This window comes from Pseudomonas sp. H1_A03 (assembly GCF_054685145.1).
In genome coordinates this window covers 4,230,512-4,287,751 of sequence record NZ_CP162829.1, presented here as the reverse complement: position 1 = coordinate 4,287,751, position 57,240 = coordinate 4,230,512, and the positions used below count along the sequence as shown (strand labels likewise).

At 58.7% G+C, this 57,240-nt stretch carries 49 protein-coding genes and 5 pseudogenes (1 of these 54 running past the window's edge); 31 read left to right on the top strand and 23 right to left on the bottom strand.

Annotated features, from left to right (window positions below):
- On the bottom strand, window positions 1-1,544 hold the 5' portion of the coding sequence (locus AB4O35_RS19980; protein WP_083207140.1) for an AAA domain-containing protein. 3,613 nt of this gene lie to the left of the window's left edge; the window shows 1,544 of its 5,157 coding nt (coding positions 1-1,544); the start codon lies at window positions 1,542-1,544; its stop codon lies off the left edge, out of view.
- A gap of 233 nt (window positions 1,545-1,777) precedes the next feature.
- On the opposite strand from AB4O35_RS19980, the gene AB4O35_RS19975 reads away from it, so the two are divergent.
- Entirely contained in the window at window positions 1,778-2,095 is a 318-nt protein-coding gene (locus AB4O35_RS19975) for a hypothetical protein (protein ID WP_065873164.1), read from the top strand.
- Window positions 2,096-2,104: 9 nt separating this feature from the next.
- On the opposite strand, the pseudogene AB4O35_RS19970 reads toward AB4O35_RS19975, so the two are convergent.
- Together AB4O35_RS19970 and AB4O35_RS19965 are read right to left on the bottom strand one after the other, a co-directional pair.
- Window positions 2,105-2,263, bottom strand: a pseudogene (locus tag AB4O35_RS19970) (hypothetical protein); the annotation flags it as partial.
- A 146-nt stretch (window positions 2,264-2,409) separates the two neighbouring features.
- Entirely contained in the window at window positions 2,410-3,393 is a 984-nt protein-coding gene (locus AB4O35_RS19965) for a 5'-nucleotidase (RefSeq protein ID WP_065873165.1), read from the bottom strand.
- Window positions 3,394-3,695: 302 nt separating this feature from the next.
- Here AB4O35_RS19965 and AB4O35_RS19960 point away from each other — a divergent pair, with 302 nt between their 5' ends.
- The 4 genes from AB4O35_RS19960 (at window position 3,696) to AB4O35_RS19945 (ending at window position 6,823) form a co-directional block, all read left to right on the top strand.
- Complete coding sequence (locus AB4O35_RS19960) at window positions 3,696-3,986, top strand: type II toxin-antitoxin system ParD family antitoxin (RefSeq protein ID WP_057010991.1); 291 nt, start codon at window positions 3,696-3,698, stop codon at window positions 3,984-3,986.
- Window positions 3,987-3,988: 2 nt separating this feature from the next.
- Entirely contained in the window at window positions 3,989-4,345 is a 357-nt protein-coding gene (locus AB4O35_RS19955; RefSeq protein ID WP_065873166.1) for a type II toxin-antitoxin system RelE/ParE family toxin, read from the top strand.
- 676 nt (window positions 4,346-5,021) lie between these two features.
- The gene (locus tag AB4O35_RS19950; RefSeq protein ID WP_065945986.1) at window positions 5,022-5,855 is read left to right on the top strand and encodes an oxidoreductase; all 834 of its coding nucleotides are present in this window, start codon (window positions 5,022-5,024) and stop codon (window positions 5,853-5,855) included.
- 26 nt (window positions 5,856-5,881) lie between these two features.
- Entirely contained in the window at window positions 5,882-6,823 is a 942-nt protein-coding gene (locus AB4O35_RS19945; RefSeq protein ID WP_065945987.1) for an AraC family transcriptional regulator, read from the top strand.
- A gap of 154 nt (window positions 6,824-6,977) precedes the next feature.
- On the opposite strand, the gene AB4O35_RS19940 is transcribed toward AB4O35_RS19945, so the two are convergent.
- The 4 genes from AB4O35_RS19940 to AB4O35_RS19925 form a co-directional block, all read right to left on the bottom strand.
- The gene (locus AB4O35_RS19940) at window positions 6,978-7,370 is read right to left on the bottom strand and encodes a RidA family protein (protein ID WP_056860328.1); all 393 of its coding nucleotides are present in this window, start codon (window positions 7,368-7,370) and stop codon (window positions 6,978-6,980) included.
- 951 nt (window positions 7,371-8,321) lie between these two features.
- On the bottom strand, window positions 8,322-9,092 hold the full coding sequence (locus tag AB4O35_RS19935) for a molybdopterin-dependent oxidoreductase (protein WP_056859946.1): 771 nt from the start codon (window positions 9,090-9,092) through the stop codon (window positions 8,322-8,324).
- Window positions 9,085-9,708: a cytochrome b/b6 domain-containing protein gene (locus AB4O35_RS19930; RefSeq protein WP_065873170.1), complete on the bottom strand. Its 624-nt coding sequence runs from the start codon at window positions 9,706-9,708 to the stop codon at window positions 9,085-9,087. The genes AB4O35_RS19935 and AB4O35_RS19930 overlap by 8 nt, the downstream gene beginning before the upstream one ends.
- Window positions 9,709-9,779: 71 nt before the next feature.
- Complete coding sequence (locus AB4O35_RS19925) at window positions 9,780-10,391, bottom strand: hypothetical protein (protein ID WP_056859944.1); 612 nt, start codon at window positions 10,389-10,391, stop codon at window positions 9,780-9,782.
- Window positions 10,392-10,606: 215 nt separating this feature from the next.
- Here AB4O35_RS19925 and AB4O35_RS19920 point away from each other — a divergent pair, with 215 nt between their 5' ends.
- Together AB4O35_RS19920 and AB4O35_RS19915 are read left to right on the top strand one after the other, a co-directional pair.
- A complete protein-coding gene (locus AB4O35_RS19920) occupies window positions 10,607-11,302 on the top strand; it encodes a heavy metal response regulator transcription factor (protein ID WP_056859943.1) in 696 nt (231 codons plus the stop codon).
- Complete coding sequence (locus tag AB4O35_RS19915; RefSeq protein WP_065873171.1) at window positions 11,275-12,669, top strand: heavy metal sensor histidine kinase; 1,395 nt, start codon at window positions 11,275-11,277, stop codon at window positions 12,667-12,669. Before AB4O35_RS19920 ends, AB4O35_RS19915 begins: the two co-directional genes overlap by 28 nt.
- A 60-nt stretch (window positions 12,670-12,729) precedes the next feature.
- Here AB4O35_RS19915 and AB4O35_RS19910 read toward each other — a convergent pair whose 3' ends face one another.
- A complete protein-coding gene (locus tag AB4O35_RS19910) occupies window positions 12,730-13,236 on the bottom strand; it encodes a nuclear transport factor 2 family protein (RefSeq protein WP_083207141.1) in 507 nt (168 codons plus the stop codon).
- Window positions 13,237-13,315: 79 nt separating this feature from the next.
- Complete coding sequence (locus tag AB4O35_RS19905) at window positions 13,316-14,074, bottom strand: SDR family oxidoreductase (protein ID WP_056860326.1); 759 nt, start codon at window positions 14,072-14,074, stop codon at window positions 13,316-13,318.
- 222 nt (window positions 14,075-14,296) lie between these two features.
- On the opposite strand from AB4O35_RS19905, the gene AB4O35_RS19900 reads away from it, so the two are divergent.
- Window positions 14,297-15,754, top strand: coding sequence for an MFS transporter (locus AB4O35_RS19900; RefSeq protein ID WP_065873172.1), 1,458 nt, complete (start codon window positions 14,297-14,299; stop codon window positions 15,752-15,754).
- Between the two features lies 1 nt (window position 15,755).
- On the opposite strand, the gene AB4O35_RS19895 is transcribed toward AB4O35_RS19900, so the two are convergent.
- Complete coding sequence (locus tag AB4O35_RS19895; RefSeq protein WP_065873173.1) at window positions 15,756-16,616, bottom strand: LysR family transcriptional regulator; 861 nt, start codon at window positions 16,614-16,616, stop codon at window positions 15,756-15,758.
- Between the two features lie 119 nt (window positions 16,617-16,735).
- Between AB4O35_RS19895 and AB4O35_RS19890 the strand changes: the two genes are divergently transcribed.
- From AB4O35_RS19890 to AB4O35_RS19880, 3 genes are all read left to right on the top strand, one after another.
- On the top strand, window positions 16,736-18,598 hold the full coding sequence (locus tag AB4O35_RS19890; protein ID WP_256530503.1) for an NAD(P)-binding domain-containing protein: 1,863 nt from the start codon (window positions 16,736-16,738) through the stop codon (window positions 18,596-18,598).
- A gap of 88 nt (window positions 18,599-18,686) precedes the next feature.
- The gene (locus AB4O35_RS19885) at window positions 18,687-19,034 is read left to right on the top strand and encodes a chorismate mutase (protein WP_065873174.1); all 348 of its coding nucleotides are present in this window, start codon (window positions 18,687-18,689) and stop codon (window positions 19,032-19,034) included.
- 136 nt (window positions 19,035-19,170) lie between these two features.
- On the top strand, window positions 19,171-19,824 hold the full coding sequence (locus AB4O35_RS19880) for a hypothetical protein (protein ID WP_127927330.1): 654 nt from the start codon (window positions 19,171-19,173) through the stop codon (window positions 19,822-19,824).
- A 488-nt stretch (window positions 19,825-20,312) separates the two neighbouring features.
- On the opposite strand, the gene AB4O35_RS19875 is transcribed toward AB4O35_RS19880, so the two are convergent.
- Window positions 20,313-21,206, bottom strand: a complete 894-nt coding sequence (locus AB4O35_RS19875) for a DMT family transporter (protein WP_460149206.1) — start codon at window positions 21,204-21,206, stop codon at window positions 20,313-20,315.
- 153 nt (window positions 21,207-21,359) lie between these two features.
- Here AB4O35_RS19875 and AB4O35_RS19870 point away from each other — a divergent pair, with 153 nt between their 5' ends.
- Both AB4O35_RS19870 and AB4O35_RS19865 read left to right on the top strand, forming a co-directional pair.
- Window positions 21,360-21,941 (top strand): helix-turn-helix domain-containing protein, encoded by a 582-nt coding sequence (locus AB4O35_RS19870; protein ID WP_065880471.1) that lies wholly within the window; start codon window positions 21,360-21,362, stop codon window positions 21,939-21,941.
- A 147-nt stretch (window positions 21,942-22,088) separates the two neighbouring features.
- A pseudogene (locus AB4O35_RS19865) lies at window positions 22,089-22,547 on the top strand (transketolase C-terminal domain-containing protein); the annotation flags it as partial.
- An 18-nt stretch (window positions 22,548-22,565) separates the two neighbouring features.
- Here the strand turns inward: AB4O35_RS19865 and AB4O35_RS19860 are convergent.
- Window positions 22,566-22,961 (bottom strand): RidA family protein, encoded by a 396-nt coding sequence (locus AB4O35_RS19860; RefSeq protein ID WP_065873178.1) that lies wholly within the window; start codon window positions 22,959-22,961, stop codon window positions 22,566-22,568.
- Window positions 22,962-23,078: 117 nt separating this feature from the next.
- Between AB4O35_RS19860 and AB4O35_RS19855 the strand changes: the two genes are divergently transcribed.
- Window positions 23,079-24,011 (top strand): LysR family transcriptional regulator, encoded by a 933-nt coding sequence (locus tag AB4O35_RS19855; protein WP_065891013.1) that lies wholly within the window; start codon window positions 23,079-23,081, stop codon window positions 24,009-24,011.
- Window positions 24,012-24,020: 9 nt separating this feature from the next.
- Here the strand turns inward: AB4O35_RS19855 and AB4O35_RS19850 are convergent, their stop codons facing one another.
- Complete coding sequence (locus AB4O35_RS19850; RefSeq protein WP_065945989.1) at window positions 24,021-25,022, bottom strand: NADP-dependent oxidoreductase; 1,002 nt, start codon at window positions 25,020-25,022, stop codon at window positions 24,021-24,023.
- Window positions 25,023-25,051: 29 nt separating this feature from the next.
- On the bottom strand, window positions 25,052-25,840 hold the full coding sequence (locus tag AB4O35_RS19845; RefSeq protein WP_065945990.1) for an SDR family NAD(P)-dependent oxidoreductase: 789 nt from the start codon (window positions 25,838-25,840) through the stop codon (window positions 25,052-25,054).
- A gap of 192 nt (window positions 25,841-26,032) precedes the next feature.
- Here AB4O35_RS19845 and AB4O35_RS19840 point away from each other — a divergent pair, with 192 nt between their 5' ends.
- The 5 genes and pseudogenes from AB4O35_RS19840 to AB4O35_RS19820 all read left to right on the top strand — a co-directional run bounded on the left by AB4O35_RS19840 (window position 26,033) and on the right by AB4O35_RS19820 (window position 33,370).
- Window positions 26,033-26,617: a TetR family transcriptional regulator gene (locus AB4O35_RS19840; RefSeq protein ID WP_065873249.1), complete on the top strand. Its 585-nt coding sequence runs from the start codon at window positions 26,033-26,035 to the stop codon at window positions 26,615-26,617.
- Between the two features lie 121 nt (window positions 26,618-26,738).
- The gene (locus AB4O35_RS19835; protein WP_065880466.1) at window positions 26,739-27,263 is read left to right on the top strand and encodes a sterol desaturase family protein; all 525 of its coding nucleotides are present in this window, start codon (window positions 26,739-26,741) and stop codon (window positions 27,261-27,263) included.
- 262 nt (window positions 27,264-27,525) lie between these two features.
- Window positions 27,526-28,764 carry a multidrug efflux RND transporter periplasmic adaptor subunit MexE gene (mexE, locus tag AB4O35_RS19830; protein ID WP_460149205.1) on the top strand — a complete coding sequence of 413 codons (1,239 nt, stop codon included), beginning with the start codon at window positions 27,526-27,528 and terminating at the stop codon, window positions 28,762-28,764.
- 15 nt (window positions 28,765-28,779) lie between these two features.
- Window positions 28,780-31,958, top strand: a pseudogene (locus tag AB4O35_RS19825) (efflux RND transporter permease subunit).
- Complete coding sequence (locus AB4O35_RS19820) at window positions 31,955-33,370, top strand: efflux transporter outer membrane subunit (protein ID WP_065945991.1); 1,416 nt, start codon at window positions 31,955-31,957, stop codon at window positions 33,368-33,370. Before AB4O35_RS19825 ends, AB4O35_RS19820 begins: the two are co-directional and overlap by 4 nt.
- 122 nt (window positions 33,371-33,492) lie before the next feature.
- Here the strand turns inward: AB4O35_RS19820 and AB4O35_RS19815 are convergent, their stop codons facing one another.
- Entirely contained in the window at window positions 33,493-34,029 is a 537-nt protein-coding gene (locus AB4O35_RS19815; RefSeq protein WP_139113199.1) for a hypothetical protein, read from the bottom strand.
- A gap of 76 nt (window positions 34,030-34,105) precedes the next feature.
- Window positions 34,106-35,123: pseudogene (locus tag AB4O35_RS19810) on the bottom strand (AraC family transcriptional regulator).
- Between the two features lie 169 nt (window positions 35,124-35,292).
- Here AB4O35_RS19810 and efeU point away from each other — a divergent pair.
- From efeU to efeO (AB4O35_RS19790), 4 genes and pseudogenes are all read left to right on the top strand, one after another.
- Entirely contained in the window at window positions 35,293-36,138 is an 846-nt protein-coding gene (efeU, locus tag AB4O35_RS19805) for an iron uptake transporter permease EfeU (RefSeq protein WP_065873188.1), read from the top strand.
- Window positions 36,139-36,148: 10 nt separating this feature from the next.
- Window positions 36,149-37,348: pseudogene (gene efeO / locus AB4O35_RS19800) on the top strand (iron uptake system protein EfeO); the annotation flags it as partial.
- A gap of 18 nt (window positions 37,349-37,366) precedes the next feature.
- A complete protein-coding gene (gene efeB, locus AB4O35_RS19795; RefSeq protein WP_065946011.1) occupies window positions 37,367-38,671 on the top strand; it encodes an iron uptake transporter deferrochelatase/peroxidase subunit in 1,305 nt (434 codons plus the stop codon).
- A 27-nt stretch (window positions 38,672-38,698) separates the two neighbouring features.
- A complete protein-coding gene (efeO, locus tag AB4O35_RS19790; RefSeq protein ID WP_065873190.1) occupies window positions 38,699-39,517 on the top strand; it encodes an iron uptake system protein EfeO in 819 nt (272 codons plus the stop codon).
- A 61-nt stretch (window positions 39,518-39,578) separates the two neighbouring features.
- Here efeO (AB4O35_RS19790) and pssA read toward each other — a convergent pair whose 3' ends face one another.
- The gene (gene pssA, locus AB4O35_RS19785) at window positions 39,579-40,922 is read right to left on the bottom strand and encodes a CDP-diacylglycerol--serine O-phosphatidyltransferase (protein WP_065873191.1); all 1,344 of its coding nucleotides are present in this window, start codon (window positions 40,920-40,922) and stop codon (window positions 39,579-39,581) included.
- Window positions 40,923-41,047: 125 nt separating this feature from the next.
- Between pssA and AB4O35_RS19780 the strand changes: the two genes are divergently transcribed.
- Complete coding sequence (locus AB4O35_RS19780; RefSeq protein ID WP_065891018.1) at window positions 41,048-41,611, top strand: TetR/AcrR family transcriptional regulator; 564 nt, start codon at window positions 41,048-41,050, stop codon at window positions 41,609-41,611.
- A 53-nt stretch (window positions 41,612-41,664) separates the two neighbouring features.
- Window positions 41,665-42,144, top strand: a complete 480-nt coding sequence (locus AB4O35_RS19775) for a nuclear transport factor 2 family protein (RefSeq protein ID WP_049708495.1) — start codon at window positions 41,665-41,667, stop codon at window positions 42,142-42,144.
- Window positions 42,145-42,228: 84 nt separating this feature from the next.
- Here AB4O35_RS19775 and AB4O35_RS19770 read toward each other — a convergent pair whose 3' ends face one another.
- Together AB4O35_RS19770 and AB4O35_RS19765 are read right to left on the bottom strand one after the other, a co-directional pair.
- Window positions 42,229-43,386, bottom strand: a complete 1,158-nt coding sequence (locus AB4O35_RS19770; protein WP_065945992.1) for a PQQ-dependent sugar dehydrogenase — start codon at window positions 43,384-43,386, stop codon at window positions 42,229-42,231.
- Between the two features lie 12 nt (window positions 43,387-43,398).
- On the bottom strand, window positions 43,399-43,713 hold the full coding sequence (locus AB4O35_RS19765) for a hypothetical protein (protein ID WP_065873195.1): 315 nt from the start codon (window positions 43,711-43,713) through the stop codon (window positions 43,399-43,401).
- Window positions 43,714-43,897: 184 nt separating this feature from the next.
- On the opposite strand from AB4O35_RS19765, the gene ku reads away from it, so the two are divergent.
- Both ku and ligD read left to right on the top strand, forming a co-directional pair.
- Window positions 43,898-44,731 carry a non-homologous end joining protein Ku gene (gene ku / locus AB4O35_RS19760; RefSeq protein WP_065873196.1) on the top strand — a complete coding sequence of 278 codons (834 nt, stop codon included), beginning with the start codon at window positions 43,898-43,900 and terminating at the stop codon, window positions 44,729-44,731.
- A gap of 3 nt (window positions 44,732-44,734) precedes the next feature.
- Window positions 44,735-47,212: a DNA ligase D gene (gene ligD, locus AB4O35_RS19755; protein ID WP_460149202.1), complete on the top strand. Its 2,478-nt coding sequence runs from the start codon at window positions 44,735-44,737 to the stop codon at window positions 47,210-47,212.
- A gap of 19 nt (window positions 47,213-47,231) precedes the next feature.
- On the opposite strand, the gene lpxO is transcribed toward ligD, so the two are convergent.
- Both lpxO and AB4O35_RS19745 read right to left on the bottom strand, forming a co-directional pair.
- A complete protein-coding gene (gene lpxO, locus AB4O35_RS19750; protein WP_065873198.1) occupies window positions 47,232-48,131 on the bottom strand; it encodes a lipid A hydroxylase LpxO in 900 nt (299 codons plus the stop codon).
- Window positions 48,132-48,384: 253 nt separating this feature from the next.
- Window positions 48,385-49,701 (bottom strand): LPS O-antigen chain length determinant protein WzzB, encoded by a 1,317-nt coding sequence (locus AB4O35_RS19745; protein ID WP_065945993.1) that lies wholly within the window; start codon window positions 49,699-49,701, stop codon window positions 48,385-48,387.
- A gap of 401 nt (window positions 49,702-50,102) precedes the next feature.
- On the opposite strand from AB4O35_RS19745, the gene AB4O35_RS19740 reads away from it, so the two are divergent.
- Window positions 50,103-50,489: a TIGR03067 domain-containing protein gene (locus AB4O35_RS19740; RefSeq protein ID WP_065873200.1), complete on the top strand. Its 387-nt coding sequence runs from the start codon at window positions 50,103-50,105 to the stop codon at window positions 50,487-50,489.
- Between the two features lie 138 nt (window positions 50,490-50,627).
- Here the strand turns inward: AB4O35_RS19740 and AB4O35_RS19735 are convergent, their stop codons facing one another.
- On the bottom strand, window positions 50,628-51,440 hold the full coding sequence (locus AB4O35_RS19735) for a class I SAM-dependent methyltransferase (RefSeq protein ID WP_065873201.1): 813 nt from the start codon (window positions 51,438-51,440) through the stop codon (window positions 50,628-50,630).
- A 155-nt stretch (window positions 51,441-51,595) separates the two neighbouring features.
- Here AB4O35_RS19735 and AB4O35_RS19730 point away from each other — a divergent pair, with 155 nt between their 5' ends.
- The 3 genes from AB4O35_RS19730 to AB4O35_RS19720 all read left to right on the top strand — a co-directional run bounded on the left by AB4O35_RS19730 (window position 51,596) and on the right by AB4O35_RS19720 (window position 55,973).
- Window positions 51,596-52,834: an MFS transporter gene (locus AB4O35_RS19730; RefSeq protein ID WP_065880456.1), complete on the top strand. Its 1,239-nt coding sequence runs from the start codon at window positions 51,596-51,598 to the stop codon at window positions 52,832-52,834.
- Between the two features lie 142 nt (window positions 52,835-52,976).
- A complete protein-coding gene (locus AB4O35_RS19725) occupies window positions 52,977-54,563 on the top strand; it encodes an ABC-F family ATPase (RefSeq protein WP_082224316.1) in 1,587 nt (528 codons plus the stop codon).
- A gap of 234 nt (window positions 54,564-54,797) precedes the next feature.
- On the top strand, window positions 54,798-55,973 hold the full coding sequence (locus AB4O35_RS19720) for an MFS transporter (protein ID WP_460149201.1): 1,176 nt from the start codon (window positions 54,798-54,800) through the stop codon (window positions 55,971-55,973).
- On the opposite strand, the gene AB4O35_RS19715 is transcribed toward AB4O35_RS19720, so the two are convergent.
- On the bottom strand, window positions 55,967-57,004 hold the full coding sequence (locus AB4O35_RS19715) for an alpha/beta hydrolase family protein (protein WP_065891022.1): 1,038 nt from the start codon (window positions 57,002-57,004) through the stop codon (window positions 55,967-55,969). The two genes, AB4O35_RS19720 and AB4O35_RS19715, sit on opposite strands and share 7 nt — an antisense overlap.
- Between the last annotated feature and the right edge of the window lie 236 nt (window positions 57,005-57,240).

Below are 57,240 nucleotides of genomic sequence, written 5' to 3'. Positions count from 1 at the left end.
AAGGCATCTTCAAAGTGCCGCGCCAAAGCAAGGGCTGCCGCAACACCGTCTTCGTACGATTGCTTGAGGCTGGAGGACCCGACGCCCAAGATGCGCAACTGCTTTTGCCGGATCTCAAGCGTGGTGAACTTGCTGCGATGGGTTTTTCCCTTGGCCTTGGACGGTGCGCTGGCGGTGAAACCCAATAGTGGCTTGCCCGTAGGGTCCAACCAACGACGTGCCAGGGCATGCTTCCTGCCTACGGCACCATTGAACGTGCCCATCACATTCTCGACACTCTGGTTGGTCGCCCCGCACACAAACGTGACGGGGCAATGTTCGCGGTTATCGTAAGCCGCCAACACCCATTGGTTGGCGATCATCGCACGCAGCATGGCCGTCTTCCCGGTGCCCGGCGGCCCACTGACCGCAACCACCCCGACCTGCTCACCCAACCGGCCGAGGGCGTGCAATGCGCGGCGCTGCGATTCGTTCAAGGGGTCTGCGCCGCGATTGACGTCTGGCTTGTCGAGGTGTGTGGCCTTATCGACCATGGCCACGTGCCGGATCGTCACCTGCGGCGCTGCCATGCCGCCTGCCTGGACAGCCGAACGGTGTCGTCCGGCGCCTATGAGCTGCTCCAGTGCGCCGATGGACGGCGCATTGGGGATCGCTTCATACACGTTGGCGAGCGCACGTGTTGCATAGCCAGGCTGTCGCGGCACCGCAACCCATTGCCCCGTGATCGGGGCCATTCCCGTCTCAACCCCATCCGCTTGAACGCGGGCGAACAAGGCAAAACAGGCGTCGACATAACCGCTCAAATTGGCGCTTTGGCTCAACGTCGCGAGAAATAGCTTGAGCTCGTCGCGATAGCAATCGAAGTGGCCAATGGCCGGCGGCAGGTCGTTGGCCGCCATCAATGGCTGCGGTTCAAGCCATTGGCGGACCACACGCGGCCGGCAATCGTTGGGGTCGCGTGGTAGGCATATTTGGTTTTTGTCGTTCAGGTCGAAAGGAAACCAGAACGCGATATTCAGCCGGTCGGGCTTGAGGCGTTTTTTTTTCGCGCCCGGCGCAGGCTTTTTATCCGGGTCGGGCCACGTGACCTGGACCTCATCGCTTGATGAGGTGGTTTGATGGAACACCAGCGCCATGGGAATACGCGGATCGTCATCCGGCTCGTCCGCCTCCTGCGCCCCCTCTGCGTCGTCCTCTGAGGCCTCAAGCGCCTGCGCTTGCTGTTTTCGCCGGGCCTCTGCGGCACGCTCAGTGAGAATGCCCAGTGCCAGCGCCCGACGCTTGCCGAAACCGAGATTGAAGTTGGGCCAGGCCAGCCCCGCGAAATTTGTCACCGGGATGCGGACATCGGTGGCTTGCAGGCCACCCAAGTCATCGGCAATCAGCGCTCTGTGCCAGTAGTCCAGCACATTCACGGGCAAACTCCCGACGGGTCCTGCCTGAGGGTCCACCTCCATCGAGTGCAGAACCTGTTCCTTGGAAACCGCTACAGCAGCAAAATCCTTGCGCAACCGCTTGCTCAAGTCCATGAGACGCCTAAACATTTCTTACACCCTATAAATCCGAACGGCATACGAAGAATGGCTCGTAGCGGCCAACAATGACGGCCCATTGCCTTGGTCGCTGCAATTCAAACCGGGCACGCATAGTTAACGAGTGGCCTGTTCAATGCTATACAACTCGTGTTCAGGTCAAACGCACCGTCAACCACCCGAGACTTTCCCCGCCCATGCACGGACGCCCCCTCCTCATCGCCCTATTCCTCACCGGTACTGCCATGGCCGCAGAACTCTCCCGCTACACCTACGACGAAGCCCCCACCGATGGCTTCATGTACGCCGTGCGCTATCAGCAAGCCAAACTGGCCTGTGGTTCGCTGCCCGAAGATCTCGAGGCGGACTATGCTAAAGCGATGCGGCTGACTGGCGAGGCCAGCCCTGCGTTTAAAGCTAGCTATGCACAGCGCTTGGCAACCCAGCCAAAGTGGAGCAAACCGGCGTCGCCTGAAGAACAGGCGCTTGCGTGCGAACAAAGCCAGCACACCTTGCGCGTAACGGTGCAGCTCGCCCGGCAATGGTTTCCCGGTGGCTGGTAGCCACGTGTTTTAACCCATTGATCGGCCCATTGATCGGCATAGGTATCTACACAACGATTGGACCTGACCAATCCAGCGGCGCAGAGCCGTAGGCCCAACGTCCATAGATGCACAGACGTCGGGAACTGAGCAGCTATCAAGAACCATGCTTGCAGCACGTTGCTTGAACTCGCGGGTGTAGGTCTATCGCTCTTGCATGGAACCTCCTGATTGGGCGAATCATATCGCCCTTAAGAGGTGTCCGGGATCATTAGGCCAGTTCAAGCACAGAACCGATACGAATTCCTGTGGTACTACGCGCTCAAGCCATCGTGTTACATCACCTGCTGGACCTGATCCGCTTCAGGCTCTAGCGCATCCACAGTAGCGACATGGTTGGTGATGCCGAAAGGAATGTGCACGGATGGAGCAACTGCGCTAGTCGATTTAAGGTGCCCTGATTGGTCATCGAAAAAGATGTGTGGTTTCAATACACCTAAAATTTTTCCTTTCTCGATGCCGCCTAGGAAGAATGCGTCATTGGCCATGACACCCCAACTCTTGAGTGTATTCATCGCACGCTCATGAGACGGAGCATTGCGGGCTGTGACGATCGAGACGCGTATGCGGTTTTCGTATTCAGGATTGAGCTTTTTGTGCTTCTCCTCGACCGACTGGATTTTGGATATCCGCACCATGAATTCCTTCAGCGGCCCAGGGTTATGGGGCTGCATGACATTCTTCACTTCGTGCGCATGGAATTCAGACAATCCAGAGGCCTGCATGATTGTTTCGGACTCATCGCCAGCGAGCACGCCGTCAAAGTCGAATGCGATGCGTAGGGTTTTATCAGTTTCGTCGTCTTCAAATTTTGAATCGAGAACCTGGCCAGCCGGGTACCCGGCCCTGATAGCCGCTTCCACGTCTTTTTTGTCACCCGACAAAAATAAAGCGATATTCAGTGCTGGTATATATTCATAAGGAGATTTTCCCTGCATGAAAATCGCCCTTGTCATTCCAAGCCCGTAGTGCTCGATAGTCTTCAGTACGCGCAGCCCAGTGTCGGGATCATTGCGCGAAAGAAGTATCACCTCTACGAGCGGATCCGTAGGATCGACGCTCAGGTCATTCACTGACAGTAAACGCTTGATGAAGGGGAACGCTATCCCCTTAGGAAGCGGGACGTGCAGATTGTTTTGCTGAAACTTGCGGTATTCCTCCTCCCCCTGACTCTGAAACACTGCGTCCGATGCCAGCAAATCAAACACAGCGCTGGAAGCGACGCCGATCACTAGGCGATTTTCTAACTCGTAGGGCATTGGAACCTCTCTTGATGCCTCTAAACGCAAATATTGATGGGCATCGAACATGCCGATCGATTTCAGGGCGGATCGAGAAGCACACATCGCGCGCCTCCTCCCACGCACAGTCAGGCATATCAATCTTCAAATCAATCTGCCGGTTGCTTTCATTATGTGAGGATGACTTTGAACCTTGCTGATTGGCGCCGAGTCAGCCGTCACCTGATCGCCGGATTTCGGCCCCAAGCTATTCTCCTGAGCGAAATTGGCATAATATGCCAACATCAAAAGTACCTGTCTGCATAGAACTGGAGCTAGTTATGGCGACGCGAAACGTTGTGCTCACCCCTCACCAGGACCAGGTTATCCATGACTTGGTGCAGTCCGGCCGTTATCAGAATGCCAGCGAAGTGATGCGAGAAGGTTTACGTTTATTGGAGCAGCGCGTCGCCGAAGACACCGCCAAAATTGAGGCACTGCGTCAGGCGACCTCGATCGGTATCATGGATCTTGAGCACGGGCGCTTTACTCAGGTGAACGAGGGTGATCTGGAGCACTACCTCGAGAGCTTGAGCCTGGAGGCAACCCTCCCTGCGAGAGAGAAACACTGAGTATGCCGCAGTATCGGATCTCCAACCCGGCCCGTGCCGACATTGTTGACATCCTCAGGCTCTCCCAGACGCAGTTCGGCGATCAAGCACGCCAGCGCTACCAGGCGCTGATCCTCGCGGCGCTGCAAGCGCTTGCCGACACGCCTTATCGCATTGGCAGCCACGACCGCGATGAACTTGCACCGGGCCTTCGCAGCTATCACCTCATTTATTCACGCCAGCAGGCCAAACACACCCATGGAACGGTCAAAAGCCCACGCCATATAGTGTTCTATCGTGTGACAAACGACGACGTGATCGAGGTCGTCAGACTCCTTCATGACGCCATGGAAGTGCAGTTGCACTTGCCTAACGACTGATCAGCGACCTGGCCCAACGGCTTAACTGGCCGGGAATAGCGAAGTCCGTCGGAGATCGCCATTTGCGATCACTCGCACACTCGGTATGAATGGGGGCAAAAGTGGGGGCAAACAAAAGTGTTATCGACCTGAAAACATTGTCCCAGAGCCTAGTCAAAATGTTTTTTGGCGCCCCTGAGAGCCTTTAGGCTTCGTCTGGCAGGCTGTTTAGCTGAGCATTTCTGGCTTTTCATGGGCATGGAGATCCATTCATTTGCAAGCCCGCCAGTCCCGTTGCCTCACCGAAATCGCCATCAATTTATTCTGGCCCAGCAAATACAACCGCGCCCCGTCAATAAATGGTTCAGGCACCTGATGTTCGATCTGTTCGGCGATTAACTGCGCGCGCAGCCTTTACTGCCAATGCGAAAACCTTGGAGCGCAGGTGCGACACCTTCGGCCAGACCGCATGCACATCAGCGTTACCGAAAAACGACTTGCGACACGAAGCAGACATTAGAGCAGGTAAATAAGCCCGTCGTTTTTCTTCCTTTGGCCTCGTTTTTTGCCAGCAGATTTCAAGTTGCTCACCGAGCACTCCGATAGAATCAGGCAATACTAAAATCGAATCAGGCACAGTTCCCAACCACTCTCCGCCCTAGCATAGCCTGACCTTATATATTCAGGAGTGCGCCCCATGCGTGCAAAAAAGACCATTTTTATCACGGGCGTTAGTAGCGGCTTTGGCCAGGCCCTGGCTAAGGAAGCTCTCGCTCAGGGCCATCGAGTGATCGGCACTGTTCGCAGCGAATCCTCTCTGGCAACGTTCCAAACGCTCTTGCCTGAGAGAGCCCATGGCGTGGTGCTGGACGTTACCCACTTTAATGCCATCGACGCCGTCGTCGTCGCTGTTGAGGATCAGTATGGCCCAGTGGATGTGCTGGTTAACAACGCGGGTTATGGCCACGAAGGGGTTTTCGAGGAGTCGTCGTTGGAGGAAATGCGCCGTCAGTTCGACGTCAATGTATTCGGCGCGGTGGCGATGACCAAGGCGTTTGTGCCCTTTTTTCGCCAGCGACGGGCGGGGCATATCCTCAATATCACGTCCATGGGTGGTTATATCACCATGCCAGGTATTGCTTACTACTGCGGTAGCAAATTTGCCCTGGAGGGCATCTCTGATACGTTGAACAAGGAACTTGCACCCTTCAATATTTTTGTAACGGCCGTGGCGCCGGGGTCTTTCCGAACGGACTGGGCAGGTCGTTCGATGCAGCGTACGCCGCGCAGCATCAGTGACTACGATGCGACCTTCGACCCGGTGCGAAAAGCCCGTGAGGAAAAAAGCGGCCTTCAACTGGGCGACCCGCAGAAAGCCGCACGCGCCATGATGACTATTATCAACAGCCCTAACCCGCCGGCTCAACTGCTGCTGGGCAGTGACGCCCTGGCTCTGGTGCGTGACAAGCTGCACCGGACGGCGGAGAGTATTGAGCAATGGGAAGCGCTTAGCTGTTCCACGGATGGCTGAGCATAACAGTGGAGAACGGGCAATCGATGCCGAAACCCAAGAACCTGAGCACTGCGCGTATGGTGCAGTTGATGGACCAGCTTGCACCGCTGGAGGGTTACAACCTGAGTCCGCTGGATGATGTGCGTTTTCTGCGTTCCAACCGGCCGCTGACGCGCACGCCGGTTTTATATGAACCGGGCATTGTCATCCTCTGTCAGGGGCAGAAACGCGGCTATCTGGGTGATGAAGTTTACATCTATGACGCCCAGCATTATCTGGTGGTGTCAGTACCAGTGCCTTTTACAATGGAGACCGACGCTAGCGAGGCGGAGCCAATGCTGGCGGTGTACATACGTCTGGATTTCAATCTGGCCGGCGAGCTGATTCAGCAGGTAGATGAGGTATGGAACATCCGCGTGGCTCAGCCTATGGGTATGTACGCCTCGCCCATGGACGAACCGCTGCGCCAGTCGACCCTGCGTTTTCTGGAAGTCATGGGCGACTGCGCCGACGCGCAAATCCTCGGACCAGCAATGTTGCGCGAACTCTACTACCGCATCCTCACTGGCGAACAAGGCGGTACCCTACGCGCGGCTATCGCCCAGCAGGGTCAGTTCGGCAAGGTGACGCGCGCCATTCACAAAATCCACCGCTGTTACCACGAGCATCTGGATGTAGAAATCCTCGCCCGGGAAGCGCAGATGAGCGTGCCTAACTTTCATCTGCATTTTCGCAAGGTGACCGATTCCTCGCCTATGCAGTACCTCAAGTCGACGCGGTTGCATCAAGCGCGATTACTGATGCTGCGTAACGACCTGACAGCGGCCAAGTCGGCATTTCTGGTGGGTTATGAAAGTGCTTCGCAATTTAGCCGCGATTTCAAGCGCCTCTTCGGACGCACGCCAATAGCGGAGGTGGCGCGGATGAAGCAGGCTTATGCGTTGCCGGCACCGACAACCCCGTCGCCCTTCGTGTCATCACACTGAGCTTCAAACAATCCTGTCTTGCCCGTCGCCAGTAGGCGTGGGAACGTGCGGATGGCGTGCCTGCCGACACAACGGGCGAGTGAAGTGTCACATCTGCTGCCGCATAGATAAACACCCATCCAGGATTTGTATATTCAGGTGCCTATCAGAAAAGTTATCGTTCTACGGCGATACATTTGATCTCCACGAGAAGGCCGGGGCGAGCCAGTTCACCGACACCTATGCATGTCCATGCACAAGTACTCCGAGGAAAGACTTTATCCTTCACTCGTCTAAAAATTGGCATGTGGCGGTGCATATCGACGTGATAAGTTGTCATTTCGACGACATCTTCAAATTCGCACCCGCCGGCTTCCAAGACGAGCCGGAGATTGTCCCAAGCTGCCAAAAACTGCTGCTCTGGGTCTTCGATAACTGATAATTCCGGCGTCCGGCCTACCTGACCAGCGCAGTAAAGAGTCTTTCCTACCTTTACAGCTGGTGCATAACCAGCATGCTCGCAGAGCAATCTCATGCCATCTGGAACAATGATCTGACGATCAGTCATGGTTGTGGAGCCCAAAATATAAACGGATACGAAAGCTAACTCACGTGCCAGAACGGCGTCCAATCGGGTCACTGGGACTCAGCCTCATAAAACCGCATTCGCCACTCTAGAAACCCCGGCCAGTAAGCGAACGACAGACCACTAATAAATAAAGACGCGCATTGGCGTAGCTGCTTTCTCGATAGAAATACTAGCCCCGCGGCGAAAGAGCTATCGAGATCCGCCCGTTTAACGCCCTTACTCTGAAATTGACTTGTCGAGAAGGTGGCTCTCGACTGAAGAGGACTTGCGACGGCGAAAAATCCGTACGCCAGGCGACCGTAGCGGTGCTCTAACAATCTCAATCGGTAACCAGGTGAGGGTTATCGGGGAAAGAGCCACTGCGGTAGCGAACGCATTCAATCCCTCTTTGCAGATCACATCAGAAGAGAATTCGCTTTCCTCGCCATTGAAAGTACACACGATTCGCTCATCAAAGGACTTTGAGTAGGGCCGTCTACCCTCCTCATTTCCGCAGGTGTGTTTGATAATCTCACTGCTATCCAGAATGTTTCGATCAGGGAAGTTGAAGTCCGCAATATCCAAGCCACTGGCTCGCGTACCTGGCACTGATCGGCCCGGTCTGCTGAAAGAACCGTCGGCGTTCCTTCGCCATGGCAACAATTGAAGCAGCGCTCGCATCTCCGGCCGGCATGACAGGTTTGTGGTCGATTCCGATAACAGATGAGCGCGGGTTGTATCCGGCTCCTGCACAGGTGATCTGGACTGAGCCTGCAATTGGGATTGGAAATCTGCACTATGGGTCGTTGCCCGCTTCTTGTTTTCTGAAGTCGGTAACACTGATGAAGCTGGCGGTACCGCAGATATATAGGTCATGGGGACGCCTCATATCAGGTCTGGTGTCATGAGTCTCGCCAGCATTCCTGGCGTGGCTGTTCAGTTTTTGCGCTATCAGATCCCGCTGAACCAGTTGTATCCCTGGTCTTCCCAATACCCGCCCGGGTTGTCGTTGCTCACGAAAATCTCGACAACATGCTTGGGGTTTTTGAAGCCCAATTTGGTGGGTACTCGAACCCGCAGCGGATAGCCGTACTCGGGCGGCAACGCGACATCAGCGTAATCCAGCGCCAGCAGTGTCTGTGGGTGCAAGGCCGTCGGCATGTCCAGACTGGAGTAATAGCGATCAGCACATTTGAAACCGACGAATTTCGCTGTGGTATCGGCACCGATGTGTTCCAGAAAGGTTTTGAGCGGTACACCTCCCCATTGTCCTATGGCGCTCCAACCTTCAACACAGATCAAACGGGTGATATCGCTACGTTGCGGCAGTTTGCGCAAGCTTTCGAGTGTCCATGGAGCCTTGTCCCTGACCCGACCGGAGACGGCGAGCGAGTAACTGGCGAGGTCCACTTCAGGGATATCGTCCTGGCCATAGAATGCGTTGAACGGAAATGGCGTAGTGATCTGCGCGCGGGTGAAGGTCGGCGCCAGTTTCTGTCCGCTGAACAGCCATGCCTGGACCCTATCGTTCCAGCGCGACATGGCCCAAAGGACCTTGTCAACCTGATCGCCGTCCTGCAGGTTGCAGCCGGTCAGCATCGACATCGCACCCACGGTCAAGCCGGCACGAAGGAAATGCCGGCGCTGGATATTCTCCAACTCAAGCTGTTGCGCAGGTTCAAGCCTGACGCGCTGAACAGTTCCTTTTCTGGATTCAGTCATGGCCATTTCTCCTGATATCAAGCGACCGCACCCCACCTGAAATCATTGGCAGCAGGGTTTTGGGTACCAGCATTACCAACCCAAGATGAATCACGACGAATGCAGCAATTACCGCCATCGCCGCAAAATGTACGTAGCGAGCGACGTCATAGCCGCCCAGTAGCGCGACCAGCTCTTGAAGTTGAATGGGTTTCCAGATCGCCACACCCGAAATGACGACGAGTGCGCCTGCTGCCAGCACCATCCAGTACATCAGGCGCTGCACAGCGTTATAGACACCCTTTTCATGCACGAGCCGGAAGCGCAAAGCGTCCGTAAAATCACGCTTCAATGCGACAAGCCCAATGGGCAGCAACTCACGTTTGAAATGGCGACTGACGACGCCATACAGCGCATAGATTGCGCCGTTGATCAGCAGCAGCCACATGAATGCAAAGTGCCAGGCCAGCGCCCCACCCAACCACCCGCCCACGGTTACCGACACTGGAAACCTGAAGCCGAACAGTGGCGAGGCGTTGTAAATGGCCCAACCGCTCATGAACATGCAGACCATGCAGGCGGCGTTGAGCCAGTGGGTGAGGCGAACCGGCCAGGGATGAAGCTTTTTCTGTCTCACGTGTTTCCCCCTCGAAACCAGCCATGTAGCGGAGCGTTGCCAAGCGGCAGCGCCCCTGCCTTTTCAGGTGATTACATCGGTGGCTGGAAGCCATCCTTGCCAACTGCAATGCCGCGCGCGGTGGTTCCATCTGCGGCGGGGAACACGACAATTTTCGTACCTTTGACCAGTTCATCGGCTTTGCCTGGCTCGACGTAGGCAATTGGCACATCGTCCGGTACGACGATTTGTTTCTCGCCACCCTTGTAGTTGACGGTCAATGTGCGGCCGTCAGCTTTGGACAGTTTCCCCACGGTACCGTTGGTCATGGTGCCTGTGCTGCCATCCGCGTTCTGCCAGCCATAATGACCTTCGCCGCTGCCCTTCAGGCTGGCGTCAAAAACCGTCACCTCCAGCGCCTTCAATGTTCCGTTGGCCTGCGGGATGGCCGCCGAGCCAATGAAGCTGTCGGATTTGATCGATTCGATATTGGCCTTCGATACCCGGTTGATACCGGTCTTGTCAGTCAGTCCGATAGTCTGCTGGGCGCCGGAGCGGACAGTGAATGTCAGCGTATTGTTGCTGACGCTTTCCACCGTGCCACGCAGCGGTTTGATCACCGGCATGTCAGCCGCGGTAGCAATGACGGCAGCACTGAGCATCAACAAACCGAATGTGGTAGACAAGGCGTTTTTTAGTTGCATGGTGACGATTCCTCATGGGGTGATGTGCCGCCATCCTCGACCGCAGACCGGGACGTCACGATGACCGCCGAATGACATTTTTGTCATTCGTCAGCCCTGCCCATGAATGACAGAAATGTAACCGACTGCGCCCGCTCATCCCGTTACACTGCACAGCCGAGATACCGATGTCGCGGGCTGAATCCTGTCATGAAGAGACCCGAGCGCGCCTCACGATGCATATCCTGCTGATCGAAGATGACACCAAAACAGGTGAGTACCTCAAAAAGGGGCTCGGCGAGTCCGGTTACAACGTCGACTGGACCCAGCACGGCGCCGACGGCCTGCACATGGCCTTGCATACGACCTACGATCTGATCGTGCTGGACGTGATGTTGCCCGGGATTGACGGGTTTCAGATCATCGAGCTTTTGCGCGCCAGACAAGACGTCCCCGTGCTGTTCCTGACCGCGCGCGACCAGTTGCAGGACCGCATTCGCGGCCTGGAACTGGGCGCCGATGACTACTTGGTCAAACCTTTTTCGTTTACTGAACTGCTGTTACGCATCCGCACCATCTTGCGTCGCGGTGTCGTGCGCGAAGCCGACCATTTCCACCTCGCCGACCTCGAGCTGGATCTGGTCCGGCGCCGCGTTACACGCCAGCAGCAGGTGATCGTGCTGACCAACAAGGAGTTCGCCCTGCTGCATCTGTTTCTGCGCCGGGCAGGCGATGTGCTGTCCAGGACACAGATCGCTTCGGAAGTCTGGGACATGAATTTTGACAGCGATACCAACGTGGTGGACGTAGCGGTCAAGCGCCTGCGCAGCAAGGTCGATCAGCCCTACCCTATCAAGCTGATCCATACCATTCGCGGTATCGGCTATGTCTGCGAGGTGAGGCCATGCGGTCCCGACGCCAACCCTCTCTGACCCTGCGATCGACCGTGGCGTTTTCCATGGTAGCGATGCTGGCCGTGGCCGGTGCAGGCGTTTATCTGTATCAGACGATGAAAGCCTCGGTATTGGTGTACAGCGATCATGCGGTCATGGGCCGCCTGGAACATTTTCGCAAGCTGCTGCACTACGAACTCGCCATCGAAAAGCTGCGCGACAGCCCGCAGATTTTCAAGAACATGCTCGACAGCGAAGACGACATCTTCATCATTGAAGAGCCCGGACAGCAACCGGTAATCCAGGTAAATCCACTGAACGTCACGTTGCCTGAACTGCCCGTGATCGGCCAGGATACAAAGCTGAGCGTCAGTGACCTGCGTAGCGGCGTGACCGACTCGGGAACAATGCTGCGCGCCGCCTCCGTCGTCACGACGTCGGGGGGACGTGAAGTGCGCCTGACCGCCGCGCACCTCATGGGCAAGGAAATGGCTATGCTCGCGGCGTATCGCGAACGTATCTACCTGGCCGTTGCCCTTGCGTTTCTGGCCACCGCGTTGCTGGGTTACCTGGTACTGCGTCGAGGGCTGCGTCCGTTACGCAAGATGGCCGCGCATGCGGCAGCGATAACACCCGAGCGTCTGCACAGCCGTATGGACAGCTCCGATACGCCGGTTGAACTGCAACAGCTGAGTGACGCCTATAACGCGATGCTCGATCGTCTTGCCCGGGGTTATCAACGATTGACGCAATTTTCCGCTGACCTTGCCCATGAAATCCGCACGCCGGTGGGGTCGCTGATGGGGCATTGCCAGGTCGCCCTTCGCCAGCGCCGCAGCGAGGATGACTATCAGGCACTGATCGCTTCGAACCTTGAAGAGCTCGAACGGATCTCGCGCATCGTCGAAAGCATTCTGTTCCTTGCGCGCGCCGATGAAGCGCACGCACTGGTGGAGCGCCAGCAACTATCGCTGCATGACGAATCGCAGCGCATTGCCGACTATTTTGAAGGCTTGGCTGAAGAGCGGCGAATGACCGTACAGATAACAGGCGATGGAAACGTGCTCGCTGACCCTTTGCTGCTGCGCAGAGCCTTGAGCAACCTGGTGGCAAACGCCGTTCGCTATGCCTACGAGGGCACCGAGATTCAGATCCGGGTGATGGAAACCCCCGGCGGAGCCCGCATTGAAGTGGAGAACCAAGGGCCTGTGCTGAGTGACGAAACCGTGGGCAAACTCTTCGACCGCTTTTACCGCGGCGATGCGTCTCGCCACCAGAACTCTGACTCCTACGGCCTTGGCCTCGCCATCGTCGTGGCAATCATGCAACTGCATGAAGGTCACGTGCGTGTCGAACAGCCAAAGCCCGGGGTTATCTGTTTTTCGCTGTCATTCCCTGGAGCTTGAACGACGTCGGCGGACAGTGCTTGTCGTTCGCTGCCCCCAACTGAAACTCATGCGCGCAGGTCAACTGTCTGAGGGCTTGCCCAGGCTCTGGTGCTCGACCGGCGCATACTTTTCTTCGCCAGCAACGGGTACCCAGTCCTTCAAAGGTGTAAGAAAGTGCAGTTCAAAACGACGTGACAAGAACGCCCATCTTCCGTCCCGACGTTCAAACCTGTCGTGGTACAGCCCGCTGACTTGCACCGGGCCTTTTTCAATGTCGTGAAACAGGCAATCCGCAGCCACCGTACCCACCGCGCTGTCACCCTTAATATCGATCAGCGGGTTGGCCATCCAGTGATGCATATGTGGCATCTGGCGCCAGCTGTTTTGCGCCATCGCGAGGATTTCGTCACGGTTTCCGGCTTGGCCAAAACCCGGTAGATCCAGTGCTGATTCTTCGTGCCAGATACCGCTCAGGAGCGAGGCGTCGATGCGGTCGAAGGCATTGGCGTAGGCGTTTATCAGCGACTCGATGGCGGCGCGACTTTCCAGGGCGTCCAGTCGGGCGGTCAGTTGTTCCATGTTCATGATGGGGTTTCCTGCTGAGGCTTCGCATAAGCGACGAAGGCAGCCCTCCGCGAGGGCTGCGCTACGGTTGAGCACGTGTTCAGATCTGCGACAGGCCGCCGTCGACCATCAGCTCCACACCGTTGACATATTTCGCATCGGCAGATGCAAGGAACAGCGCCGACGAGGCGATTTCTTCAGGTTGGGCCATATACCCCAGCGGAGTGATCTGCTCGACGTGTTGGCGCAGCGCGGCAATGTCGCTCTCGCTCATCTTCAAGCCGTTATCCATCAGAGGCGTGCGGGTGAAGCCAGGGCTCAGGACATTCGCTCGAATCTTGCGACCTTTGAGTTCGTTGGCCCAAGTCCTGGCGAAGGACCGTACTGCGGCCTTGGATGCGTTGTAGAGGCTCAGTCCTTCCATCCCATTGCTGGAACAGATAGAGGCCGTCAACACGATCGACGCACCGTTTTTCAACAATGGCATCAACGTTTGAACGGTAAAAAAAACCCCCTTCACGTTAATGTCGAACATGTTGAAATAAGCCGCCTCGGTGGTCTCGCCCAGCGGGTTCTTTTCGCAAATACCCGCGTTGGCAAACACTGAGTCCAGCTGATCGTCGCGCGCCTCAATTGTAGCTTTGAGTTTATCGAGATCAGCCTGGCTGGCGACATCGGAAATGACCGCTACGACTCTGTCGCCTAGCTTCGCCACCGCCGCCTCTAGCGTGGCTGCAGAACGACCCGTGATGTAAACACGCTTGGCTCCCTCGGCAATCAAACCTTGCGCAATTGCAAACCCGATCCCTGTGGATGCCCCGGTGACGACTGCAACCTGATTAGCGAATTTGCCTGACATATCTGACTCCTCAGTCTCGATTATGTGGCTCGACTGGAACCACAGTGCGGCCATTTTGAGAGGAGTCAGGGGCTGAGCGGCACTGCCATAAATGAACATTGGCCGTTCATTTATGTGAGGCGTAAGGGAAGGTTTGATCGTTTAGATTGGAGTCAGCTGATTCAGAGCATGACCTGCAATCGAGAATATTCTGGAACCGAAGGGTTCCAGGAAGGAGACCTTATGCCTAAGACAAAAGTCGCCCCCCCGGAACCGCGGCGTTGGTTGATGTTCACCATCTTGTTGGTCGGTGCATTTTTACCGCCGCTGGATTTTTTCATCGTCAACGTAGCGCTGCCTTCAATTCAGCAATCGCTAGGCACGGCCTCCTCCGCCGAACAGTTGATCATCTCCTCGTATGCGGCGCTTTATGCCGTGACACTGATTACCGGTGGACGGCTGGGTGACATCTATGGCCGCATGAGAATGTTCTTCGTTGGTCTGGTTGGCTTTGCCGTTGCCTCACTGATCTGCGGTGTAGCCGAGTCACCCTGGGTGTTGATCGCCGGACGTTCGCTGCAAGGCGTGACGGCAGCCATCATGGCACCTCAGGCACTCGCATCAGTGCAGGCGATATTCCCCGACTCCGAAAAGCCCTTGGCACTGAGCCTGTATGGCGCGGTCTTTGGTCTGGCTTCGGTAGTCGGCCAGGCACTTGGCGGAATATTGATATCGCTCAACCTGATGAACCTGGGCTGGCGGGCGATATTTCTGGTGAATTTACCGATTTCGTTACTGGTCATCCTTGTCGCCATTCCAGTGGTCAAGGAAACCCACGCACCACAGACAAGCAAGCTGGATCTGGGCGGAACGCTATTGTCGATGGTGACGCTTGCGGCTCTGATCATTCCTCTGATCGAGGGGCGTGAATCGGGTTGGCCTTTGTGGGCCTGGCTGTCGCTTGCAGCGGTGCCGCTGCTGGCCTGGCTGTTCTGGCGCTACGAAGCCCGCCTGCATCAAGCGCAAGGTGCTCCGTTGCTGAATCCTGCCGCACTGCGCGCGCCCGGTCTTGCCCGGGCACTGCTCGTCGCCCTCACCTTTTACGCGATCGGCGTGTTTTTCCTGCTGCTTTCCATTTATCTACAGGGAGCGCTGCACACGAGCCCACTCAATGCAGGCCTCGTCTTCCTTCCTTTCGGCGCGGGATTTTTGCTGGGACCGCTTTCCACCCCTCAGTTCAGGCGTTTTCTGGGGGCATACGTCAATCCCGTCGGAATGGGGCTTGAAGTGTTGGGATTTGTGCTCTTGGCCTGGCTCGTGGCGCACACGCCGATGTCCGCCAGCCCCGCTGCGCTGCCCCTTGCCGTCATTCTGTTTCTGATCGGTTTCGGACAAGGATTAGCCCTTCCGACATTGATGCGCATGATCACAGGACGTGTGGCACCCGCATACTCCGGCATGATTGCAGGCATTACCAGCTCCACCCTGCAAATCAGCACGTCACTGAGCGTGGCAATAATAGGCGGCATTTTCTACACCCTTCTAGGCACGGATACGGACGCGGCTGCCATCACCCACGCTTTCACCGTCTCCATACTCTGCATCGCAGCATGCCTGGCGGTAGGCGCGGGATTGAGCCTTACCCTGACGCGCCAACCTGCTACTGATCCGCAAACGGCGGCCATGCACCCAGCAGAGTGAGTCAACCGCATGCCTGATTGCCGATCATGATGGAAGCAAGATCGGCAAGAGCACGAAGGCTGTCCATCTGGCGCATGTCCTGGTGGTAGCCCATCCATATGTCGCGACCCGGTGGCGGCTCGTGCGGATCAATCAACCGCAGCGCCGTTAATTGGTCACCCAAGGCGCGGGGCAATACGGCAACGCCCTGCCCCTGCGTGCACATTTGCGCCTGGACTGTGCGGCTGCTACTGGTGAACACGGTACGCGCCAGAGGGTAACGCTGCTGCAGCCACTGCACATCGGGATAATGAGACTGGGCAACACTCATGGTAATCAAACCAACCCCCTCGCCCTGTGGCTCGGGATCAGCAGATCCGACGGCCGTGTATAACCCATAGCTCAGGGAGATCAGCTTGCGGTGAACAATATCGGGTTCGGTGAAAGGGACGATTCGAAACGCGATATCGGCGTCGCGACGAGCCAGGTCAAACAATCGATGCCCGGCGATAACCTCAGGCACAATCAGAGGGTAACGTCGCCCCAGTTCACTGAGGACGGGGGCCAGCACATAACAGGCAAACCAGTCAGCGCAAGAAATGCGCAACACACCTTCTGGCTGGGCGCTGTCGCCCGCCAGGCGCCTTTCGATGGCCAACGCACTCTGCTCCATTTCCTGCGCTAGGCTGAGCAGCTTCTCTCCGCTGTCGGTCAGTACCAAACCTTGGGTGGTACGCAGGAAAATGGGCTGGCCACTGGACTGCTCAAGCACCTGCAAGCGCCGCCCCACGGTCGGATGGCTAACACCCAACAGCTTGGCGGCAGCGCCCAATGACCCACTGCGGGCAATCGCGAGAAAGATCCGCACATCACTCCAGTCCATACTCTACCCCGTACAAAAATGAACAGTGAGAGTGCAGTAATGGCAGTGCCGTAGCAATCCCAGGCTCGACATACTTCTCTGCATACACCTTCGTCGAAACACCAACCGAGGGACTGCAAATGAAGATTGGCTTTATCGGTGTGGGAAGCATGACCAGAGCGATCATTCCGTTGCTCATCCGGGCCGGCCATCACGTATCGGCATGGAACCGTAGTCACGCTGCGATTATGGATCTCGAAGGAGTAAGCGTTCTCGAATCCCCGTCCTCGGCCTTTCAGCAAGAGGTCGTCATCAGCCTGCTGGCCGATGATGCCGCCGTCAGGGAAGTGCTGCTGTCCAGCGCTGCTCTGGAAAATGCAGACAAGGCCTGCGTGCATGTCGTGATGTCGACTTTGTCGCCTTCACTCATGGTCGAGTTGCAGGGCATGCATGATGCAATCGGCATGGCATTGGTCGCGGCACCGGTTTTCGGCGTGCCCGCCGTGGCCGCGAGCGGCGAGTTGAACATCCTGGCGGCCGGATCGCAGCTAGCTGTCTCGACGGTTCAACCGCTGTTTGACCTGCTCGGGAAAAAAACCTGGTATCTGGGCGATCAGCCTGAACACGCGTGTATCGCGAAAATCGCCGGCAACATGATGATCACTCAAGCCATCCAGTCGCTGGGCGAAGCAAGCGGACTCGTTCAACGCCACGGACTGACCCCTTCGATTTTCGTCAACCTCATGACCCAGACCCTGTTCGCCTGCCCCAGTTATCAACGGTATGGGCAGAACATCGCCAACAACAGCTTTGAACCGGGTTTCAAACTGTCTCTTGGCCTCAAGGATATAAATCTGGCTATTGATGCGGGCCGTCTCAAGGACCTGGAACTGCCTGCTGCGGATGCAGTGCGATCGAAAATGACGTCGGCAGTAGCCCGGGGAGACGGGCACAAGGACTGGTCGGTCTTCGCTACACAGACACTTACCCAATCAGCCGTTCATGCCCAGCAACCCTGGCGAAGCGCACCGATAAAACGTACGCGGCGTGGCAACTTCTGGGTGACCGGCGCCCGTGTTACCCAGAACGGTAAAAATTTCCAGAAGGGTCCGATGTACGTAGCCTGGGAATCCCCTGAGCACATCACTCAAGCCTATCCCGTGGTGCTGGTGCACGGCGGCACGCTGCAGGGCACCGAATGGCTGGATACACCCGATGGTCGCCCGGGATGGGCGCAGCGGTTCCTCGAAGCGGGCTTCGTAGTCTTTCGCGTCGACAGACCCGGCCACGGGCGATCGCCGTATCACCCCGACATCATGGGACCGATGGGGCCAGCGTTCTCCTATGAACGCGCCCGCGAAGTTTACTTTCCAGAGGGAGGTGGAGAAACGCAGTGGCCGTTTGAGTCGGATGACGAAGCAGCGTTTGACGCCTTCATTGCAGCTTACGGCCCCATGCCGGCTGACCTTGCGGCCTCGCAGACCCTGGACGCGGACCGACTGGCCGAACTGCTCGACAGAATCGGTAAGGCCATCATCGTTACGCATTCCGCTTCCGGGCCCAGTGGCTGGTTGGTCGCCGATCGTCGACCCGACCTGATCGCAGGGATTGTGGCAGTGGAGCCTATGGGGCCGGTATTTGGCCATACGCCGGGTATAGGCAGCCTCGAATGGGGACTGACCGCCGCCCCTTTGACCTTTGATCCGCCTCGCGAGACGGCGGAGCAAGTCCGCACAGCAGAACCATCAACCCTGAAAATTCCCGGATTGCAGGGCGTTCCGGTAGCGCTGATGACAGGTGAGACATCAGCGTTTGCTTCTTACGCATCCAGCATTGTCCCTTTCCTGCGAAATGCCGGTGCCAACATTCACCACCTGGATCTACCGGCACTGGGTATTCACGGCAACGGCCACGGATTGATCTATGAACGCAATTCAGACTCGGCTTTCAAGGTAGTCATGCAGTGGCTGGAGGAATCGTTGAACATGCCCGATCCCGCGTAAAGCGCCTGCTCAGGTTCTCCGTCCAATCATGGAAGGACCAAGGAAGGGTACAGACAAGCCCCTTAGAACAACTGCCACGAGGTTATCCATGGACAATTCCGACATCACGCGTCAACTCTCGGCATTCAGACAAACCATCGACAATATCGACGCCGCGCTCATCCACATGCTTGCTGAACGGTTCCGCTGTACTGATGAGGTCGGCTTGCTTAAAGCCCGACATCAATTGCCAGCGGTGGACAAGAAGAGAGAGCAGCATCAATACGAACGTCTGACAGCCCTCGCCCAGGAGGCCAACCTCGATACGGCCTTCGTCCAGAAGCTGATGCAGTTTGTCATCGGTGAAGTGGTCGACCGCCACAGACAATTTGCGACCAGGCATAACCCAGGACTCTGCGAGGGCGCTGTCCTCAAACCTGAAAACACCGCCGTCTAACCCGCCGCCTCCCCTCACTAGACGCCCGGGAATTGCTGATAGATCGCAGACAACTCGATAGAGAAGCGACTGAATAAGCCCCTTTCTCCGACCGATTCCTGAAAGGCAATTAGACTATCAAGACGAGCAGAACCGCATGAAATGGCCAATGATCGATCAGATTCGCAGTTTCACTGTTTTACCCTCTGGCTACACATGGGATTACCTGAAACGCGAGGAGATCGATGTAGCGATAATTTTTTTCCAGACGTGGTTTCCCTCCATTACGGTGGGGTTAGGGAGCCCTTTTCTGAACCAGCAATTTTATGAAGACAACGTGGTGCTCGAAGACGATCTGGAGCGGGCGATGTTCGCTATAGTGGTCCGCCGAAATCATGAAATCGTCGCGATAGCAACGTGGGAAAAAATTGACGGCGCTGATGTCATCTTCGGGCGAGTGGGCGCGGTAGCCAAACATCATAGACAAACCAAACTGGCCGTAGCTGCCCAAGACCTCGGAGAAAAAATGGGAAGGTTCATGGGAGCGGGCTTGATCTATGGTATGGCGACAACCAGCGCTCCGTATATGCAACAAGCATTGGAGCATGCGGGTTACAAAGCCGTAGGAATAATGCCTGGCTTCGACCAAGAGGAAACAGAGCCAGGAATCGTTCGCAGGGTTTACGAAGTCATCTACGCAAAACGACTCGCCCCCAACTCAAATTTTCTGATTCCTTCAGTACACAACCTCACACCGACCGTCGCTCGGCTTTATGCAGAAATATTTCACGAAACAATCAGGGCTGAATGAGAGGCAAGCATAAAACCAGTGTGTTTCGGATCAAATAAAGATCCTCGCTCACGCTGATTGCGTTGCTCGGGAGCGCCGCTTTAGCTTGCGTGCCAAAAGAACGCGAAGGCGCACCGAATACCAGGTACTGCCATACTGGAGTCAGTCGCAGGTCACCATTCAAGATCACTCGCACACTCAATGCGATTGGGGGCAAAAGGGGCGGCAAATAACAGCATTATCGACCTGAAAACGCCTTCCTAGAGCCTAGTCAAAATGTTTTTTGGTGATCCGGACAGCCTGTAACAGAACTCCACTAGATTATATAAAGACCTTTCATAATTGGTTCTTTAAAAGGTGCGGGTGACTCATGGCAGTCCCTCAAAACAAACAAGAACTGCTCAGCGTCATCAAGCAGGTGCCTGCGCATCGGGTCAACGAACGCAGCCTACATGAAGCCGCTGCCGGCAGCGGTGATGTCATAGGCGACGGCGACATCGCGACAGGCTCTACGTCATTTCCTGGCGCGGCGCGCAGCCCAGCGACCAACCGAAGTTCATGCCCGCAGCCGCCAGCAGAATGGCGCCCGCCCCGATCACCTGCAGGCCTCCAAGCGGATGCGCGAAGGCAACCCAGTCAACCAGGATGGCCACGATCGGATAGATGAATGACAGTGCGCCGACCAGCGTCGTGGGGATTTTCTGGATGGCGCTGTACAAAAGGGTCGACATCAGACCGGTATGGACCACGCCGATAATGATCAGGTAAGCCCAGGCACCCTCGATCATAGCGACTCTGGTGAAGTCGACGAACGGTGCCAGGGCCAGCACGCCTACCACCATCTGGATCAGCACGATCAGGTGCGCGGGCAAGTCCTTGAGGCGCTTGGTGATCGCCGCCGCGACAGCGTAGAAAAAGGCTGAAGCCAAGGCCAGGCAAACGCCCAGCAGGTAGTCGGCGCCTGCGGCCTGTCCATTGCCTTTGGCGGACACGATCAGCATCAGACCGGCGAAGGCCAGCAGCAGCCAGCCGACCTTGGCGAGGTTGAGGCGTTCCGCGAAGAACAGCACACCCAGACCAACCAGCATGAACGGCTGAACGTGGTAGACCACCGTCGCAATGGCGATAGTGGAATGTTTGTAGGCACTGAATAGCAGCACCCAGTTCAGAATCAGCGCCACACCGCCCAGGCATACCAGCAAGAACTGCCGAGCGTTGATGCGGCAGCGGCGCAGTACACCGAGCATCAGGCACGCGATCAGCATCGCCATTGCGCCAAACAGGCACCGCCAGAACACCACCGCCTCAGGACTCTGTCCCGACATGATGACGAACCAGCCCACCGTGCCGGAGATCACCATGGCCGAAATCATTTCCAGCGTCCCACGGGTTTTCGACTTCATCACTCACTGCTTCCCTGCTGTTGGCATTGCCGTACCCTGACCCGCCATTCGCGGGCCTGGCTCAAAAATAGAACTTTATAATGAATTAATGGCCGTTATACTGAACAGTGCACGGGTAAGCGTCAACCCATTCCAGGATGATATGCAGAACGAATGAACAGCAAAACGAACGAAACGTTGAGGAATAACGCCAGCCGAATTGAGTTACTGGCCCTTTCAATCAAACGCGAGCGCTTGGCCGCCGGGCTTTCCTTGACCGAGCTGGCGAAGCGCGCCGGAGTGGCAAAGTCGACGTTGTCTCAGCTGGAGTCAGGCATCGGTAATCCCAGCATCGAAACCTTGTGGTCACTGGCGATTGCAATGGGCTTGCAAGTCACCCGGTTCTTCGAACAACCCCAGCAGGCCCTCAGGATAATTCGCGCCAATGAGGGCATGACGGCCTATGCCGAGACTGCCCATTATGCAGCGACACTGCTCGCCGATTGCCCGGCGGGCGTGCAGCGCGATATCTACCGGCTCAACGTGCAACCCGGCGAAGTTCGGCGGTCCCAGCCCCACCCACAGGGCACCGTAGAGCACGTGGTGCTGTGCAGCGGCAGTGCCCATGTCGGCCCGGCGACGGGACCTGTGTTGCTGAATGCTGGCGACTACATCAGCTACCTGGCGAATGTGCCTCACGTGTTCGAAGCACTCGAGGCGGACACCACTGCGGTGATGGTGATAGAACATCCCTGAGGGTGCGAAAGGCTTCAGCGGCCTCCGAGCGCGGCCTAACCGGTGCGCTGTCGGCGGATAAACCTGCGGGCTAAAACACGAAACTGTGCCCGAGTTCTCCCTCCATCCACTCCAGGAAACGCCTGACCCTGCGAAAGCTCGAGTGCGATGCGCTTGCTGCGTGGCAACGTACCGTTGGTGCTCGACGAATACGGCTATAAATTCGAGATTGGCAAAGCCAAGACCCTGCGCACGGGCAACGATGTCCTGATCATTTCCACCGGGCTGATGACCATGCGCGCACTGGAAGCGGCCAAGGAACTCCAGGCGGAAGGCGTGGATGTCGCGGTGTTGCACGTACCGACCATCAAGCCCCTGGATGAGCAGACTATTCTGGCCGAGGCCAGAAAGTCGGGGCGCCTGGTCGTGACGGCGGAAAACCACTCCATTATCGGCGGCTTGGGCGAAGCCGTGGCGACCGTGCTGTTGCGCAACGGGGTGACGCCGACCTTCCGGCAAATCGCTCTGCCGGATGCGTTTCTCGATGCCGGCGCACTCCCGACGTTGCACGATCGCTACGGTATTTCTATCCAGGCGGTGTGCGCGCAGATCAAGGACTGGCTATAAGGGCTATCGGCCGCAGCTTCAGGCCTGCGGCAACCGCGCAACGACCTTGATCTCGAAATCAAAACCATACAGCCAGGTCACGCCGACCGCCGTGATCGTTGGAAAAGGCGCTTGCCCCCAGTAATGCGGTACCACTTCCCATACGTCTTCGAAGATTTTTTGCGGATCGACCATGAAGACGGTCACGTCCTGCACATCATCAAAGGTGCAACCGGCAGCAGCCAATACGGCATTGAGATTGTTGAAGGCACGGTGAACCTGAGCCTTGAGCTCCGGTTCGGGCGATCCGTCTTCACGGCTGCCGACTTGTCCTGAAACAAACAGCAGGCCATTACTGCGCACCGCAGCCGAGTAACGATTGCGCTCGTAAAGGTCCTGGCGTGCGGCGGGAAATACTGCGTCTCGAGTGTTCATCAGCAAAACTCCAGTGGTTGGTCAGCGACATCAACACTGTAGGGCGCTTGCCCAGGGCGGATAAACCAGCAATGCTGGCCATCACTGTTTGCGATTCCCAAACAATCTGGAGCGTCCATGGACCGTTTCGACGCCATGCAAGCCTTTGCGCGAGTGGTAGAGACAGGCAGCTTCACCCGCGCCGCCCGCACCTTGCACATGAGTAAAACCACCGTCACCCAGTTGATCCAACAATTGGAAGCGCGCTTGCGCGTGAAGCTGCTCAACCGCACCACACGCACGGTAAAAGTCACCGCTGATGGCCTCGCCTACTACGAGCGGGTGCAATTACTGCTGGCCGCCCTGGATGATGCCGACACCGCGCTGTCCGGGGCCGCAGCCGCGCCGCGCGGACGCCTGCGGGTCGACGTGCCCAGCCCACTGGCCCGTTTGATCCTGATCCCGGCCTTGCCGGCGTTTCATGAGCACTACCCGGATATCCAGCTGGACCTGGGCGTAAGCGACCGGAATATCAGCCTGATCGATGACAGCGTTGATTGCGTGATTCGCGGTGGAGAAATCACCGATATATCGCTAGTGGCACGGCACATCGCGGACTTGCCGCTGGGCGTGTACGCGGCGCCCGGTTACCTGGCACTGCATGGCACGCCCGCTCACCCGCGAGAATTGCAGGAAGGTACGCACCGTGTCGTCGGTTATCGCCAGGCGCGTACCGGCAAGGCGCTGCCCTACACGCTGCGACGCACAGAAGAAACCGTGGTAGTGCACGGCCGGCACGCGCTGACAGTCGACGATGGCAATGCCTACCTGGCCGCCGGCCAGGCCGGGCTGGGCGTGCTATGGCTGCCGCACTACATGGCGATGCAACCCGTGGCGAATGGCGAACTGGTCCGGCTGTTCGAAGACTGGACCATCGCGCCGATGCCGCTGCATATCGCCTACACGCCGAACCGCCATGTAAGCCGCAAGTTAAGGGTGTTCATGGACTGGGTGATGGAGTTGATGGCAGAGCATGTACCGCAGATTGCCCCGCCCTCGCCCGGCAGATGATGTTCCGTTTCATTTGATCTTGATCACCACTTTGCCTTTGGCACGGCCTTGTGCCAGATAGTCGAGCGCTTCCTTGGCCTGCTCGAACGCAAACACCTTGTCGATCACCGGCTGGATTTGGCCCGACTCAAGCAGCTTGCCAATTTCAGTCAGTTGGGCGCCTTCAGGACGCGCAAACAGGAAGGAATACGCCACGCCGTTTTTTCTCGCCAGCCGCACGATCTTGCGACTCATCAGCCCGAAGACGAACTCGAGGAAGACATTCAACCCACGAGCGCGAGCAAACGCTTTATCCAACGGCCCGACGAGGGAAATGATCTTGCCGCCAGGCTTGAGGATCTCGACGGCCTTCTCGATGGCATCTCCTCTGATCGTACCGAGCACCAGGTCATAGCCGTGCAGCACGTTCTCGAACGCTTGCTGCTTGTAATCGATCACCTCATCGGCGCCCAGGATGCCGACCATCTGGACATTGGCGGTACTGGTGTTGGTTGCCACCTTGGCACCGAGGTACTTGGCCAGTTGGATCGCAAACGTCCCAATGCCGCCGGAACCCGCAGGAATGAAGACTTTCTGGCCGGGTTGCAGATCGGCGCGCTCTTTCAGGGCTTGCCACGAGGTGAGCCCGACCATCGGAATCGAAGCGGCTTGCACAAAGTCCAGGTTGGCAGGCTTTGGCGCAGCGACAGCCTCGGGCACCGCCACATATTCAGCGATTGAGCCGGTGCCCAGGTCGAACACATTGGCAAACACGGCATCGCCAACCTTGAAGCGGGTCACATTGCTCCCCACCTCGGCCACCACGCCGGCCAGGTCGCTGCCCATGACGGCCGGCAATTGGAACTTCAAGACCGGCTTGAACACCCCTGCGGTGATCATGTTGTCGACCGGGTTAACGGCTGCGGCATGCACGTCGACCAGCATTTCGTTGGGTTTCAACACTGGACGAGGCACTTGGGCAAATTCGATGCCTGGAGATTTGCCATAGCGTTTGAAGGTGAGCGCTTTCATGGTGCTGTGATTCCGTAGAGGGATGGATATCAGGCTTGCGCTTGATAACGCTCGGCGGCATGGGCTTGGCGAATGTCGCTCAACAACCCTTGGCGCGCCTGATCCAGCGCATCCCAACGACCCGCCGCGTGCAGTGGCGGAACAGTGACGAGCTCGCGACGGTCAAAGCCGACCAATGCAGCGTCTACCAGCTCTTCAACATCCATGACGTCGGAAAGCGTGTTGAGGTCGATCCCGGCGCGCTCCCAGATTTCGGTGCGGGTTGCCGCTGGCAGCACGGCCTGCACATACACGCCTTTGGGCGACAACTCCACGTTCAGGCCTTGGGACAGGAACAGCACGTAAGCCTTGGTGGCGCCATAAATCGTCATGCCGAACTCGGGTGCGAACCCCACCACTGATCCAAGATTGACGATCGAGCCTGTACCGGCCTGCGCGAAGCGTGGCGCGACTGCTGCTGCAAGGCGTGTCACCGCGGTGATGTTCAGTGCGATAAGCCCTTCGATCGCCTCGGTGCTTTGCTGGACCATACTGCCGGACTGAGCCAGGCCGGCATTGTTGATCAGAATGCCGATACGGGAGTCGACGCGCAGGCGGGTTTCGACGGCGGTGAGATCAGCGCTACGGGTCAGGTCGGCTTGCAGCACGTCGACCGCCACGCCGGTGTCTTTACGTAGACGTTCGGCCAGGGTCTCAAGGCGTGCCTTGTCACGTGCAACAAGCACCAGGTCGTGGCCACGACGAGCAAAGCGTTCGGCATAGGTGGCGCCAATCCCGGAGGAGGCGCCAGTGATCAGCACAGTAGCAGGCGTTGTCATGCGATGAATTCCTTCATAAGGGTTTTTGGCACGGGCTGAAACGGTGTGAGCTTCAGCCGCAGATTCAAGGATTCTGCTGTTGGAACGCACTTATGATTACGGCCATAATCTAAAATGTCAACGGTTTGATGTCGATCAACATCAATGTATGATGAAGCACTCACACTTGAACAAAACGTTGTTGGGTATTCGATGAAGGTCACTAAACAGCAAGCACAGGCCAACCGGGCGCACATCGTTGAAACCGCCTCCGCGCTTTTTCGCGAGCGCGGTTATGACGGCGTCGGTATTGCCGATCTGATGGCGGCGGCGGGCTTTACCCAGGGAGGCTTTTACAAGCACTTCCGGTCCAAAGCCGATCTGATGGCAGAATCGGCCACTTGCGGCTTGATGCAGTCCACCGCATTGACGGCTGAGGGTTCAGCGTCCGAATTCTTGAAGGTGTATCTCTCTCGTGAGCATCGCGACAACCGCGCCACCGGCTGCACGATGGCGGCGTTGTGCGGGGATGCGGCGCGCAAAGAGGACGACGTGCGGGCCACATTTGCTGCTGGCATCGAGGCTCAATTAGCAGCGTTACGAGGCAAGTCCGACAGTGCGGACTCTGCCGAGGCTCGGGCAAAGCGCCTCGCCACAATGGCGCATGCATTGGGCGCCATCGTCATGTCGCGCGCCTGCCCTGACGACTCGCCGCTGGCTGATGAGATTCTGCAGGTTTGTCGCGAAGCAATCTTCGCGTCGTTGACGCCAGATGACACCCGTGAATTGATTGACTGAACGTCACAGCAACCGCAGCCTGAGACGTGTGTCGCAGTGCCGTGTGAAACAGTTGTCGGCGACGGCGCGATCACCCAGAATCGCGCCCCCGACCATCGGGCACTACAGGGATATTCTGCACATGGCTGCTTCAAATAAATGGCTGATGTCTTCAGTCGCTTATTACCTCGACTTTTTCACCGTCCCCCTCTTCGTCATCCTCGCCCTCTGCCTCGCTCCCTTTGACCTCGGCGTGGCGCTCGTGGGCCTGTTGGTATGGACGCTGGTGGAGTACTCGGCACACCGCTTCCTATTCCACTCGCTGTACCGCCGCGAGCATTGGACCCACCATGTCGATGTGCTCGCCTTTATCGGTGTGTCCAGCTGGAAAACCAGCTCGACCTTTGCCGCGCTACTGCTGTTCGCCTGGTACACCGAGCTGACGTCGGCCTTTATCGGCGCCGTGGTGGGCTACCTCTATTACATCTCGGTGCACTACGTGATGCACCGCCCGCAGCACTGGGCCTATGCCTTTATTCCAGGGCTCGTGGCCAATCATGATCTGCACCATCGCCAGGGTATCGAGAAGAACTTCGGCGTGTCTTCGCCGCTGTGGGACCATGTGTTTCGTACTTACATTCGGGCTGAGGTCGCCCGGGCACGCTAGCCGGGTAGCCATTCAGGGTCATGCCGTCAATGTGCAGTGACACACAACGTCATCCGCTTAGTGGCAACCTTCCTTGCAGCTCCCGTAAAAGACCTTTGCTATCACGGCCATTGATAGCTCCCTAACGAAAGCCCCATGCTAGAGGGCTAAACTCGCGCTTATATCATTCCGAATGATAGTTACCTTTGCTTCATTCGATTCGTGACATAGCACATCGCCGCGCATGATCCGCCCATCTCAAATACATTGGCGGATGCACCTCATGGAACAGTCACTCAAACATTTGCGCTTCCCCTTGGCGATTTTGGCCGTAGTGGTGATGAGCGCGTGCGGCAAGACCCCGGAACAAGCGGCCGCCATGCCTGCTGCCAAAGTCAGCGTGGCGAAGGTGCTGGAACAACCAGTCAACGAGTGGGATGAATTCACCGGTCGCCTGGAAGCCCCAGAAACCGTGCAGATTCGTCCACGGGTCTCTGGCCAGATTGACCAAGTCGCTTTCACCGAAGGCGCTTTGGTCAAGAAAGGCGACCTGCTGTTCCAGATCGACCCGCGTCCGTTCCAGGCTGAAGTGCGCCGCCTTGAAGCCCAGTTGCAACAAACCCGCGCCGCCGCCACCCGCAGCGATAACGAAGCGCAACGTGGCGAGCGCCTGCGCCAGAGTAATGCGATTTCCGCCGAACTGGCCGACTCGCGCACCACCGCTGCCCAGGAAGCCCGCGCGGCCGTCGCCGGGATCCAGGCGCAGTTGGACCTGGCCAAGCTGAACCTGAGCTTTACCCGTGTGACCTCGCCGATCAGCGGCCGCGTCAGCCGTGCCGAAATCACTGCCGGCAACCTGGTGACCGCTGACACCACCGCGCTGACCAGTGTGGTCTCCACCGACAAGGTCTACGCCTACTTCGACGCCGATGAGCGCGTGTTCCTCAAGTACACCGAGCTGGCTCGCCAAGGCCGCCGTGGTGCAACCACGCCGGTGTACCTGGGCCTGTCCAACGAAACCGGCAACCCGCACTTGGGCCAGATGAACTTCGTCGACAACCAGGTCAACCCGGCCACCGGCACCATCCGGGGTCGCGCTGTGTTCGATAACAGCAAAGGCGAATACACCCCCGGCCTGTATGCACGCCTGAAACTGGTCGGCAGCGGCACCTACTCTGCCGTGTTGATCACTGACGAAGCCGTCGGCACCGACCTGGGCAAGGAATTCGTGCTGGTGATGGAAGGCGACAAGCCGGCCTATCGCTCGGTGGAACTGGGGCCGAAGATCGAAGGTTTGCGCATCGTGCGCAGCGGCCTGAACAAGGACGACACCATTATCGTCAAGGGCCTGCAGCGCGTGCGCCCAGGGTCGCCGGTGGCCCCGGAAACCATTCCGATGGCCAGCCAGGAAACCCTCGCCGCCTTGGCCAAACAACGACAAGCGCTTGAAGCCAGCAACCTGGAACAAGTGGCGCCGGATAAAGCCGCGCCCAAACTTGCCAGCGCGACTCCACGCGGTTAAGGGATACGACTCAAGATGAATTTTTCCAAGTTCTTCATTTCGCGGCCGATCTTCGCAGCAGTGCTCTCGCTGTTGATCCTGATCGCCGGTGCGATCTCGCTGTTCCAATTGCCGATCAGCGAATACCCGGAAGTGGTGCCGCCGACTGTGGTGGTCCGCGCCAACTTCCCGGGCGCCAACCCCAAGGTCATCGGTGAAACCGTCGCCGCTCCGCTGGAGCAGGCGATCACCGGCGTCGAGAACATGCTGTACATGTCCTCGCAGTCGACCGCCGACGGCAAGCTGACCCTGACCATCACCTTCGCCCTGGGCACCGACCTGGACAACGCGCAGGTGCAAGTGCAAAACCGTGTGACGCGGACTCAGCCGAAACTGCCTGAGGAAGTGACGCGCATCGGTATTACCGTGGACAAGGCCTCCCCCGACCTGACCATGGTGGTGCACTTGACCTCCCGGATCAGCGCTACGACATGCTCTACCTGTCCAACTACGCGTTGCTCAATGTGAAGGATGAGCTGGCGCGTCTGGGCGGTGTGGGTGACGTGCAACTGTTCGGCATGGGCGATTACTCCCTGCGTGTGTGGCTGGACCCGAACAAGACCGCTTCGCGCAACCTGACCGCCACCGATGTGGTGACCGCGATCCGTGAGCAGAACCGTCAAGTGGCTGCCGGTGCCCTGGGTGCGCAACCCGCGCCGACTGCCACCGCCTTCCAGTTGTCGGTGAACACCCAAGGTCGCCTGGTGACTGAGGAAGAGTTCGAAAACATCGTGATTCGCTCAGGCGACAACGGTGAAATCACCCGCCTCAAAGACATCGCACGGATTGAGCTGGGCTCCAGCCAATACGCCCTGCGCTCGTTGCTCAACAACCAACCGGCCGTGGCGATCCCGATCTTCCAGCGCCCTGGCTCCAACGCCATCGAGATTTCCAACGAAGTGCGCGGCAAAATGGACGAGCTGAAAAAGAGCTTCCCGCAAGGGATGGACTACAGCATCGTCTATGACCCGACCATCTTTGTGCGCGGCTCCATCGAAGCGGTGGTGCACACCCTGTTCGAAGCGCTGATCCTGGTTGTCTTGGTAGTGATCCTGTTCCTGCAGACCTGGCGCGCGTCGATCATTCCTTTGGTGGCGGTGCCGGTATCGTTGATCGGTACGTTTGCGGTAATGCACCTGTTTGGCTTCTCGCTCAACGCGTTGTCGCTGTTCGGCCTGGTATTGGCCATCGGTATCGTGGTGGACGACGCCATCGTGGTGGTGGAAAACGTCGAGCGCAACATTGAGCTTGGCCTGGAACCGTTTGCGGCGACTGAAAAAGCCATGAGCGAAGTGACCGGCCCGATTGTTGCCACCGCGTTGGTGCTGTGTGCGGTGTTCATTCCGGCGGCATTCATCAGCGGCTTGACCGGGCAGTTCTATAAACAGTTCGCCTTGACCATTGCGATCTCGACGGTGATCTCGGCCTTCAACTCGCTGACCTTGTCCCCAGCCCTGGCCGCCGTGTTGCTGCGCAGCCATGACGCGCCAAAGGATCGTTTCTCGAAGGTTCTCGACAAGCTGTTCGGCGGCTGGTTGTTCAAACCGTTCAACCGCTTCTTTGACAAAGCCAGCCACGGCTACGTCGGCACCGTACGCCGGGTGATTCGCGGTAGCGGTATCGCGCTGTTCCTGTATGCCGGCTTGATGGTGCTGACCTGGTTCGGTTTTGCCCACACCCCGACCGGTTTCGTACCGGCCCAGGACAAGCAATACTTGGTGGCCTTCGCCCAATTGCCGGACGCCGCGAGCCTGGACCGCACTGAAGACGTGATCAAGCGCATGTCTGACATCGCGCTGAAACAACCGGGTGTGGAGGCCGCCGTGGCCTTCCCGGGCCTGTCGATCAACGGTTTCACCAACAGCCCGAACAGCGGCATCGTGTTCGTGACCTTGAAACCGTTCGACGAACGTAAAGACCCGAGCATGTCCGCCGGTGCGATTGCCGGCGCGTTGAACGGTAAATACAGCGACATCCAGGAAGCCTACATGGCGATCTTCCCACCGCCGCCGGTACAGGGCCTGGGTACGATTGGTGGCTTCCGCCTGCAGATCGAAGACCGTGGCAACCTGGGTTACGACGAGCTGTACAAAGAAGTGCAGAACATCATCACCAAGAGCCGCACCACGCCGGAGCTGTTCGGCCTGTTCACCAGCTACACGGTCAACGTGCCCCAGGTCGATGCGGCTATCGACCGTGAAAAGGCCAAGACCCACGGCGTGGCGATCAGCGACATCTTCGACACCCTGCAGATCTACCTGGGTTCGTTGTATGCCAACGACTTCAACCGCTTCGGTCGCACCTACCAGGTCAACGTGCAGGCTGAACAACAGTTCCGCCTGGATGAAGACCAGATCGGCCAGCTGAAAGTGCGCAACAACAAAGGCGAGATGATCCCGTTGGCGACCTTCATCAAGGTAAGCGACACCTCGGGCCCGGACCGCGTGATGCACTACAACGGCTTTATCACGGCTGAAATCAACGGCAACGCTGCACCGGGCTACAGCTCGGGCCAGGCAGAAGCTGCGATTGAAAAACTGCTGAAAGACGAACTGCCCAACGGCATGACCTATGAGTGGACCGACCTGACGTATCAGCAAATCCTTTCGGGCAACACCGCACTGTTCGTGTTCCCGCTCTGCGTGCTGCTGGCGTTCCTGGTACTCGCCGCTCAATACGAAAGCTGGAGCCTGCCGCTGGCGGTGATCCTGATCGTACCAATGACGCTGCTGTCGGCCATTACCGGGGTGATCATCTCGGGTGGCGACAACAACATCTTCACCCAGATCGGCCTGATCGTATTGGTAGGCCTGGCGTGTAAGAACGCGATTCTGATCGTCGAGTTCGCCAAGGATAAACAGGCAGAAGGCCTCGACCCGCTCGCTGCGGTGCTGGAAGCCTGCCGCCTGCGTCTGCGGCCGATCCTGATGACCTCGTTCGCTTTCATCATGGGTGTGGTGCCACTGGTGTTGTCCAGCGGTGCAGGTGCCGAGATGCGTCACGCAATGGGCGTGGCGGTGTTCTCCGGGATGATCGGTGTGACCTTCTTCGGTCTGTTGCTGACGCCAGTGTTCTACGTACTGATCCGTCGCTATGTGGAGCGCCAGGAAGCGCGCAAAGCGGCCAAGGCCTTGAAGCTGGAGACACAGCAATGAGTGTGAAAGTATTCTTGCCGAGCTTGCTGGTACTGGCGCTGAGCGCCTGTGCCGTAGGCCCGGACTACAAAGCCCAGACCCCGGAGGCGGCCAATGTGATGGCCGCCGCCGATGCCAAGAAATATGACCACGCCAAGTTCGAAGGCATCTGGTGGCAACAGTTCGAGGACCCGACCCTCAACCAGTTGGTGACTCAGTCGCTGCAGGGCAACCGTGATTTGCGCGTCGCCTTTGCCCGTCTGCGGGCCGCCCGCGCCATCCGCGATGACGCCAGCAATGACGCGATGCCGACCATCACCAGCCGCGTCAGCAGTGACCAGGGCAAAGGCCAGATTCCGGGCCAGACCACTAGCCGCGTCAAGACCGAGCGTTACGACCTGGGCCTGGACATGGCCTGGGAGCTGGACCTGTTCGGCCGCATCCAGCGCAACCTGGAAGCCACCGACGCCGACCAGCAGGCCGCCGAGGCTGACTTGTACCAACTGCAAGTCACCATGATTGCCGAACTGGTGGATGCCTACGGTCAACTGCGCGGCGCGCAACTGCGTGAACGCATTGCCCTGGACAACCTGAAGAACCAGCAGGAATCGCGCACCATCACCGAAAGCCTGCGCGATGCCGGCGTGGGTGATCAGTTGGATGTGGAACGTGCCGACGCACGCCTCGCGGCGGTTGAAGCCAGCGTGCCGCAACTCCAGGCCGAGCAAGTGCGCGAGCGCAACCGCATCGCCACCCTCCTCGGCCAGCGGCCCGACAAGCTCACCGTAGACCTTGGTCCTAAAGACCTGCCAGCGATTGCCAAGGCATTGCCGATTGGCGACCCGGGGCAACTGCTGCAACGTCGCCCGGACATCCTCAGCGCCGAACGCAAACTGGCCGCCGCCACTGCGCGTATCGGTGTGGCCAAGGCCGATTTGTTCCCACGGGTCAGCCTCAGCGGCTTCCTCGGCTTTACCGCCGGGCGTGGTTCGCAGATCGGCTCGTCCGCCGCGAATGCCTGGGCCCTTGGCCCGAGCATCACCTGGGCAGCCTTTGACCTGGGCAGCGTACGCGCCCGTTTGCGCGGCGCGGATGCCGAGGCTGATGGCGCGCTGGCAAGCTACGAGCAACAAGTGTTGCTGGCGTTGGAAGAATCCGAGAACGCCTTCAGTGACTACGGCAAGCGTCAGCAACGCCTTGTCTCACTGATCCGCCAAAGCGAATCCAGCCGCGCCGCCGCCGACCTGGCTGCGATCCGCTACCGCGAAGGCACCGTGGACTTCCTGGTGCTGCTCGACGCGCAACGTGAGCGTCTGGCCGCTGAAGACTCCCAGGCGCAGGCCGAAGTCGACTTGTATCGCGGGATTGTGGCGATCTACAAGGCGCTGGGGGGTGGTTGGAAGCCGGACACGGTTGTCGCCACCGCCAAGTGAAGTAAAGAGCTCCTTTGGTTGGTCGCATCCAGCCAATTTTTAGCCCCGTGGTCCATTCGGTCACGGGGCTTTTTTTTGCCTGAAACCCGAGCTCACTGATCGGGACGGGCGCGACGATCACGTCACTTGGATTTCGCCCTTCGTGCCCTGTCGATCTTGTCATAGTGCGCACGTGTTTCGATGTTCAAGGCTGAGGTAGCTTTGTCCGCAATCTCGACGGTGGTCCAATCAAACACATTGGACACGCGATAGATCAACTCGCCGTCCGTGAGAAACACCTCATGACGGCCATCGGTGTCGGGTACCAATTGCGCCTTCTGCATCAAGGGAACCTGCCGTTTGACGCGCTCAACGTCAGTGGTATTAAACGAGATGCTCAACTGTTTGAGACGGTCAGCATCATCAAAATAGGCACCCACGACATAGATCGGAACATCGCCCAAGCTGTAAGGATGGTTGGGCTCTAGCGCCCTGTAGTAAGGCATTGGAACTGAATAGCTCAAGTTGTATTCCCTGTTTACCTGCGCAAAGTAGGGCTTGAGCGTGTCAAGGACCTGCTGACGTGACATACCCAGGGTGAAATCACCAATGCCCAACGCCGACCAGGCGGTCAGCGGGAAAAGCGCCCAGCACAGCAACATAGCCAATGACTTTCGCACGATCACTCTCCTTGAATGTACCGGCGCAAACTACTACGGCAGGCGCGTAAAGCGAAGGGGGGGTTGGCGCCAGGGATCACCGGTTTTCGTTGAGAATCAGACTGCGGTAATGCCCCGGATTCGACCCCGCCCACTTACGAAATGCCTTATAGAAGGAGCTGGTGTCCGCAAATCCGAGTCGCTCGGCAATTTCAGCAAAGCTGATCTGTGGCTCCGCCAACCACACAATCGCCAACTCCTTGCGCACACTGTCCTTGAGCCCCTGATAAGTCTGCCCCTCTTCCGCCAGGCGACGGCGCAGAGGTTGAGGCCGAGATGCACAGGCTCGTGGCGAGGCCTTCGGTTTCCGGCCAGGTGTCGGGGGGCATTTGGCGCAAGTCGTGTTTGATGCGAGTAGCGAGGCTATCGGGGTCGCGGTACTTGACCAGGATATTGGCCGGCGCGTGGGCCAGGAAGCGCTTGAGTTCTTCCGGGCTGCGCTTGATCGGCACGTCGAGGCAGTCGGCGGAGAAGATCATGCGGGTGCGCGGCCGGTCGAAACGCAGGTTGTCGGAGAACATCACCTGATAGTCAGCGCAGAAATCCGGTTTTGGGCAGCGCAGCTCAATGGCCAGGATCGGAATCCGCCGTCCGGCCAGCCAACAGGCTACGCCGTGCACAATCATCCAATACGTAAAGTAGGTGAAGGCCCTGTTGGGTTCGGGCTCCGGTTCCAGCAGCACGATCTCCGCCAGACTTTGTTGACGCACCAGTTGGGCCGGCATTCGCTCCAGCATCAGTGACAGAAACCCCAGGCCGGTTTCCAGGCTTGCGCCGAGGGTGGGTTGCGCCATGGAAGCGCGGCAAAGGAAGGCCAGGCTGCCGGACCTGAGCTTGCGCGGGTCCATGCCGAAGAACTCATCGTCCATACGCCGCGCCAGCAGGCGCCATAGACGCGCATAGGTCGTGGCCGAGACGCGCGCATCGGGCTGGTCCAACAGTGCCGGGGCGATACCGGCTTTGTTCAACACTTCGACGGCGGCTTCACCGGGTGCGCAGCTCTGCAACAAGGCTTCGCGCACGAGGTGGAGGGAGATGGTGTCTTTTTCCGACATGAGCGATCGGGCATCCGGCTGCACACAATAGTGGCGTGCATCATAAGGTGGGCCGCGATTTGCCACCACCGTTCAGTCCCTGTTCAGCAAACGTCAAGAATTGTTGTTTAGCAATGAGTATCATTATGTTACAACTTAGCCTCCTAACTAGTTCACCCCGCGGTGCCGAATGCTCGTTCCCTTTCTCATCATGCTGCGCGAAGGCATTGAAGCCGCATTGATCGTTGGCATCATCGCCAGCTACCTGCAACAGACTGGCCGTGGTCAGTGGATGCCGGCTGTCTGGATCGGCGTATTCCTCGCCGCTGCGCTGGCCCTGCTGGTCGGTGGCGGCCTTGAGTTGGTCAGCGCGGAGTTCCCGCAAAAGCAGCAGGAACTGTTCGAGGGCATCGTCGGCCTGGTCGCCGTGGGCATCCTCAGTTCGATGGTGTTCTGGATGCGCAAAGTGGCGCGGTCCATCAAGCATTCCCTGCACGCCTCCCTTGACCATGCGTTGGCCGGTTCCAAACACCAGGTGACCGCGCTGATCCTGATGGTGTTTTTCGCGGTGGCCCGTGAAGGCCTGGAAACTGTGTTCTTCCTGCTGGCGGTGTTCCAGCAGAGTGAAGGCCCGGGCGCGCCGATTGGTGCCCTGCTTGGCCTGGTCCTGGCGATCATCGTCGGCTTCCTGATTTACACCGGCAGCATGCGCCTGAACCTCGGCGCGTTTTTCCGCTGGACCGGCCTATTTATCCTTGTCGTCGCCGCCGGCATCCTCGCCAACTCGGTGCAAGCCCTGCACGAAGCGGGCGTGTGGAACCACCTGCAAACCGTGCTGTTCGACTTCAGCGCTGCTTTGCCGATGGACAGCCCGCTGGGTTCGGTACTGGCCGGCATGTTCGGCTATCAGGAAGCGCCCACCGTCAGCACCCTCGGTGCTTACCTGATTTACCTGGTGGTGGCGCTGGTGATGTTCTTCCTGCCCGCCGCACCGCCCAAGCCTGCCACCACGCCTTCTTCCGTTTCCACCCACTAAGGACCGCCTCTTGTCCAACCCAACTCCTCAACCGGCTCTGCCACCCCGCGCCCTGCGTTGGGCCGTGGCAGGCTCGGTGGTCGTGATGATCGCCGCCGGTGGCCTGTTCTATTACGCCTCGCAACTGGCGGCCAGCAAGCGCCAGGCCAACCACAATGAAATTGCCGTGACGATCCACGGCCATGCCTGCGAACCGAATGAACTGACGGTACCGGCCGGCCGCGCGAGCTTCCGCATCATCAACCGCTCCGAGCGTGCGGTGGAATGGGAAATCCTCGACGGCGTGCTGGTGGTCGAAGAACGGGAAAACATCGCCCCCGGCCTCAGCCAGGTGATCAACGCCAACCTGTTGCCCGGCGACTATGCAATCACCTGCGGCCTGCTGAGCAATCCACGTGGCACCTTGCATGTGACGCCCACCGCCGAGTCCGACGCACAGGCCAAGGCCAAGCCGTCGATGGTCGCGTTTATTGGCCCGCTGTCGGAATTCCGCGTGTACTTGAGCAGCCAAGGCAGCGCATTGGTCAAGGCCGTGACCGCCTTGCAGCAAGCAATCGACGCGGGTGACCTGGCGCAAGCCCAAGCGCTTTACCTACCGGCGCGCGAGGCTTACCAGCGACTGGCCCCGGCGTCGCAACGCCTGGCGGAGTTGGACAACGCGATCAACGCCCGCGCCGACTACTTCGAGAAACGCGAACAGGACCCAGCCTTCAGCGGCTTCCACCGCGTCGAATACAGCCTATTCCAACAACGCAGCCTCGAAGGCCTGGCGCCGATTGCGCAGCGCCTGGTAACCGACGTCACGACATTGAAGCAACAACTGCTGGCCCAGTCCCTGCCGCCGGAGCAACTGGTGAGCATCGTGGTGCGCAACCTCAATAGCCTGGCCGATGTGCGCGCCATCAGCGGTGAAGAAGAGCGCTACAGCCACGTCGACCTGAATGGTTTTGCCGCTAACTTGGAAGTCGCCCACAAGGTTGTCGAGCTGATGCGCCCGCTGCTGACCAAGTCCGCCGCCGACCTGTTACCAAACGTCGACAGCGCCCTCGCGGCCTTCGACAGCGAACTCAATGGTTTGAAAGTCGACGGCCAGTACCGCCGCTACGACAGCGTGACCGCCGATCAGCGCAAGCAGATCGCCGACAAGGCCAAGGCTCTGGCCGTTGCACTCGATGGAATCGACCCCGCCCTTGGCCTTTCCGGCCTGCGAGTGAAGACGACCGCCTACATGAGTAATTCAGAACAGTTTGACCTTCAGCGCCGCCGTGTCCTGCTGGGCATGGCCGCCACCGGCGCCGCGATTGCCGGTAGCACATTGAGCTGCCCGGCCATGGCCGCCGCAGCGGAACAAGTCACCACGGCACCCCGCAGTGACAAAACCCAGGACCACCACGATTTTTTTGGCAAGCACCAAACTGGCATCGTCACGCCACGCCCGGCCTGCGGCATGCTGGTGGCGTTCGATGTACTGGCCAGCGACCGTGAAGACTTGGAACGCCTGTTCCGCACGTTGAATGAACGCATCGCTTTTCTGATGACCGGCGGCACCGTGCCGCAAGTCGATCCGAAACTGCCGCCCACCGACTCCGGCATCCTCGGCCCGGTGGTGACGCCGGACAACCTCACCATCACCGTGTCTGTCGGTGAGTCACTGTTCGACGAGCGCTTCGGCCTCACGGCAGTCAAGCCCAAGCGCCTGAGCCGCATGGTCGGTTTCCCCAACGACGCGCTGGAACCGGCGCAGTGCCACGGCGACCTGAGCCTGCAGTTCAGCTCCAACACGCCCGACACCAATATCCACGCCCTGCGCGACATCGTGAAGAACCTGCCGGACCTGCTGCTGGTGCGCTGGAAGCAGGAAGGCAGCGTACCGCCGCAGGCACCGAGTAAACCCGGAGAACCTGCGCAGAGCGCGCGTAACTTCCTCGGTTTCCGTGACGGTTCGGCCAACCCGAATTCCAACGACGCCACGGCCATGGACCAGATTGTGTGGGTCCAGCCTGGCAGCGACGAACCGGCCTGGGCGGCCAACGGCAGCTATCAGGCCGTGCGCATCATCCGCAACTTCGTCGAGCGTTGGGACCGAACGCCGCTGCAAGAGCAGGAAAGCATCATCGGCCGCATCAAGCCGACCGGCGCGCCGATGGACGGCGACAAAGAAACCCAGGTGCCCGACTACAGCAAGGACCCGGAAGGCAAATTGACCAAGCTCGATGCCCATATCCGCCTGGCCAACCCGCGCACCCCGCAGACTCAGGCCAACCTGATCCTGCGCCGGCCATTCAACTACTCCAACGGCGTCAACAAAAACGGTCAGCTGGACATGGGGCTGTTGTTCATCTGCTACCAGGCTGACCTGGAGAAAGGCTTTATCAGCGTACAAACCCGGCTCAACGGCGAGCCCCTGGAGGAGTACCTCAAGCCGGTCGGCGGCGGGTACTTCTTCACCTTGCCGGGGGTCATGGGACCGAAGGATTTCATCGGGCGCACGCTGCTGGCTGCAACCCACCCTCAAACCACTGCCACTACCTAAAACAACCCCCAGAGCGGAAATCGTCCCATGAAGAAGTCGACCATTGCGTTTTCGTTGTTGCTGACCCTTTCGCCGCTGGCGGCGTTTGCCGCTACCGCGCCGCTGGACCTGGTAGGCCCGGTGTCGGACTACAAGATCTACGTCACCGAAGAAATCGGTGAGCTGGTCACCCAGACCCAGGCGTTCACCGACGCCATCAACAAAGGCGACCTGGCCACCGCCAAGAAGCTCTACGCGCCGACCCGCGTGCACTATGAGTCCATCGAGCCGATTGCCGAGCTGTTCAGCGACCTTGATGCGTCCATCGACTCCCGCGTCGATGACCATGAAAAAGGCGTGACCGCCGAAGATTTCACCGGCTTCCACCGCATCGAATACGCACTGTTCTCGCAGAACAGCACCAAGGGCCTGGAAACCCTCACGGCCAAACTCAACACCGACGTCAACGACCTCAAGACCCGCGTCGACGGCCTGACCTTCCCGCCGGAAAAAGTCGTCGGCGGCGCCGCAGCGCTGCTTGAAGAAGTCGCCGCCACCAAGATATCCGGTGAGGAAGACCGCTACAGCCACACCGACCTGTACGACTTCCAGGGCAACATCGACGGCGCGAAGAAAATCGTCGACCTGTTCCGTGGCCAGATCGAGAAGCAAGACAAAACCTTCCTGGCCAAAGTCGACAAGAACTTCGCCACCGTGGACAAGATCCTGGCCAAGTACAAAACCAAGGACGGCGGCTTCGAGACCTACGACAAGGTCAAGGAAAGCGACCGCAAGGCGCTGGTGGGTCCGGTCAACACCCTGGCTGAAGACCTGTCCATGTTGCGTGGCAAGCTGGGCCTGAACTAAACGCTGGATAAAAAAAGACCCAGCCCTGTTGAGGGGCTGGGTCTTTTTTTCTCCTGCAGTTCTACAGGATGCGGTACAGCAACCGCTCGATCCGAACGCGGCTGACCCGACGCAGGAATTTGCCGACCGCCTCCGGGTAGTCCAGCAGCGTTTGCAGGTCCTGATAACGCTCGATACGCGTGGTGTGCTGGAAAATCTGCGCCAGCTCGGTGCGGCGTGGTTCAAGCCACTGGCCTTGCGGGTCGTCGATCAGCAAAGCGTTTTCCAAGTCGAGGCGGAACGCTCGCGGGTTGAGATTGTTGCCGGTGAGCAACGTGTAGCGCTGGTCGACCCACATGCCCTTGAGGTGGTAGGTGTTGTCGCCGTCGTGCCACAGGTGCAGGTTCAACTGGCCGTGGTCGATGTCGCGCTGATGCCGCTTGGCGAAGCGGCGCAGGCTGATTTCGTAGAGGTAGGGCAGCGCGGCAATGACTTTGAACGGCTCGCTCGGCGGAATGTAGAAGTCGTTGGCGGTCTTGTCGCCAACGATGATGTCGACCTTCACACCCCGCGCCAGGGCGCGGTTGATTTCGCGAGTCACCGGCAGCGGCAGGTTGAAGTACGGCGTGCAGATGGTCAGCTGATGCTGGGCGCTGGCGATCAGTTCGAGGATCACCCGGTTCAGCGGGTTGTTCTTGCCAACCCCGAGTAACGGGCTGACCGACAGGTGACCATTGGGCAACTGCCCCGTCGTGGTGTCGTAGGTCGCGTGTTTCAAACGGCTGCGCAAGTCGCCGATATCATTGCGCAAGCTGCGCGTGGTCGGGGGATTGGGCAGGTCCAGGCGATTAACTGCCTTGGAGGCGACAAGCCCGTGTTCCACCAGGTGCTGCATCGAGTCGGCGAGCGGCTGGCTGTGGATCAGGTGGTAACGGTCGAAGCGGTACTTGTCGAACTTGTGCAGGTACACGTTATTCAGGCTGGCACCGCTGTACAGCACCGTGTCGTCGATCACAAAGCCCTTGAGGTGCAGCACGCCGAACAACTCGCGGGTTTGCACCGGTACGCCATACACCGGCACTTCAGTGCTGTGGCTGTGGGTCATGGACTGATACCAGGCGCTGTTGCCTGGCTGTTTGCCGGCGCCGATCAAACCGCGCTGGGCGCGCAGCCAGTCGACCACCACCACGATGTCCAACGCCGGCCGCGCAGCCTTGGCCGCGTGCAGCGCATCGTAGATCTCCTGCCCCGCCTCGTCCTGCTGCAAGTACAGCGCAACAATGTAGATACGCCGCGTGGCCTGGGCAATCTTCTCCAGCAGGCAACGGCGATACGCGTCGGCGCCGGACAGCACCTCAAGGGCGTCGGGAGTGAGGGGGAAACCGCGCAGTTTGGGCAACAGGGAGCGTTTGAAGAACGACGGCATAAGGCTCGCAATGGGTCGAATCCGAAGAGGCCCCGAGCTTACACCATGGGGGTGCTCAGGTCTCGCTGTGCGGCATGGAAAAAATTTAATTGACCAAGAAGAACGATCGTTCTACTGTTCGCCACATGAACGACATGATCAGTAATGAAACCCGCGAAATCATCCTCGACGTCACCGAAAAGTTGATCTACCGCCATGGTATCGCCGCCACCGGCATGGACTTCCTGGTGAAAACCGCCGGTGTCTCGAGAAAAAGCATTTACCGCTACTTCGCCAATAAAGACGAACTGGTGATTGCCGCTCTGCAGCGCCGCGATGAGCGCTGGATGCAGTGGCTGCGCGACGAGGTGGAGCGCAGCGAAGGCACAGGTGAGCGCCTGCTTGCGCTGTTCAGCGCGCTCAAGGCCTGGTTCGGTACTGCGGATTTTCGTGGCTGCGCCTTTATCAACACCAGTGGCGAAACCGGCGACCCGCAAGACCCGGTGCGCCTGCTGGCCAAGGCGCATAAACAAAAACTGTTCGAGTATGCACTTGAACTGTGTCAGGCACATGGTACCCCCGACCCTGAACGGCAGGCCGCGCAACTGCTGATCCTGATCGATGGCGCCATTACCGTTGCCCTGGTGATGGGCGATTCAACAGCGGCCGATAATGCGCAATGCATGGCGCAAACGTTATTGGGACTTTGAACGCACTGGCAGGCGCAACGCTCGATAAAACCTATTGTTTGAGGAATTGCCCGATGTCATCAATTGCAGAAACACGTCCGCCCTTGCCGCCGTTTACCCGCGCGTCGGCCATCGAAAAAGTGCGCCTGGCCGAGGACGGCTGGAATTCGCGCGACCCGCAACGGGTGTCCCTGGCCTACACCCTGGACACGCAGTGGCGCAACCGTGCCGAATTCGCGCATAACCGCGAAGAAGCCAAAGGCTTTCTGACCCGTAAGTGGGCCAAGGAGCTGGATTATCGGCTGATCAAGGAGCTGTGGGCGTTCACCGATAACCGCATCGCGGTGCGCTATGCCTATGAGTGGCACGACGATTCGGGTAACTGGTTCCGCTCTTATGGCAACGAGAACTGGGAATTCGATGAGAACGGCTTGATGGCCAATCGTTTTGCTTGCATCAACGACCTGCCGATCAAGGAAAGCGAACGCAAGTTCCACTGGCCGCTGGGCCGGCGCCCGGATGATCATCCGGGGCTGTCCGACCTGGGCTTGTAACCCTTTGGAACTGGCTTGCCTGCGATACACCGAGGTGCCTGCATGGCAGGCAAGCCAGCTCACACATGGACGTGTCGGCCTACCTCAGTCCTGATTCAGCCCAACCCGATACAGCACGCCATCCTCCTCATCCGTCAGCACGTACAAAAAGCCATCGGGCCCCTGCCGCACATCGCGGATCCGCGCTTTCAAGCCGCCCAGCAAACGCTCCTCGTGAACGACCTTGTCGCCATCGAACTGCAACCGGATCAACTCCTGGCTGACCAGCGCGCCGATAAATACGTTGTGCTGCCAGGCTCTGAAGCGGTCTGCATCGTAAAACGCCATCCCGCTGATCCCCGGTGATTTCTCCCAGACGTGATGCGGCGGCACCGTGCCCTCCACCGTCTTGCCCTTGGCTTCGGGTATGGGTGTCAGCGAATAGTTGATGCCATGGGTTGCCAGCGGCCAGCCGTAATTCTTGCCCCGTTCGATGATGTTGATCTCATCGCCGCCGCGCGGCCCATGTTCGTTTTCCCATATCGTGCCGCTCCACGGGTTCAATGCCAGGCCCTGGGGATTACGTTGGCCGTAGGACCAGATCTCCGGGCGTACGCCTTGCTGGCCGACAAACGGGTTGTCATCCGGCACGCGGCCATCCGGGTAGATGCGCACGACCTTGCCTTGCAACTTGTCCAGGTCCTGGGCCGTCGGACGATCGTTGTTTTCCCCAAGGGTCACGAACAGGTAGCCGTCACGGTCGAAGGCCAAGCGCGAGCCGAAGTGATTGCCGGTGGACAGCTTAGGCTCCTGGCGCAGGATCACTTTGAAGTCGGTCAAGCCACTGAGGTCAGCCGCCAGGCGACCACGGCCCACTGCAGTGCCGGCCGTGCCGCCCTCGCCGCCGCCTTCCGCGTAGGACAGGTAGACCATGCGGTCCTGTTTGAAATCCGGCGACAGCACCACGTCGAGCAGACCGCCCTGCCCTTTGGCCCACACTTCAGGCACGCCCTTGAGTGGCGCGGAGAGCTTGCCGTCCGGGCTGACAAAGCGCAGGTGGCCGGGGCGTTCCGTCACCAGGAAGCCTTGCTTGTCCGGCAGAAAGGCCACCGCCCATGGATGGTCCAGGCCTTTGGCAATCGGGGTGGCAGTGATGCTGCCTTGTTCGCTGGGAAACTGCTGGGCCTCGGCGGCGACAGCGGCCGTCAACGGCAGCAGCGTGGTTGCGCAAAGGGCGGCTAACAAGGTTTTGCGTAGAAACATAAGGCGGGATCCTTACCGGCGATTGCCGCTGGCGTCATAAGTAGGGGCTTTGGTTTCGGTGGCCGGGCGGTTCGGGGTGGCATCGCGCTGGGGATAGCGGTTGCCGATGCCGCCGTTCTCCAGGGTCGGCGTACGTGTGGTCGGCCCAGTCTGAATACCGCGAATGGCCGGCGCATTGGGCTGGGTGCCCTGCATGCTATTGGGGTTGGCCCGGTGAATCGGACCGTTGTTGGAGTTGTTGTTGCCGGGCAGGTTTTGCGCATAGGCCAAAGGGGCAAGGGCCAAACTCAACACCAGCGCCGCAACGTGACGCACACAGCTGTTCATGACATAGCCTCTCTGGGGCGAGGAGTACGTGCTTTCGATAACACGCTACGCCTCAGGTTCGGCTTTCGACACTAAATAGTTTCTCATCAGGTGTAACACGATCTGTCCGTGCATCTGTCCGTGGAAACTTTTCGCACAGGGTCCGAGTCACCAGAACACAGCCTCTATGTAAGGAATCGCACATATGCCACGGGCAATCTGGAAAGGCGCCATCAGCTTTGGCCTGGTGCATATACCGGTGTCACTGGTCTCGGCCACATCATCACAGGGCGTTGACTTTGACTGGCTCGACAAACGCAGCATGGACCCGGTGGGCTATAAGCGCATCAACAAGACCACCGGCAAGGAAGTGACGAAAGAGAACATCGTCAAAGGCGTCGCGTTCGAGAAAGGCCGTTACGTGGTGCTCAGCGAAGAAGAAATCCGCTCGGCCCACCCCAAGTCGACCCAGACCATTGAAATCATCGCTTTTGTTGCCAGCGACCAGATTCCGTTGCAGAACATCGACACCCCCTACTTTCTCGCCCCGGACAAACGCGGCGGCAAGGTGTATGCGTTGCTCAGGGAAACCCTTAAAAAAACCGGTAAAGTCGCCCTGGCCAATGTGGTGCTGCACACCAAGCAGCACTTGGCCGCATTGATGCCCCTGGACTCGGCCTTGATACTGGTGATGTTGCGCTGGCCCGCCGAGGTGCGCAGCCTGGACGATCTGGAACTGGGCAGCGACGTGACCAAACCCACGTTGGCCAAAGGTGAGTTGGACATGGCCAAGCGTCTGGTGGAAGACATGAGCGCCGACTGGCAACCGGATGACTACCGCGACAGCTTCCAAGAGAAAATCATGGCGCTGGTGGCCAAGAAGGCCAAGGCCGGCAAGATCGAGGACGTGGAAAGCAGCACGGACGGTGAGGAGCGTAAATCTGCCGATGTGATTGACCTGACGGAATTGCTCAAGCGCAGCCTGGCCGGTAAGCCGGCGAAGAAGCCTGCGGTGAAGAAATCTACCAAGGCCTCATAAGTCATGCCAAAGCCCCTCAGCGACTACAACCGCAAGCGCGACTTCGGGATTACCGCCGAACCGGCAGGCAGTGCGCCCGCCGGCAAACGGAAGGCCTCGGCGCTGTCCTTCGTGATCCAGAAACATGACGCGCGCAACCTGCACTATGACTTCCGCCTGGAGCTTGATGGCGTGTTGCTCAGTTGGGCGGTACCCAAAGGCCCGAGCCTGGACCCGAGCCAGAAACGCCTGGCCGTCCACGTTGAAGATCACCCCCTCGGCTATGGCAGCTTCGAAGGCAATATTCCGGCGGGTCAGTACGGCGCAGGCGACGTTATCGTGTGGGACCGCGGCGTGTGGCAACCCCATGACGACCCGCACAAGGCCTACGCCGCCGGCAAGCTCAAATTCACCTTGGTTGGCGAGAAGCTCTCAGGCGACTGGACCCTGGTGCGCACCCGCCTGAAGGGCAGCGGCGATAAACAACAATGGCTGCTGATCAAGGAAAAGGACGCACAGGCACGCCCTGCCGATGACTACGATATTGTCCAGGCCCAACCGAACAGCGTGCTCAGCAACGCCTCGGTCGGCAAACCCAACGCTAAAGCCAAACCCAAGCCCAAGCCGCAAAAAACCTTAGCCACCCTCCCCGAGCAATTCGCCCCGCAATTGGCCACGCTGGTGGACCGCGCGCCAGAAGGCGACTGGCATTACGAAATCAAGTTCGACGGTTACCGCATGCTCGCGCGCATTCGTGACGGCGAGGTACGCCTGTTCACCCGCAATGGCCATGACTGGACCGAACGCCTGCCCCGTCAAGCCAAGGCCCTGCAAGCGCTGAAACTCAAGGACAGCTGGCTCGACGGTGAGGTGGTCAGCCTAAACGGCGACGGCCTGCCGGACTTCCAGGCGCTGCAAAACGCGTTTGATATTGGGCGCAGCCTGGACATTGTCTACTACCTGTTCGATGCGCCGTTCCTCAATGGCCAGGACCAACGCCAGGCGCCTGTCGAGGAGCGCCGCGCAGCCCTCAAGGCCGCGCTGGCCGGTAGTCGAAGCAAGTTGCTGCGCTTCTCCGAAGCGTTCACTGCGCACCATCGTGACATCTTTGAAAGCGCATGCGACCTGGCCCTGGAAGGCGTGATCGGTAAACGCCTGGGCAGCCCCTACGTGTCGAGTCGCAGTGCCGATTGGATCAAGCTCAAATGCCGCTTGCGCCAAGAGTTTGTGATTGTTGGCTACACCCGGCCGCAGGGCTCACGCAGTGGTTTCGGGGCGCTGTTGCTGGCGGTGAATGATGATTCCGGGCTGGTGTACGCCGGGCGGGTGGGCACAGGCTTTGATCAGGCGTCGCTGAAGTCGATCTACGCGCAACTTACGCCATTGGAGTGCAGCACGTCCCCCCTGGAAAAACCGCTGACCAGCGCCCAGGCCCGCGGTGTGCATTGGGTGCAGCCGACGCTGGTTGGCGAGGTGCAATTTGCCGAATGGACCCGGGAAGGCGTGGTTCGCCAGGCCGCGTTCGTCGGCATGCGGACCGATAAACCGGCTGCGCAGATCATTCATGAGCAACCGCGCACGGCCAAATCCATGAAAACCGCAAAAAAAACCAGCGGCAACGTGAACATCACCCATCCCGACCGCGTAATCGATAAGCAAACCGGTACGCAAAAACAGCAACTGGCGCAGTTCTACGACAGCATCAGCCAATGGATTCTGCCCTTCCTGCGGCACCGTCCGGTTTCGCTGCTCAGAGCGCCTGAGGGCATTGAAGGCGAGCAGTTCTTCCAGAAGCATTCCGAGCGGCTCGCGATTCCTAACATCAAGCAACTGGATCAGGCGCTCGACCCTGGTCCTGCACGCCTGATGGAAATCGACAGCGCCGCTGCATTGATCGGTGCGGTGCAAATGGGCACCGTGGAGTTCCACACTTGGGGCGGCACCACCGACAAGATCGAAACCCCGGACCTGTTTGTGCTCGATCTCGACCCCGACCCGGCACTGCCTTGGAAAGCCATGTTGGAAGCGGCGCAGCTCACGCTGTCGGTGCTTGACGAATTGGGGCTGCAAGCGTTCGTCAAGACCAGCGGTGGCAAGGGCCTGCACCTGGTCGTGCCACTGGCGCGGCGCGACAATTGGGACACCGTCAAGGCATTCGCCAAGGCGATTGCCCAGTTCATGACCGCGCAATTGCCGGAGCGTTTTACCGCAACGTCAGGGCCCAAAAACCGTGTCGGCAAGATCTTTATCGACTACCTGCGCAATGCTCGAGGCGCCAGTACCGTGGCAGCCTACTCCGTGCGTGCGCGGCCTGGATTGCCGGTGTCGGTGCCGGTCAGTCGTGAGGAATTGAAGGGCTTGCGTGGTGCCCAGCAATGGACGGTCGTCAACGTGCATGAGCGTTTAAAGGCGTTGAAGGTTGATCCCTGGGACGGGTATGCCAATCGCCAGAAAATCAGCAAGAAGATGTGGGATAAGCTGGGCGCCCATCCGCCGCCGTGAAGAGCGCCCAGAGTGCGCCTCAGATCAGTACAAAGATCAACGCCAACCCAGCGAAGATCGCCCACTTTTCCAGGTAGTAGCGCATGCGGTTGCGCTTTTTCAGCGCTTTGCCGCGCAGACGGATTTTATACAGGCGCGCGAAGGCGCGGTTGAGCCCCCCGGTCTGGTCACCGGCATCGTTAGGCGAGCCCGCAGCGGCCATGACGGTACGGCTGAACCAGCGATTGAACGCCGCGGCCCAGCGGTACTTCATCGGACGCTCGATATCGCAGAACAGGATGATGCGGTTCTGCTGCGTGGTGTTTTCGGCGTAGTGAATGTAGGTCTCGTCGAACATCACCGGCTCGCCATCACGCCAGTAGTAGTTTTCGCCATCCACATTGATGTAGCAGCCCGGGTCATTCGGGGTATCCAAGCCCAAGTGATAGCGATACGAGCCTGCATACGGGTCGCGGTGGCGCACCAGCCTGGAACCTGGCGGCAGTTCGGCGAACATCGCGGCCTTGATCGAGCCAATGCCCTGGACCAGCTCAGTGGTGCGCGGGCAGAGCTTCATCGCGGAAGGATGGCTGTCGCCATACCATTTCAAGTAAAAGCGCTTCCAACCGGATTTAAAGAAGGAATTGAAACCTACGTCGTTGTACTGGTCCGAGCGCTTGATCTCCCCGGCGCGCATCAGGGCCAGGCCTTCCTGGCGGATTTCTTGCCAGTGCGCCTGCAGCGGGCTCAGGTCCGGGAAATCGCCGGGCGACAGATAAGGTCGGCTGGGCAGTTTAGAGAAGAGGTAGAGAAAGCAGTTGACCGGTGCCAGGAAGGTCGAATGATCACTGAGTTGGCGGCCTAGCTTATGCCGCACCCGACCGCGCAGGTGTACATAGGCAATCGAGGCAACGTAGAGCATTACAATGATGAGTTTCACGGGGATTCGTCACACGTCAGAAGAAAACAGGCAGCTCCTGCGTGCCCACTACGGCCGAGGTTGGAGAGCAACACCTGAAATCACAATTCACACAATCGGCACGACCGGCTAAGTGACAATCCGACCCGTAGCCCTTTGCCGTTATTTAGCCACAAGTTGTAACCAAAAGTTAAACAAGAATTGTGAAAAGCTGTCTTGTGAATGTGATGGGCGGGCTTGTTGTGTGGCAAGCCCGCGAGGGGTTCGGCCCGTCCTATTGGCGTGGCAGCCGACGCTCATCTAACACAGAAAAGGGTCCGGATTCCCGACGAACTTGGACGAAATGCCGGATCAACGCCACCAACACGCCCAACATCAGCCCTGCCACCAAGCTCAATGCAATGATCAAGGCCTTCCTTGGCTTGATTGGGTTCAAGGGCTCCTGCGCCTGCCGGTCGACTGTCACCAGTTTCAGCGCACTCATGTCGATATTCAGGCCACGCAGCCGGGCCTCCTCTGCCCAGAGGGGTTCAACGTCTTGCAGGAATATGTCTTCATCTTTACGGCTTTCGAGGACCTCCACTTGGCGATTGACGTCAAGCATGCGCAATTCCTTGCCAATATCAGCAATGCGACTGTTGGTAAAATCATCATTGGTTCGTTGGGTCAACGCGGTCCGCTCGGCTTGCAACGCCTCGGTGCCCATGAAGTACAACGGAATCTTCTGGTTGGTCACTTCAGTGCGCATCACTTGGTTCGCGCCACGAAGTGCATCAGCGCCCATGGCAGAAGGCGTGGTGGGGTGCTTGATGCCGATTGACTTGGCTATCGAGATAGCCTCAGCCAGTTCGGCCAGCCGATTGGTGCGTTGCGTCCTCATCTGCAGGCGTAACGCGGTGAGCTCGTCTTGCAACTGAGCGCGTTTGACTTTATCCGACTCCAGCAATCTGGCGATTTGCGACGTTTTGCCTGCTTCATAGTTGGCACGTGCCGCATCGATCTTGCCTTTGAGCTCATTGAGGCGATTGTTGACGATCACCTTGAGGTCCGCCCCCACCTGATCGCGCTGCTGCGCGATGGCGTAAGCCACAAACCCGTTGAGAATTGCCACCCCGTCGATCCCATTGGGGTACTGCATTTCCAAGCGGATGGACGTGTTGAGGACGTCAGGCTTCTTGGGGTCCGGCAGCACCAGGCGAATGGCATTATTGTTGAATGTCTCAAAGCTCTGCTCCAGGCTGCGCCCAGGCTGCTCAAACGCCTCGAACAGCGCGGGATTGGCCCTGAAGAAGCCCAGGCGCGCTTCGTATGAGTCCAACTGTGCGCCTACTTTGCTCAGCGCCTCGGCCGGCGGTAGCTTGTACACTTCGGAACGGTTGAGGGCATCCAGTTCATTGATTGCGGCAGGCCGCAGCACACTGCTGACCTGGTAAACCGGGGTCGCAAGATACGCGTAGCCTACTCCCAGAAGGCCCGCCAGGATCGTGCAACCAATGACCAGTTTTTTTTGCTTCCAGATAGCACCGAACAGTTCAAAGAGATCGATTTCATCCGACGGTAAATGGCGATGCAGCTGGGGAGTGTTATTCAAAATTAATACACCCTGGTGAGTTGAAATCCAGCGCCCATAAAACACAGACCTGGATAGCGACTGAATAAACAGGGGGCAACGTCCGGGCCGGAGCATTACGCGGCCCTCTGCCGGCAAAGGGACCACCCCCATCCACTGAAGCATTACACCTAAGCAACAAGAGGCTTCATTTCAGTGACACGGGTGTCATGACTGACAGGCACCGAGCGTAAAGGAGGTCCGTTACAAGACGTTACCCGGAGGCCAGGCAACGTAACGCGAATTGCCTGTCTTTTAAGGAAGAATTTCTGTGAAAACTAAAAAATAGGATTATTCCTACGCGTAATTACGCAAAAAGTAATAAGAAATGCTGCATTTCCTCTAATGAACGACGGAACCCCCTTCAGCAAAAAGGAATTTGTATGTCATCTATAACAGACCCCGATTTCCAAGCCCTTCAAGGTGCCTGGGAACAAATAGCGCTCGAAGACAGTGGCGTGCTCAACCCCGTCGATGCCCACAGCGCCCCGGGTGCAATCACCACTATTACCGGCGACCGATTCGAAGTGAAGACCGTCAGCGGCGAGGTATTGCTGGCTGGCCGGTTTTCCCTGGACAGCAGCACCGTTCCCAAGAGCATTACCTGGATCGACTCCATAGGGGATGACGCAGGCAAACACTTGCCTGCCAGTTATCGCCTTGAAGAGGATGAATTCGTGTTTATTGCAGCCGATGAAAGTATGCCCAGGCCAATTGCGTTCAGTACTGGCCCAGGTCAAACCATGCGCACTTTCGTGCGGCGCGCCTGATCGGAACGCCATCCGAATGAGCGACAGTATTTTCACAAAACCTTCACCTTCGGGTCTATAGGGTGAAGCCTACCTACTCCAGTGAATCCCTTAGCCCGCCTCTCCTCGCGGGCTTTTTTTTGCCTGTCGACTATCGGTTCAATCGGCGCGCTTGATGGCGGTCAGGGTGAAGCACATCGGCAATTGCGCAGGCTGGTGTTCGTACCTGTCGTAAAGCTCTTCGCGATTGGAGTGGGGATATTCCTGCAAGTCGCTGATCTGTAACTGCGCGCAGATCGCGGCATTTACCACCTCACCCAACGTGTGCACGTACCAGTAGGACGTTGGCCCGGCAACTTCGCCCTGGCCTTCATAGACAATTGACTCCTGCAGCACAAAGGGCTCGCGCTGGAAGTAAGAGCTGGCTGGCAAGAAGGGGTTTTGCGCCCGAGGATCAAACACCTCCAGGAACGGATGGGTTTCATACATCACCAGCGTGCCGCCAGGTTTCAAGGTGCTGGCGACGTGGCGCATGAACAGCGCCACATCCGGCATCCAACCCAGCACGCCGATAGTCACCAAGGCGATATCGAAGCGTTGGTGCAAATCCTGCGGCAGGTGATGGATATCGCTTTCAATGAACTCGGGATTGTGCGGCGAGACACTGGCCAGTTCACGGGCCTGCTGCAGAAACGCTCGTGATTGATCCACTCCTACCGCCGAGCGCGCGCCCAGGCCAAATAACGATAAGGTTTCACGACCGTTGTTGCAGCACAGTTGCACCACATCCTTGCCGGCCACGCCGATGTCTTGCAGCAAGCCGGTAAGGGTGGGGTCCAGGCAAGAAAAACCGGCGTCACCCACGCTGTTGAGCAACGCGTTCCAGGTGTCGGTGGTTTTATGCAGGTTGGCAGATTGGTCCCAGGCGTCCTTGTTGCTGGCAATCGCCTGTTGCGCTGAGGGCATGTCCATTGCATCTCCAGATAATCAATACGGCGGGACTCAGAAAATAAGCCAAGCGCCTATGGATTAAAACCCCGAGCAGCGTGCGAAACTTATCGCAAATCCCATGGGTCATTAACGCAATGCGCGTTCTGCCCTCGAACGCCGCCTCCGAAGATCTCGCCATGGACAAACAGTCTGACCTGCGTAACGCCTTGTCCCTGGACAGCCTCAATTTCTTCTTGGCGGACGTCCGCGATGGCCTGGGCCCCTACCTCGCCATCTACCTGCTGGCCGTGCATAAATGGGACCCGGCCAGTATCGGCGTGGTCATGACCCTGGCCGGTATCGCCGCGCTGCTCACCCAGGGCCCGGCGGGCGCGCTGATTGATCGCACCCGCAGCAAGCGCGCCGTGATTGCGCTGGCCGCCATCGTAGTGACCCTCAGTTGCGTGCTGCTGCCTTTCGTCAGTTCTTTCGGCCTGGTAGCGCTGACCCAGGCCGCCAGTGCTGTTGCCGCTTCGGTGTTCGCTCCGGCGATCAGCGCGATTTCCCTGGGCATTACCGGGCCACGCGCCTTCACCCGTCGTACAGGGCGTAACGAAACCTTCAACCACGCGGGTAACGCCGTGGCCGCACTGCTGGCTGGTGGCCTGGCCTACCTGTTTGGTCCTGTGGTGGTGTTTTACCTGATGGCGTTTATGGCAGTCGCCAGTGTCTTGGCAGTGAGCTGCGTGTCAGCAGCAGCGATCGACCACGAAGTTGCCCGCGGCTTCGATCCTGAGCATCACACCGATCATGAACAACCTTCCGGCCTCAAGGTATTGCTGGCGAACCGCCCGCTGTTGTTATTCGCCATCTGTTGCGCCCTTTTCCACTTGGCCAATGCCGCCATGCTGCCGCTGGTCAGCCAAAAGCTCTCACAGATAAACCTGCAAATGGCCACGCCGCTGACATCAGCCTGCATTGTCGCCGCGCAATTGGTGATGGTGCCGATGGCCTGGCTGGTCGGGCTCAAGGCCGACATCTGGGGGCGCAAACCCTTGCTGATGGCCGGTTTCATGATCCTGCCGCTGCGCGGTGTGCTCTATACGCTGTCCAGCGATCCTTACTGGCTGGTGGCGGTGCAAATGCTCGACGGCATCGGCGCAGGGATTTTCGGCGCGTTGTTCCCGGTGATCGTCAAGGACCTGACCCAGGGCACCGGCCGCTTCAACGTCAGCCTGGGCGCCCTCTCCACCGTGTTCGGCCTGGGGGCGGCGCTGAGCAGCAGCCTGGCCGGTTTCGTGGTGCAGCAAGCGGGCTACAACGCGGCGTTCCTGACACTCGCCGGCGTTGCCGCGCTGGCCCTGGCGCTCTTATGGCTGGCGATGCCGGAGACGTTGGTGAAACCATCCTTCGCTCGACATACAACTGTCGCCTGACATATGCGACAATGCGCGCCAAATTCCAACACACATCCAAAATTTTCTGCTCAGCGACCGGGTTTCGCGCCTTGATGTCGCTGTTGACGCATGCCTGAAGGCTCCTGCCGACACGCTCGCAACCCATTGATAGGTAAAGTAATTGATCTCCACAGCTAACATCACCATGCAGTTCGGCGCCAAGCCGCTCTTCGAGAACGTCTCGGTCAAGTTCGGCGCAGGCAACCGTTATGGTTTGATCGGTGCCAACGGTTGCGGCAAGTCGACCTTCATGAAAATCCTCGGTGGCGACCTCGATCCGTCCGGCGGCCAGGTCATGCTGGAGCCGAACGTGCGCTTGGGTAAGCTGCGCCAGGACCAGTTCGCCTACGAAGAATTCACCGTGCTCGACACCGTGATCATGGGCCACGAGGAACTGTGGAAGGTCAAGGCCGAACGCGATCGTATCTACTCGCTGCCGGAAATGAGCGAAGAAGACGGCATGGCCGTGGCCGAGCTGGAAACCGAATTCGCCGAGATGGACGGCTACACCGCCGAATCCCGCGCCGGTGAGCTGCTGCTGGGCCTGGGCATTCCCCTGGAACAGCACTTCGGCCCGATGAGCGAAGTGTCCCCTGGCTGGAAACTGCGCGTATTGCTGGCCCAGGCGCTGTTCTCCGACCCTGAAGTGCTGTTGCTCGACGAACCGACCAACCACTTGGACATCAACACTATCCGCTGGCTGGAAAACATCCTGACCCAGCGTTCCAGCCTGATGATCATCATCTCTCACGACCGTCACTTCCTGAACAGCGTGTGCACCCACATGGCTGACCTGGACTACGGCGAGCTGCGCCTGTTCCCGGGCAACTACGACGAGTACATGACTGTAGCGACCCAGTCCCGCGAGCAATTGCTGTCGGACAACGCCAAGAAGAAGGCGCAGATCTCCGAACTGCAATCCTTCGTCAGCCGCTTCTCGGCCAACGCCTCGAAAGCCAAGCAAGCCACCTCCCGCGCCAAGGCGATCGACAAGATCCAGCTGGCCGAGGTCAAGCCTTCGAGCCGTGTGAGCCCGTTCATCCGTTTCGACCAGAACAAAAAACTGCACCGCCAGGCGGTCATTGTCGAGCGCATGGCCAAAGGCTTCGATGGCAAACCGCTGTTCAAGGACTTCAGCTTCCAGGTTGAAGCAGGCGAGCGCGTGGCGATCATCGGTCCGAACGGTATCGGCAAGACCACGCTGCTGCGCACCCTGGTCAACGAACTGACGCCGGATGCCGGTAGCATCAAGTGGACCGACGCGGCTGAGCTGGGCTACTACGCTCAGGACCACGCCCATGACTTCGAAGACGACATGAGCTTGTTCGACTGGATGGGCCAGTGGACTCAAGGCGAGCAAATGATCCGTGGCACCTTGGGTCGCATGCTGTTCTCCAACGACGAGATCCAGAAGTCGGTGAAGGTGATTTCCGGTGGTGAGCAAGGCCGCATGCTGTTCGGCAAGCTGATCCTGCAAAAGCCGAACGTGCTGATCATGGACGAACCGACCAACCACTTGGACATGGAATCCATCGAGGCCCTGAACCTGGCACTGGAGAACTACCCGGGCACGCTGATCTTCGTCAGCCACGACCGTGAGTTCGTATCCTCCCTGGCCACCCGCATCATCGAGTTGAGCGCCACCGGCGTGATCGACTTCAGCGGCACCTATGACGACTACCTGCGCAGCCAAGGCGTGGTGTTCTAACCCGACTTGCCCTGCTGACCGGACTTACCGTAGTGAGCGGGCTTGTCCCGCGCTGGGTGGCGAAGCCGCCCTAAAACCAAACACCGCGCTCTGTCTGACAGACCGCGGTGTTTTTTATTGGGGTGGCTTCGCCACCCAGCGCGGGACAAGCCCGCTCACTACATAGTTAGGCTGCTTTCTTTTCTCCCGGCCCCTTGCCATGATGCGCCTACCGCCCGCCAGCGAACGAGTGCCATGCCTGCCGCCACCCCCAACTCCCTGTCGATCACCCTGCAGATCGTCTCCATCGTCTTCTACACCTTCATCGCCTTTATCTGCATCGGCCTGCCGATTGCGGTCATCCCTGGCTATGTACACGAGCAACTTGGGTTCAGCGCTGTAGTGGCCGGCATCACAATCGGCTCGCAATACCTCGCCACCCTGCTCAGCCGTCCCATGGCCGGGCGCATGTCGGATAACGTCGGCACCAAGCGTGCAATTGTGTTGGGGCTGGCCGGGATTCTTGTGAGTGGCGTGCTGACGTTCTTCGCGACGCTGGTGGAAAGCCTGCCGTCGCTGAGCCTGGGCATTCTGATCGTCGCACGTCTGTTGTTGGGTGTGGCCCAAGGGTTGATCGGCGTGGGCACCATTGGTTGGTGCATGGGCCAGGTCGGTGCCGAACACACCGCGCGGTCGATTTCGTGGAATGGCATCGCGTCCTACGGTGCCATTGCCATTGGTGCACCGCTGGGTGTGGTGATGGTGGCCGAATACGGCTATACCAGCCTCGGCCTTGCGCTGTCAGTGTTGGCGGCGCTGGGCCTGGTGCTGATCCGCAACAAACCATCGGTGCCGGTTGTGCGTGGCGAGCGCCTGCCATTTTGGGCAGTGTTCGGGCGTATCGCGCCGTTTGGCGCCAGCCTGTGCCTGGCATCGATTGGCTATGGCACCCTCACCACCTTTATCACCCTGTACTACCTCTATCGAGGCTGGGTCGGCGCGGCGTACTGCCTCACGGTATTTGGCGCGTGCTTCATCCTGTCACGGCTGGTGTTTATTTCCGCCATCAGCCGTTTTGGTGGCTTTCGGGCAGCGATTGCCTGCATGACCATCGAAACCCTCGGCCTTACGTTGCTATGGCTGGCGCCGTCCACCGGGGTAGCCTTGATTGGAGCCGGGCTGACCGGCTTTGGCTTGTCACTGGTGTACCCGGCGCTGGGGGTGGAAGCCATCAAGCAGGTGCCCAACAGCAGCCGAGGCGCGGGGCTGAGTGCGTATGCGGTGTTTTTTGACTTGGCCCTCGCGATCGCCGGGCCGTTGATGGGCGCCGTGGCCTTGAACCTCGGCTACGGCTGGATCTTCTTCTGCGCCGCGCTGTTGTCGATCACCGCCCTGGGCGTGACCCTGTTGCTCATGCGCCGCGCTTACTGATCAGCCGTTTGCATACCGGCGCGGGTGGATTGACCGAGGGTGTGGCTGAAAAAACGCCCCGCCTCAGAGATCAAGTCACGGTGAATGCCTTCACGGTCGACACCGTCAGCATCCGTGCAAATCGCCGGCATCGCCGCCAATTGGTCGCTGTCACACGGCGCCATGAACACGAAGTGCCCTGCCCCGGCCAGCAGCTTGAAGTCCGGCGGCTCAGGCAGCTTGCGCGCCAGGGCGGCAGCGTTCTTGTCCACGGCCACCAACTTGTCACCATCGCCACTGTAGAGCAGCACCGGCACATGCACGTCGGCCAGGGTGTGACGACCGAACATCAGGCTCAACGGTGCCATCAGCATCAAGGCGTGAATGCGCGGGTCGGATTGCGGTTGCAGGTCATCGCGGTCCACCACCAATTCGCCCTTGGTGGTGCAGGCATCACGATCTTCCGGGCGCTGCTGACAGTAACGGCGCAAGCGGTCGAAATCCGGCTTGGCGCCCGCCAGGATCAACGCGGTTTCACCCCCGGCCGAGTAACCGATAACGCCCACCTGATCGACGTCAACAAAGGGCGACAGCATCGGATCGCCCAGGGTGGCAGTGATCGCTTCAGAAATCTGGATCGGCCGGCCATACAGGTTGCTCACCGTACCCAGTCGACTGTGGTCTTTGTAGTTGTCGCCAGGATGCAGCACCGCCACCACCACAAAACCTTTACGCGCCAGCGACGTGGCCAGGTCGTGCAGGGCCAGAGGTGTGCCAGTGTTGCCGTGGGACAACATCAACATCGGAAATCGGCCGATGGCAATCTTGGAATCTTCAGAGGCCGCGACGTGATAGGCGCCCAACGGCGTGGTGTGCTCAGCGTCGGTGGACGGGTAGAACGCGATGGCTTTCATCGGCTGCAAGTCCAGCGGGTCGAGAAAAGTCATGCGGTGGAAGCCCACACTCCAATGGGGGTGCGGTGCAGGGGCGGCGTGCACTGAAACCAGGCTGCCGAGCAGGGAAAGAACCATAACAGCACAAAGACGCATCATGGGGATGGCCACCTTTGCTGTGTGCCCACGTTCAACATCCGCGGCATATCTGGTTGAAAAGTCCATGGTTCAAGGCGCTCGCACCGGGTGATAACCCAATGCGTGCATAACCTGGGCCAGAGTAATGACAGCGGGTAAACGAAAAAACTCCATATTCCGGTCGTTTTGAGGCGATCAGAATACAGAGTTTAGACGCACCGCTTCAGATTGAAACGGGGAAACGTGCTGTTTTACAT

Coding starts and splice junctions, on each gene's coding strand:
- AB4O35_RS19735 (WP_065873201.1), bottom strand. CDS start 51,440: ATGGACATGCCCTCAGCGCAACAGGCGATTGCCAGCAACAAGGACGCC.
- AB4O35_RS19965 (WP_065873165.1), bottom strand. CDS start 3,393: ATGCCCTACGAGTTAGAAAATCGCCTAGTGATCGGCGTCGCTTCCAGC.
- ligD (WP_460149202.1), top strand. CDS start 44,735: ATGCCAAAGCCCCTCAGCGACTACAACCGCAAGCGCGACTTCGGGATT.
- AB4O35_RS19900 (WP_065873172.1), top strand. CDS start 14,297: ATGCCTAAGACAAAAGTCGCCCCCCCGGAACCGCGGCGTTGGTTGATG.
- AB4O35_RS19875 (WP_460149206.1), bottom strand. CDS start 21,206: ATGAAGTCGAAAACCCGTGGGACGCTGGAAATGATTTCGGCCATGGTG.
- AB4O35_RS19770 (WP_065945992.1), bottom strand. CDS start 43,386: ATGTTTCTACGCAAAACCTTGTTAGCCGCCCTTTGCGCAACCACGCTG.
- AB4O35_RS19835 (WP_065880466.1), top strand. CDS start 26,739: ATGGCTGCTTCAAATAAATGGCTGATGTCTTCAGTCGCTTATTACCTC.
- AB4O35_RS19975 (WP_065873164.1), top strand. CDS start 1,778: ATGGCCGCAGAACTCTCCCGCTACACCTACGACGAAGCCCCCACCGAT.
- AB4O35_RS19935 (WP_056859946.1), bottom strand. CDS start 9,092: ATGACTGAATCCAGAAAAGGAACTGTTCAGCGCGTCAGGCTTGAACCT.
- efeO (WP_065873190.1), top strand. CDS start 38,699: ATGAAGAAGTCGACCATTGCGTTTTCGTTGTTGCTGACCCTTTCGCCG.
- AB4O35_RS19845 (WP_065945990.1), bottom strand. CDS start 25,840: ATGACAACGCCTGCTACTGTGCTGATCACTGGCGCCTCCTCCGGGATT.
- AB4O35_RS19840 (WP_065873249.1), top strand. CDS start 26,033: ATGAAGGTCACTAAACAGCAAGCACAGGCCAACCGGGCGCACATCGTT.
- AB4O35_RS19920 (WP_056859943.1), top strand. CDS start 10,607: ATGCATATCCTGCTGATCGAAGATGACACCAAAACAGGTGAGTACCTC.
- AB4O35_RS19950 (WP_065945986.1), top strand. CDS start 5,022: ATGCGTGCAAAAAAGACCATTTTTATCACGGGCGTTAGTAGCGGCTTT.
- AB4O35_RS19715 (WP_065891022.1), bottom strand. CDS start 57,004: ATGATGCGTCTTTGTGCTGTTATGGTTCTTTCCCTGCTCGGCAGCCTG.
- AB4O35_RS19945 (WP_065945987.1), top strand. CDS start 5,882: ATGCCGAAACCCAAGAACCTGAGCACTGCGCGTATGGTGCAGTTGATG.
- AB4O35_RS19885 (WP_065873174.1), top strand. CDS start 18,687: ATGGACAATTCCGACATCACGCGTCAACTCTCGGCATTCAGACAAACC.
- AB4O35_RS19905 (WP_056860326.1), bottom strand. CDS start 14,074: ATGTCAGGCAAATTCGCTAATCAGGTTGCAGTCGTCACCGGGGCATCC.
- AB4O35_RS19880 (WP_127927330.1), top strand. CDS start 19,171: ATGAAATGGCCAATGATCGATCAGATTCGCAGTTTCACTGTTTTACCC.
- AB4O35_RS19820 (WP_065945991.1), top strand. CDS start 31,955: ATGAGTGTGAAAGTATTCTTGCCGAGCTTGCTGGTACTGGCGCTGAGC.
- AB4O35_RS19850 (WP_065945989.1), bottom strand. CDS start 25,022: ATGAAAGCGCTCACCTTCAAACGCTATGGCAAATCTCCAGGCATCGAA.
- pssA (WP_065873191.1), bottom strand. CDS start 40,922: ATGCCGTCGTTCTTCAAACGCTCCCTGTTGCCCAAACTGCGCGGTTTC.
- ku (WP_065873196.1), top strand. CDS start 43,898: ATGCCACGGGCAATCTGGAAAGGCGCCATCAGCTTTGGCCTGGTGCAT.
- AB4O35_RS19730 (WP_065880456.1), top strand. CDS start 51,596: ATGGACAAACAGTCTGACCTGCGTAACGCCTTGTCCCTGGACAGCCTC.
- AB4O35_RS19955 (WP_065873166.1), top strand. CDS start 3,989: ATGCCGCAGTATCGGATCTCCAACCCGGCCCGTGCCGACATTGTTGAC.
- AB4O35_RS19890 (WP_256530503.1), top strand. CDS start 16,736: ATGAAGATTGGCTTTATCGGTGTGGGAAGCATGACCAGAGCGATCATT.
- AB4O35_RS19855 (WP_065891013.1), top strand. CDS start 23,079: ATGGACCGTTTCGACGCCATGCAAGCCTTTGCGCGAGTGGTAGAGACA.
- AB4O35_RS19780 (WP_065891018.1), top strand. CDS start 41,048: ATGAACGACATGATCAGTAATGAAACCCGCGAAATCATCCTCGACGTC.
- AB4O35_RS19925 (WP_056859944.1), bottom strand. CDS start 10,391: ATGCAACTAAAAAACGCCTTGTCTACCACATTCGGTTTGTTGATGCTC.
- AB4O35_RS19720 (WP_460149201.1), top strand. CDS start 54,798: ATGCCTGCCGCCACCCCCAACTCCCTGTCGATCACCCTGCAGATCGTC.
- AB4O35_RS19740 (WP_065873200.1), top strand. CDS start 50,103: ATGTCATCTATAACAGACCCCGATTTCCAAGCCCTTCAAGGTGCCTGG.
- AB4O35_RS19765 (WP_065873195.1), bottom strand. CDS start 43,713: ATGAACAGCTGTGTGCGTCACGTTGCGGCGCTGGTGTTGAGTTTGGCC.
- AB4O35_RS19870 (WP_065880471.1), top strand. CDS start 21,360: ATGAACAGCAAAACGAACGAAACGTTGAGGAATAACGCCAGCCGAATT.
- AB4O35_RS19910 (WP_083207141.1), bottom strand. CDS start 13,236: ATGAACATGGAACAACTGACCGCCCGACTGGACGCCCTGGAAAGTCGC.
- AB4O35_RS19775 (WP_049708495.1), top strand. CDS start 41,665: ATGTCATCAATTGCAGAAACACGTCCGCCCTTGCCGCCGTTTACCCGC.
- AB4O35_RS19940 (WP_056860328.1), bottom strand. CDS start 7,370: ATGACTGATCGTCAGATCATTGTTCCAGATGGCATGAGATTGCTCTGC.
- AB4O35_RS19960 (WP_057010991.1), top strand. CDS start 3,696: ATGGCGACGCGAAACGTTGTGCTCACCCCTCACCAGGACCAGGTTATC.
- efeB (WP_065946011.1), top strand. CDS start 37,367: ATGAGTAATTCAGAACAGTTTGACCTTCAGCGCCGCCGTGTCCTGCTG.
- mexE (WP_460149205.1), top strand. CDS start 27,526: ATGGAACAGTCACTCAAACATTTGCGCTTCCCCTTGGCGATTTTGGCC.
- AB4O35_RS19895 (WP_065873173.1), bottom strand. CDS start 16,616: ATGGACTGGAGTGATGTGCGGATCTTTCTCGCGATTGCCCGCAGTGGG.
- AB4O35_RS19860 (WP_065873178.1), bottom strand. CDS start 22,961: ATGAACACTCGAGACGCAGTATTTCCCGCCGCACGCCAGGACCTTTAC.
- AB4O35_RS19915 (WP_065873171.1), top strand. CDS start 11,275: ATGCGGTCCCGACGCCAACCCTCTCTGACCCTGCGATCGACCGTGGCG.
- efeU (WP_065873188.1), top strand. CDS start 35,293: ATGCTCGTTCCCTTTCTCATCATGCTGCGCGAAGGCATTGAAGCCGCA.